The 57671-nt window shown below is 38.3% G+C and carries 60 protein-coding genes (2 of these 60 only partly in view); 33 read left to right on the plus strand and 27 right to left on the minus strand.

Going from position 1 to position 57671, the window contains the following annotated elements; genetic code table 11:
• Positions 1-415, minus strand: partial view of an RNA polymerase sigma factor RpoD gene (gene rpoD / locus EV07_RS02350; RefSeq protein WP_036917025.1) — the 5' portion only. Its footprint begins 857 nt before the window's first position; only the first 415 of its 1272 coding nucleotides appear in the window; the start codon lies at positions 413-415; its stop codon lies beyond the left edge, outside the window.
• A gap of 376 nt (positions 416-791) precedes the next feature.
• Between rpoD and priA the strand changes: the two genes are divergently transcribed.
• The gene (gene priA / locus EV07_RS02355) at positions 792-3050 is read left to right on the plus strand and encodes a replication restart helicase PriA (RefSeq protein ID WP_036917028.1); all 2259 of its coding nucleotides are present in this window, start codon (positions 792-794) and stop codon (positions 3048-3050) included.
• Positions 3051-3067: 17 nt separating this feature from the next.
• Here priA and EV07_RS02360 read toward each other — a convergent pair whose 3' ends face one another.
• From EV07_RS02360 to EV07_RS02370, 3 genes are read right to left on the minus strand one after another with little or no spacing between them, the layout of a single operon-like run.
• Positions 3068-4162, minus strand: a complete 1095-nt coding sequence (locus EV07_RS02360; protein WP_036917030.1) for a DUF3153 domain-containing protein — start codon at positions 4160-4162, stop codon at positions 3068-3070.
• A 3-nt stretch (positions 4163-4165) separates the two neighbouring features.
• Complete coding sequence (gene argB / locus EV07_RS02365; protein ID WP_052043820.1) at positions 4166-5080, minus strand: acetylglutamate kinase; 915 nt, start codon at positions 5078-5080, stop codon at positions 4166-4168.
• Positions 5067-5639, minus strand: coding sequence for a DUF2854 domain-containing protein (locus EV07_RS02370; protein WP_036917032.1), 573 nt, complete (start codon positions 5637-5639; stop codon positions 5067-5069). Before EV07_RS02370 ends, argB begins: the two co-directional genes overlap by 14 nt.
• Positions 5640-5694: 55 nt before the next feature.
• Between EV07_RS02370 and EV07_RS02375 the strand changes: the two genes are divergently transcribed.
• A complete protein-coding gene (locus EV07_RS02375; RefSeq protein ID WP_036917034.1) occupies positions 5695-5886 on the plus strand; it encodes a hypothetical protein in 192 nt (63 codons plus the stop codon).
• A gap of 15 nt (positions 5887-5901) precedes the next feature.
• Here the strand turns inward: EV07_RS02375 and EV07_RS02380 are convergent, their stop codons facing one another.
• Positions 5902-6375, minus strand: coding sequence for a single-stranded DNA-binding protein (locus EV07_RS02380; RefSeq protein ID WP_036917036.1), 474 nt, complete (start codon positions 6373-6375; stop codon positions 5902-5904).
• A gap of 34 nt (positions 6376-6409) precedes the next feature.
• Between EV07_RS02380 and EV07_RS02385 the strand changes: the two genes are divergently transcribed.
• Together EV07_RS02385 and cutA are read left to right on the plus strand one after the other, a co-directional pair.
• Positions 6410-7213, plus strand: a complete 804-nt coding sequence (locus EV07_RS02385) for a precorrin-6A/cobalt-precorrin-6A reductase (protein ID WP_241433981.1) — start codon at positions 6410-6412, stop codon at positions 7211-7213.
• Between the two features lie 32 nt (positions 7214-7245).
• A complete protein-coding gene (cutA, locus tag EV07_RS02390) occupies positions 7246-7572 on the plus strand; it encodes a divalent-cation tolerance protein CutA (protein ID WP_036917038.1) in 327 nt (108 codons plus the stop codon).
• Here cutA and EV07_RS02395 read toward each other — a convergent pair.
• The 4 genes from EV07_RS02395 to EV07_RS02410 form a co-directional block, all read right to left on the minus strand.
• Positions 7569-8573, minus strand: coding sequence for an adenosine kinase (locus tag EV07_RS02395; protein ID WP_036917040.1), 1005 nt, complete (start codon positions 8571-8573; stop codon positions 7569-7571). The genes cutA and EV07_RS02395 overlap by 4 nt on opposite strands.
• 30 nt (positions 8574-8603) lie before the next feature.
• Positions 8604-9917 carry an adenylosuccinate synthase gene (locus tag EV07_RS02400; RefSeq protein ID WP_036917042.1) on the minus strand — a complete coding sequence of 438 codons (1314 nt, stop codon included), beginning with the start codon at positions 9915-9917 and terminating at the stop codon, positions 8604-8606.
• A 91-nt stretch (positions 9918-10008) separates the two neighbouring features.
• Entirely contained in the window at positions 10009-10443 is a 435-nt protein-coding gene (gene psb27, locus EV07_RS02405; RefSeq protein WP_036917044.1) for a photosystem II protein Psb27, read from the minus strand.
• A gap of 33 nt (positions 10444-10476) precedes the next feature.
• Positions 10477-12279 (minus strand): proline--tRNA ligase, encoded by a 1803-nt coding sequence (locus EV07_RS02410; RefSeq protein WP_036917047.1) that lies wholly within the window; start codon positions 12277-12279, stop codon positions 10477-10479.
• Between the two features lie 148 nt (positions 12280-12427).
• On the opposite strand from EV07_RS02410, the gene EV07_RS02415 reads away from it, so the two are divergent.
• The 3 genes from EV07_RS02415 to EV07_RS02425 all read left to right on the plus strand — a co-directional run bounded on the left by EV07_RS02415 (position 12428) and on the right by EV07_RS02425 (position 14121).
• Positions 12428-12841, plus strand: coding sequence for a hypothetical protein (locus tag EV07_RS02415; RefSeq protein WP_036917050.1), 414 nt, complete (start codon positions 12428-12430; stop codon positions 12839-12841).
• A 339-nt stretch (positions 12842-13180) separates the two neighbouring features.
• Positions 13181-13711 (plus strand): inorganic diphosphatase, encoded by a 531-nt coding sequence (locus tag EV07_RS02420; protein ID WP_036917053.1) that lies wholly within the window; start codon positions 13181-13183, stop codon positions 13709-13711.
• A gap of 41 nt (positions 13712-13752) precedes the next feature.
• The gene (locus EV07_RS02425; RefSeq protein WP_036917056.1) at positions 13753-14121 is read left to right on the plus strand and encodes an arsenate reductase family protein; all 369 of its coding nucleotides are present in this window, start codon (positions 13753-13755) and stop codon (positions 14119-14121) included.
• On the opposite strand, the gene EV07_RS02430 is transcribed toward EV07_RS02425, so the two are convergent.
• Positions 14078-15583 carry a hypothetical protein gene (locus EV07_RS02430; protein ID WP_036917059.1) on the minus strand — a complete coding sequence of 502 codons (1506 nt, stop codon included), beginning with the start codon at positions 15581-15583 and terminating at the stop codon, positions 14078-14080. The two genes, EV07_RS02425 and EV07_RS02430, sit on opposite strands and share 44 nt — an antisense overlap.
• Positions 15584-15670: 87 nt before the next feature.
• On the opposite strand from EV07_RS02430, the gene lepB reads away from it, so the two are divergent.
• Positions 15671-16384 (plus strand): signal peptidase I, encoded by a 714-nt coding sequence (gene lepB / locus EV07_RS02435; RefSeq protein WP_241433983.1) that lies wholly within the window; start codon positions 15671-15673, stop codon positions 16382-16384.
• A gap of 3 nt (positions 16385-16387) precedes the next feature.
• Here the strand turns inward: lepB and EV07_RS02440 are convergent, their stop codons facing one another.
• Both EV07_RS02440 and EV07_RS02445 read right to left on the minus strand, forming a co-directional pair.
• A complete protein-coding gene (locus EV07_RS02440) occupies positions 16388-17650 on the minus strand; it encodes a dihydroorotase (RefSeq protein WP_036917061.1) in 1263 nt (420 codons plus the stop codon).
• Between the two features lie 4 nt (positions 17651-17654).
• Positions 17655-18986, minus strand: coding sequence for a histidine phosphatase family protein (locus tag EV07_RS02445; protein ID WP_036917062.1), 1332 nt, complete (start codon positions 18984-18986; stop codon positions 17655-17657).
• 108 nt (positions 18987-19094) lie between these two features.
• On the opposite strand from EV07_RS02445, the gene EV07_RS02450 reads away from it, so the two are divergent.
• The 4 genes from EV07_RS02450 to EV07_RS02465 all read left to right on the plus strand — a co-directional run bounded on the left by EV07_RS02450 (position 19095) and on the right by EV07_RS02465 (position 23890).
• Complete coding sequence (locus EV07_RS02450; RefSeq protein ID WP_036917065.1) at positions 19095-20450, plus strand: CPBP family intramembrane glutamic endopeptidase; 1356 nt, start codon at positions 19095-19097, stop codon at positions 20448-20450.
• 156 nt (positions 20451-20606) lie between these two features.
• Positions 20607-20999: a hypothetical protein gene (locus EV07_RS02455; RefSeq protein ID WP_152557844.1), complete on the plus strand. Its 393-nt coding sequence runs from the start codon at positions 20607-20609 to the stop codon at positions 20997-20999.
• Complete coding sequence (locus EV07_RS02460; RefSeq protein WP_052043776.1) at positions 20999-22801, plus strand: peptidoglycan D,D-transpeptidase FtsI family protein; 1803 nt, start codon at positions 20999-21001, stop codon at positions 22799-22801. The genes EV07_RS02455 and EV07_RS02460 overlap by 1 nt, the downstream gene beginning before the upstream one ends.
• Positions 22802-22882: 81 nt before the next feature.
• A complete protein-coding gene (locus EV07_RS02465) occupies positions 22883-23890 on the plus strand; it encodes a transaldolase (protein WP_036917068.1) in 1008 nt (335 codons plus the stop codon).
• A 45-nt stretch (positions 23891-23935) separates the two neighbouring features.
• Here the strand turns inward: EV07_RS02465 and EV07_RS02470 are convergent, their stop codons facing one another.
• From EV07_RS02470 to EV07_RS02490, 5 genes are all read right to left on the minus strand, one after another.
• A complete protein-coding gene (locus tag EV07_RS02470) occupies positions 23936-25072 on the minus strand; it encodes an NAD(P)/FAD-dependent oxidoreductase (RefSeq protein WP_036917071.1) in 1137 nt (378 codons plus the stop codon).
• The gene (gene frr, locus EV07_RS02475; protein ID WP_036917074.1) at positions 25069-25617 is read right to left on the minus strand and encodes a ribosome recycling factor; all 549 of its coding nucleotides are present in this window, start codon (positions 25615-25617) and stop codon (positions 25069-25071) included. Before frr ends, EV07_RS02470 begins: the two co-directional genes overlap by 4 nt.
• Before the next feature lie 48 nt (positions 25618-25665).
• On the minus strand, positions 25666-26379 hold the full coding sequence (gene pyrH / locus EV07_RS02480) for a UMP kinase (protein WP_036917077.1): 714 nt from the start codon (positions 26377-26379) through the stop codon (positions 25666-25668).
• Between the two features lie 142 nt (positions 26380-26521).
• The gene (cobO, locus tag EV07_RS02485) at positions 26522-27214 is read right to left on the minus strand and encodes a cob(I)yrinic acid a,c-diamide adenosyltransferase (RefSeq protein ID WP_036917080.1); all 693 of its coding nucleotides are present in this window, start codon (positions 27212-27214) and stop codon (positions 26522-26524) included.
• 60 nt (positions 27215-27274) lie between these two features.
• Positions 27275-28435 carry a site-specific integrase gene (locus EV07_RS02490; RefSeq protein WP_036917083.1) on the minus strand — a complete coding sequence of 387 codons (1161 nt, stop codon included), beginning with the start codon at positions 28433-28435 and terminating at the stop codon, positions 27275-27277.
• Between the two features lie 70 nt (positions 28436-28505).
• On the opposite strand from EV07_RS02490, the gene hemH reads away from it, so the two are divergent.
• The 3 genes from hemH (at position 28506) to EV07_RS02505 (ending at position 31981) form a co-directional block, all read left to right on the plus strand.
• Positions 28506-29681, plus strand: a complete 1176-nt coding sequence (gene hemH / locus EV07_RS02495; RefSeq protein ID WP_036917085.1) for a ferrochelatase — start codon at positions 28506-28508, stop codon at positions 29679-29681.
• A gap of 135 nt (positions 29682-29816) precedes the next feature.
• Positions 29817-31589 (plus strand): biosynthetic-type acetolactate synthase large subunit, encoded by a 1773-nt coding sequence (gene ilvB, locus EV07_RS02500; RefSeq protein ID WP_036917087.1) that lies wholly within the window; start codon positions 29817-29819, stop codon positions 31587-31589.
• A gap of 131 nt (positions 31590-31720) precedes the next feature.
• Positions 31721-31981, plus strand: a complete 261-nt coding sequence (locus EV07_RS02505; RefSeq protein ID WP_241433985.1) for a nuclease — start codon at positions 31721-31723, stop codon at positions 31979-31981.
• A gap of 50 nt (positions 31982-32031) precedes the next feature.
• On the opposite strand, the gene pgeF is transcribed toward EV07_RS02505, so the two are convergent.
• From pgeF to EV07_RS02520, 3 genes are all read right to left on the minus strand, one after another.
• A complete protein-coding gene (gene pgeF / locus EV07_RS02510; protein ID WP_036917092.1) occupies positions 32032-32769 on the minus strand; it encodes a peptidoglycan editing factor PgeF in 738 nt (245 codons plus the stop codon).
• A gap of 68 nt (positions 32770-32837) precedes the next feature.
• Complete coding sequence (locus tag EV07_RS02515; protein WP_036917094.1) at positions 32838-33737, minus strand: Tab2/Atab2 family RNA-binding protein; 900 nt, start codon at positions 33735-33737, stop codon at positions 32838-32840.
• On the minus strand, positions 33734-34993 hold the full coding sequence (locus EV07_RS02520) for a S1 RNA-binding domain-containing protein (protein WP_036917097.1): 1260 nt from the start codon (positions 34991-34993) through the stop codon (positions 33734-33736). Before EV07_RS02520 ends, EV07_RS02515 begins: the two co-directional genes overlap by 4 nt.
• Before the next feature lie 63 nt (positions 34994-35056).
• On the opposite strand from EV07_RS02520, the gene EV07_RS02525 reads away from it, so the two are divergent.
• The 5 genes from EV07_RS02525 (at position 35057) to EV07_RS02545 (ending at position 39622) form a co-directional block, all read left to right on the plus strand.
• Complete coding sequence (locus tag EV07_RS02525) at positions 35057-35881, plus strand: creatininase family protein (protein WP_081936927.1); 825 nt, start codon at positions 35057-35059, stop codon at positions 35879-35881.
• Positions 35882-35975: 94 nt separating this feature from the next.
• Positions 35976-36686, plus strand: a complete 711-nt coding sequence (locus EV07_RS02530) for an aldehyde oxygenase (deformylating) (protein ID WP_036917099.1) — start codon at positions 35976-35978, stop codon at positions 36684-36686.
• Positions 36687-36834: 148 nt separating this feature from the next.
• Positions 36835-37878, plus strand: coding sequence for a long-chain acyl-[acyl-carrier-protein] reductase (locus tag EV07_RS02535; protein ID WP_036917101.1), 1044 nt, complete (start codon positions 36835-36837; stop codon positions 37876-37878).
• 19 nt (positions 37879-37897) lie between these two features.
• Positions 37898-38887 carry an acetyl-CoA carboxylase carboxyltransferase subunit alpha gene (locus tag EV07_RS02540; RefSeq protein WP_036917105.1) on the plus strand — a complete coding sequence of 330 codons (990 nt, stop codon included), beginning with the start codon at positions 37898-37900 and terminating at the stop codon, positions 38885-38887.
• Positions 38888-38914: 27 nt separating this feature from the next.
• Positions 38915-39622: an SDR family oxidoreductase gene (locus EV07_RS02545; RefSeq protein WP_036917107.1), complete on the plus strand. Its 708-nt coding sequence runs from the start codon at positions 38915-38917 to the stop codon at positions 39620-39622.
• Positions 39623-39730: 108 nt separating this feature from the next.
• Here the strand turns inward: EV07_RS02545 and EV07_RS02550 are convergent, their stop codons facing one another.
• Positions 39731-40390 carry a phosphoribosylanthranilate isomerase gene (locus EV07_RS02550; RefSeq protein WP_036917111.1) on the minus strand — a complete coding sequence of 220 codons (660 nt, stop codon included), beginning with the start codon at positions 40388-40390 and terminating at the stop codon, positions 39731-39733.
• Positions 40391-40470: 80 nt separating this feature from the next.
• Between EV07_RS02550 and EV07_RS02555 the strand changes: the two genes are divergently transcribed.
• Entirely contained in the window at positions 40471-41739 is a 1269-nt protein-coding gene (locus EV07_RS02555; protein ID WP_152557488.1) for a site-2 protease family protein, read from the plus strand.
• Here the strand turns inward: EV07_RS02555 and EV07_RS02560 are convergent.
• On the minus strand, positions 41721-42449 hold the full coding sequence (locus tag EV07_RS02560; protein WP_036917114.1) for a lipoate--protein ligase family protein: 729 nt from the start codon (positions 42447-42449) through the stop codon (positions 41721-41723). The two genes, EV07_RS02555 and EV07_RS02560, sit on opposite strands and share 19 nt — an antisense overlap.
• Positions 42450-42639: 190 nt before the next feature.
• On the opposite strand from EV07_RS02560, the gene psaM reads away from it, so the two are divergent.
• The 3 genes from psaM to EV07_RS02575 all read left to right on the plus strand — a co-directional run bounded on the left by psaM (position 42640) and on the right by EV07_RS02575 (position 44309).
• Positions 42640-42744 carry a photosystem I reaction center subunit XII gene (gene psaM, locus EV07_RS09335; protein WP_072013307.1) on the plus strand — a complete coding sequence of 35 codons (105 nt, stop codon included), beginning with the start codon at positions 42640-42642 and terminating at the stop codon, positions 42742-42744.
• 79 nt (positions 42745-42823) lie between these two features.
• Positions 42824-43225: a hypothetical protein gene (locus EV07_RS02570; RefSeq protein ID WP_036918142.1), complete on the plus strand. Its 402-nt coding sequence runs from the start codon at positions 42824-42826 to the stop codon at positions 43223-43225.
• Positions 43226-43295: 70 nt separating this feature from the next.
• The gene (locus tag EV07_RS02575; protein WP_036917118.1) at positions 43296-44309 is read left to right on the plus strand and encodes a protochlorophyllide reductase; all 1014 of its coding nucleotides are present in this window, start codon (positions 43296-43298) and stop codon (positions 44307-44309) included.
• Positions 44310-44324: 15 nt separating this feature from the next.
• On the opposite strand, the gene bchL is transcribed toward EV07_RS02575, so the two are convergent.
• From bchL to EV07_RS02595, 4 genes are all read right to left on the minus strand, one after another.
• Entirely contained in the window at positions 44325-45215 is an 891-nt protein-coding gene (gene bchL, locus EV07_RS02580) for a ferredoxin:protochlorophyllide reductase (ATP-dependent) iron-sulfur ATP-binding protein (RefSeq protein ID WP_036917120.1), read from the minus strand.
• A gap of 175 nt (positions 45216-45390) precedes the next feature.
• Positions 45391-46986: a ferredoxin:protochlorophyllide reductase (ATP-dependent) subunit B gene (locus EV07_RS02585; RefSeq protein WP_036917121.1), complete on the minus strand. Its 1596-nt coding sequence runs from the start codon at positions 46984-46986 to the stop codon at positions 45391-45393.
• Positions 46987-46990: 4 nt separating this feature from the next.
• Positions 46991-48247, minus strand: a complete 1257-nt coding sequence (locus EV07_RS02590; protein ID WP_036917122.1) for a ferredoxin:protochlorophyllide reductase (ATP-dependent) subunit N — start codon at positions 48245-48247, stop codon at positions 46991-46993.
• Positions 48248-48401: 154 nt separating this feature from the next.
• Complete coding sequence (locus EV07_RS02595) at positions 48402-48773, minus strand: hypothetical protein (protein WP_036917123.1); 372 nt, start codon at positions 48771-48773, stop codon at positions 48402-48404.
• Between the two features lie 99 nt (positions 48774-48872).
• Between EV07_RS02595 and EV07_RS02600 the strand changes: the two genes are divergently transcribed.
• Complete coding sequence (locus tag EV07_RS02600; RefSeq protein ID WP_036917124.1) at positions 48873-49643, plus strand: microcompartment protein; 771 nt, start codon at positions 48873-48875, stop codon at positions 49641-49643.
• A gap of 17 nt (positions 49644-49660) precedes the next feature.
• On the opposite strand, the gene EV07_RS02605 is transcribed toward EV07_RS02600, so the two are convergent.
• Positions 49661-50248 (minus strand): non-canonical purine NTP pyrophosphatase, encoded by a 588-nt coding sequence (locus EV07_RS02605; RefSeq protein WP_036917125.1) that lies wholly within the window; start codon positions 50246-50248, stop codon positions 49661-49663.
• 341 nt (positions 50249-50589) lie between these two features.
• Between EV07_RS02605 and EV07_RS02610 the strand changes: the two genes are divergently transcribed.
• From EV07_RS02610 to EV07_RS10100, 8 genes are all read left to right on the plus strand, one after another.
• Complete coding sequence (locus EV07_RS02610) at positions 50590-50901, plus strand: BMC domain-containing protein (protein WP_006169870.1); 312 nt, start codon at positions 50590-50592, stop codon at positions 50899-50901.
• Between the two features lie 69 nt (positions 50902-50970).
• A complete protein-coding gene (locus tag EV07_RS02615; RefSeq protein ID WP_011124704.1) occupies positions 50971-52383 on the plus strand; it encodes a form I ribulose bisphosphate carboxylase large subunit in 1413 nt (470 codons plus the stop codon).
• A gap of 104 nt (positions 52384-52487) precedes the next feature.
• A complete protein-coding gene (locus EV07_RS02620) occupies positions 52488-52829 on the plus strand; it encodes a ribulose bisphosphate carboxylase small subunit (protein WP_036917127.1) in 342 nt (113 codons plus the stop codon).
• A gap of 103 nt (positions 52830-52932) precedes the next feature.
• Positions 52933-55302 (plus strand): carboxysome assembly protein CsoS2, encoded by a 2370-nt coding sequence (gene csoS2, locus EV07_RS02625; RefSeq protein WP_036917128.1) that lies wholly within the window; start codon positions 52933-52935, stop codon positions 55300-55302.
• A gap of 7 nt (positions 55303-55309) precedes the next feature.
• Complete coding sequence (locus EV07_RS02630) at positions 55310-56845, plus strand: carboxysome shell carbonic anhydrase (protein WP_036917129.1); 1536 nt, start codon at positions 55310-55312, stop codon at positions 56843-56845.
• 1 nt (position 56846) lies between these two features.
• Positions 56847-57119, plus strand: coding sequence for a carboxysome peptide A (locus tag EV07_RS02635; RefSeq protein ID WP_036917130.1), 273 nt, complete (start codon positions 56847-56849; stop codon positions 57117-57119).
• A complete protein-coding gene (locus EV07_RS02640; RefSeq protein WP_036917131.1) occupies positions 57119-57370 on the plus strand; it encodes a carboxysome peptide B in 252 nt (83 codons plus the stop codon). Before EV07_RS02635 ends, EV07_RS02640 begins: the two co-directional genes overlap by 1 nt.
• A 36-nt stretch (positions 57371-57406) precedes the next feature.
• Positions 57407-57671, plus strand: partial view of a BMC domain-containing protein gene (locus tag EV07_RS10100; RefSeq protein ID WP_036917132.1) — the 5' portion only. The gene runs 245 nt beyond the window's last position; the window shows 265 of its 510 coding nt (coding positions 1-265); it begins with the start codon at positions 57407-57409; the stop codon falls past the right edge of the window.

Below are 57671 nucleotides of genomic sequence, written 5' to 3' on the forward strand. Positions count from 1 at the left end.
TTCGAGCAAGTTCAATTTCTTCGTCAGGCCTAAGTAGTCTTATCCGGCCAATCTCTTGTAAATAAACTCTTATGGAGTCTTCTGTATAGACGCCTTTCGGCCCAAGCTTGATGCTGGCCAAGGCTTTGTCTTTATCACTGAGTTCGCTAAGAAGTGAGTCGTTTTGTAATTCTAATTCAGAGTCAGGGACGCTTGGGTTGTTATTTGCATCATTTGCATTTAGCAGATCATCTGCAGCAAGCTCTAGATCTTTATCGATTTTATTTGTAATAACTGTTTTTTTCTTTGGCTTTGTTTTCCTTTGAGTTTTCTGGTTTTCATTAGAAGTGTTTTTAAGAACGCTTTTAGCTTTCTTGGTTTTAGTTGCTTTAGTCTCTTCCTTGGCAACAGTTTCTGGAGAGGTGACAGGGGACATTTTTAAAGAAGCAAAAAGGACAAAAATCTCTAAATATATTTATTTTTCTTACTTGTTTGATCTCGGTAACAATTTACTTAAGATTGAAAATGTCTAAATTTAAAACAAAAGTCAAATAACCTCTGATTGGTAAATGTACTTATTGAAAATAAAGACAATGAACCTTTATGAAATTGTGAAATGAAAAAGGGTTTTGCGATTAGTACAGAATTGTTAGGGGCTTTCGTAGGCAGGCTTGGGATCCCTGGGGGCTTCCCCCAGGTTGCCGAGCTTCTTACCTTCCCTCTGAACAGGAATTCTGTATTGTTCAGATAACAGCATTATGCTGTAACTCTTTAAGTTTATGAAAATTTTCTGAAGTAGGCAACTGTTTTCTATGCGAATTAAGGAAATAGATGTATGGCTTGATGTTGGCAGAGAAGGCCGTTGCTTTAGTTATCTTGATTCTGATGACTTAGGTGTAGGTGTTGGAGACATTGTTCTAGTGAGTCTAAAAGGAAGAGCAATGCATGGACTTGCGGTAAAGGTTAAAGACCTTTTGCCATCTTCAAGAGTCAAGAATGAAGAGCAAGAAGGGAAATTTGTAATGAGCAATATTCAAGCCCTTGTTCAAAAAGCAGCAGTGGAATCTAGCTGGAGAGAGTGGATCGAATCCTCGGCTCAGAAGTGCCATGTTGCCCCTTTGAAGATGCTTAAGACGGCATTGCCACCTGGTTGGTTTGGCCAGGTGAAGGATAAGAACTTTGAACCAAAAAGCTTGTTTTGGATTTCTTTAAATACTTTGAATGCTTCTCTTGGAGAACTTTCTTCTAGGCAAAAAGATTTAAAGGAATTTATATTAAATAATGGAGGAGGAGTCTGGCAGCAAAAACTTCTGTCAAATGGATTCTCTTTCTCTTTTGTAAAAGCATCTCTTCAGAGTGGGTTAATTATTCGACAGAAGCGCTTTGTTATTGATAAGAGCAAGTTGACAACAGTTAAAGAGGGTTTGCCCTCTAGTCACATATCATCATCACGCTGTCTGACTAATGAGCAAAAAAGTGCATTGCAACTTTTTGAAGAGCAATTGCCTGGTTCTGCTCTTCTGCTATGGGGAGTTACTGGCTCTGGTAAAACCGAGGTTTATTTACAAATAGCAGAAAGAGAGTTGTCAAGAGGTAGACATTGTTTAATTCTTACACCTGAAATCGGATTAATCCCTCAACTTGTAGATAGATGTGTTAGCCGTTTTGGATCACATGTACTTGAATATCATAGTGGGTGCACTGAAAAACAAAGGGTTTCTGTATGGCAAAAGATTTTAGGAGCTGATAGTCCATTTGTTGTAGTTGGTACTAGGTCGTCCATTTTTCTCCCTTTATTCCCTTTGGGCTTAATTGTCCTTGATGAGGAACATGATAGTTCTTATAAGCAAGAGTCGCCAATGCCTTGTTATCACGCAAGAGAATTAGCGTTAGACCGTGCCAAAAAGACTGGAGCAAAAGTGGTCTTGGGAAGTGCTACTCCATCACTTGTTACATGGAAAAACCTAGTACCTCAAGGTACGATCTCCTTGGCCAGGTTAACTCGCCGGATAGCTGACAAACCGTTGCCATCAGTTGTAGTTGTAGATATGCGACAAGAGTTAGCGGATGGACATAGGCAATTGCTAAGCAGGCCTTTAATTGATCAACTCTCTTTATTGGAAAATTCAGAAGATCAAGCTGTTATATTAGTGCCAAGGAGAGGCTACAACAGCTTTTTAAGTTGCCGTAGTTGTGGAGATGTAGTGCAGTGTCCGAATTGCGATGTGTCTCTAACAGTTCATCAAGACCCACGTGGAAATAAATGGTTGAGATGTCATTGGTGTGACCATCGTGCAAGTATTGGTGTTAAGTGCAAGGAGTGTGGCTCAAATGCTTTTAAACCATTTGGGGCTGGGACACAACGCGTGATGGAGCATCTGGAGAGGGAGTTGAAAGGGTTAAGGCTGTTGCGATTTGATAGAGACACTACTCGTGGTCGAGATGGACACAGGCACCTATTAACTAAATTTGCTTCGGGCGAGGCCGATGTCCTTATTGGGACTCAAATGTTAGCGAAAGGCATGGATTTGCCAAGAGTTACTCTGGCAGTGGTGCTTGCTGCTGATGGGCTCTTGCACCGACCTGATTTGTTTGCAGAGGAACAAGCGTTGCAACTTTTCTTGCAATTAGCGGGTAGGGCAGGAAGAGGTGAAAAACCTGGCAAAGTTCTTGTTCAAACTTATTCACCAGATCACCCTGTTATCCGTCATCTTGTCGATGGAAGCTATGAGGATTTCCTGAAAAAAGAATCTGTATTGAGGAGTAATGCAAGCTTAGTTCCTTACAGTCGGGCCTGTTTGATCCGAGTGTCAGGAGAATCGCCGTCTTTAACTGCAACTTCCGCAACGGCGATCGCCGAATGTATACGCCCTAAATGTAATGAAACTGGATGGATCCTTTTAGGACCTTCCCCTGCATTGGTTGAGAAGGTGGCAAGAAAAAGTCGATGGCAACTATTGCTTCATGGGCCAGAGGGAAGTCCTTTGCCTTTACCGCAAGGGGGTGAACTTTGGGAATGTCTCCCAAAAGGTGTCAATTTGTCGATTGACCCTGATCCTATTCAGCTTTAATTTAAATATTTTTGAGTTTATGGAGGCAATTCAGGAAAACCAAACCCTAGTTGAAGCCTTAGGTTTTGAATAATGATGCTTAATATCATTATCAATATGATAACAATAGTGCCTATCCCAAGTTGACTCCAATGCCATTGCACTAGAGACAGCGTATTCATAGAGCCTTGCTGAAGAATCCACTTGATATAATTGTTCTCAAGAGTCACGGCTATAGGCTGACTTTTTGGTAGTGTTTTGCTAGATGCTGATTTAATAGAAATTGTAAGATTTAGGCCTGGTATCTCGGGGAGTTGCCTGAGATCAATGTCTAAATTCAGATGCTGCTCTATTCCTATTAGCCAATTCTTTTCAACTAAATTAAGGTTACTTTTTGGAACTTGAAAATCCGAAAGCTCTGCAGCAATAGCAATTGTATCTTTGAATAGAGTGTTTGCATCTCTAGAACTGAGTACAGGAGAGCTGACTCTTTGCTTGCCATCCTCATAGGTCTCTATCTCTAATCTTGGCTGTAATTTTTTTAGTGATGATTGGAAATCTTCTTGCCATGGCAGTAATCTGTTGGAATTGCTTTCAATATCCCAATTCATTGTCATGTGATCTGCACCTTTCATCTCTATTTTGGTGGTAAATTTGACGCAACCACTAAGAAATATAGATAAAAGGAGGAAGAAGACTAGACTTAAAATAGTAAACCCTGCTTTTAAATGCTTTGTTGGACCAGTAGGCGGATTAATGTTATCTGGTTTAGAATTTGTATTGCTAAAAGCTTTCACGCCTGTTAAGGGGGTATCAAGATTTAGTTTGGGAATAGTAACAGACCAATCGCTAGGTCTTTCTAGTGAAGGGGATTTTAGAATTGAAAGGAACTGTTTTGCCTGTTGACGAATGGAATGATTGCTATGTTTAGTTAGTATTTCAGAGATAGCAATAGCACGTTGATTATCACCCTTCCCAATCAAGGCTGTAATCATTAATATGGCAACTTGAGCATCATTATCTTTTTGAAATGAGTTGCCTTCTAAAAGTGACTCTAGTGTAGAGAGACATTCTTTATATGCCCCTTTAGCTAAAGCGAGTTCAGCTAGCTTGAGAGTCGCTTCCCGACTCATTCTTTAACCTCGACCAACAATCATCGTTCCAATACCCTTATCAGTAAATACCTCTAACAGCAGAGCGTGAGGGATGCGACCATCGATGATATGTGCAGCAGCAACACCTTGTGCTAATGCTCTTATACAGCATTCAGTTTTTGGCTTCATTCCGCCATGAACAATACCTTCCTTGATAAGTGTACGAATCTCATGTAGACGTGCTTTTCGTATTAGTGTTGAAGTATCGCCCTGATCTCTCAATACACCTAAAGTATCTGTTAGTAGAATGATCTTTTCTGCACCGATGGCTGCAGCAACTTCGCCAGCCACAGTATCGGCATTGATATTGTAATTAGTACCATCTGGAGATGTTGAAACGCTGGAGATTACAGGTATGTATCCTTTGGCAAGTAGGGGCTCAATTACATCAGGGTTAACTCTTGCTACTTCGCCAACTAGCCCATGTTTCCCATCGCCTAAAGGCCGTGCTTCTATCAATCCGCCATCTATTCCACATAGGCCTACTGATGAGGCCCCTACTTGGTTTATACCATTGACTATTTGTTTGTTTACTCTTCCAATAAGGACCATCCCTACTACATCCATAGTTGCCGAGTCGGTGACTCTTAATCCATCACGAAATTCACTGTTGATATTCAGCTTTGATAACCATTGATTAATTTCAGGACCTCCTCCATGAATAACTACTGGTTTTGCTCCAACGCTTGAAAGCAAAGCTATATCACGAAATACTGCTTCCTGTAGAGAGCTTTTGGACATAGCTGAACCGCCATATTTAATAACTATTCGACGTCCAGCAAATTTTTGTATATAGGGCAGTGCTTCGCTTAACACTGAAACTCTTACTGCATCATTTTGGTCATGATGCATTTGTGAGGCGTCAATTTTTTCTGAGGTTAGATTATTGGGATCCATTTTTTTCATTACTTTCTGTGATATTTGGTTTTGGAAGAAGTTCCAGAATAAGTTCATCTTCAGTCTCGGAGAGAATATTTGCAGTTAAATTTTTTGCAAAAAATCTACCTAAGCGATCTTGTTGTGATTGCCATTTTTCTAGAGGGACGCCACGAAAATTAAATTTCATACGAACTCCAAAGTTCTCTTCTGTTTCGATTAATGCAATTTCAATTAATTGAGGAGGCTTGTTGTCATCCCACAGCTTAAGTGCTTGAAGAGATGTTTCAAGATGAGCTCTTTGTCCATACTTGAACCTTGTTACGTCTCCTATAAGATTTTCAAGCTCTTTAGGGCCTTTTATCTTTAATTTGTTTAGCTCTGATGAAGATATTAAACTTCTAGCAGGGTTTAATTCGGAGTTTTTCAATGCTAGGCCTATAAGAAGAATAGGTACTCCATAAAAAAATGTAGGAACGCTTAAGTTTGTTGCGTCGTTAAAGTAAGAAATGAGTCCAGTTATTGCAAGAATTGCCCCTGCAATGGAAATTATACTTGCTGGTGAAAATTGTTTTTTCATGGTTGTAATTTTGGCTTTCTAGGCCTTAAGTTTTTTGTATGAGGAAAAAACTGTTATGGCTTCATTAGGTAAACAATCTATTGATCTTCAGGAGCTTATAGAGCTTTTGAATGAAGATAGGGCATTAATCTTAGAGAAAATTGACCAAGGATACTGGCCAGAAATGAGGCAAGATCTTGCAGCTTTGGAAAGGGAATTAGGACAGTTCTTGGAATTAGCCTCGAAGAGATTAGAACATACTGAATGAGAAAGTACAGTAGGCTTAAAATGGAATATCGTCAGTATCAGGGATTAGAGGGGAACTGTTCCAGGTGACAGAGTCATTGTCACTTTTAGGGTTTTCAGGCTCCTTAGAAGTAAGTGCATTTAAGGAAGGTGAATCATTACTAGGAACTTGATTCGGAGATGTTTTGTTAGGTGAGATTGTTCCCTTAGGAGTTGATGAATGGATTTTTGAAAGAGTGAACTCTGCTCTTTTTTCTTTGGATCCGTCTTGTCTTGGGACTGTGTTCATCCTTAGACGGCCTTCAATTATAAGTCTTTGACCTATCTGTACATGGCTTTGAAGATCTTGAGCTAAGTTCCCCCATCCAACTACTTTAATTGAGCCTGGAGGATCATCAGCTCGAAAACCATCAAATTCAACGTCCATTTCTGCTATTGCAGTTTGATTGTCTTGGGTGTAACGGATCGTTGGCGCTACTTTGACTGTGACTTCAAGTAAGCAGTGATTCATTTTCTTTCATGCTGTGAGAGCTATCTTGATGCACATGGGAAGAAAATGCTACCGCCATTTATGGTTATTGTCTGGAACAGGAGATGGACCGGTTCTTGCAAAGGAATTGATATTAAAAGGTTGGAAGGTTAGCGTAAGCGTTGTTTCTAGAGAGGCCTCATCGGCATACTCTCAAATACCCTTGCAGAATCTATGGGTTGGGGCTTTGGAAGGGGTTGAATCTATTCGTGCGAATCTAAAGAAATCTCGTGAATCTCATTTTGGATTTGATTGGGTTATAGATGCTACGCATCCTTTTGCTCAAGTAATAAGTCCTAATCTCAAGACAGTTTGTAAAGAATTTGATCAACCTTTGCTTCGTTTTGAGCGTTTTATTCAAACGAGTGAGGAAGCGATATTGATTCAGAGTTATAAAGATCTTTTGAATTTTAACTTAACTGGGGAAAGAGTCCTTTTTGCGATTGGATCAAAATTCTTACCTGAGGCTATTGAATATGCTCTTATAGCAGGTGCAATCCCTTTCGCTAGGGTTTTACCTTCTATCCAAGGGCTTTCTAAAGCATTGTGTAGCAAAATGCCTCAAAATCATGCGGCAGTTCTTAAGCCTTTGCAAGGCAACCCTCTTGGAGAGATTGAAGCGTCTCTTTGCAAGCAATGGAGAATAACAGGTATTGTTGCTAGGGAATCTGGAGGACCAACACAAGCGCTTTGGCAAAAGATTGCTTCTCAACAAAAGTTGAATTTATTTTTGATATCTCGACCTTCTCCTCTTGATTATATTTGCGTAGTGAATACATATTCGGATTTATTCAACTTCCTTGAATTGAATAATCATTAAAATCATATTAGTCTAATTACTATTTTATCTTCATGCCTTCATATCATTTGGATAAAACACTTTTAATAGTTCTAACAACAGTGAGCAATTTTCAATATGCTAAGAAATTGACTAAGATTATCTTAGAGAAGAAACTAGCATCTTGTGTCAATTTAAATGATACTTATTCGCTTTATTGGTGGAAGGGAAAGATTGAAGAAGGTTCAGAAGTGAAATTAACTATTAAAACAAGACAATGCTTTTTAAATGAATTATATGAAACCATAAAGAAATATCATAGCTATGATATACCAGAGTTTATTTATTTTGAAGCTTCTTCAAGTAAGGAATATAATGAATGGATTTCTGATGTTATTTAATATGTAGAGTGGTTTAGCTTTTTATTGACTAGGCTTCTTAAAGATGTTTTTGATCTTGAGCCAAGTTGAGTAACTATCTGGCCAGCACATATTGAGCCAATCTCTCCACAGGTGGTTAAATTTTTATTATGAATATATCCATACAAGAAACCACTGGCATACAAATCTCCTGCTCCTGTTGTATCAATTGCTTTGCCGAAATTATGTGACTTTATTGTATGAACTCTTCCAGCTGAAATTATGATTGACCCTTTTTCACCTCTAGTTATGACTGCTATTTCACACTTATCTTTTATCTTTTCTATAGCACTTTGTAAAGTGGATGATTTGTAGAGTGAAATTATTTCTATTTCATTTGCGAAAATTATGTCAATATAATTCTCTAATAATTCTTGAAAACTATCCCGATGCCTTTCAATACAGAAAATATCTGATAATGAAAGAGCTATTTTCCCTCCATAGTTTCTACATACTTCTGCCGAAGTTTTGAAAGCATCTTTAGCTGAATTTAAATCCCATAAATATCCCTCTAAATATAAGACCTTTGCTTTTTTTACAATTGAAAGATCGATATCATTTCTTTTAAGTGAATTTGAGCAGCCAAGAAAAGTACACATTGTTCTCTCTGCATCAGGGGTTATATAGATAAAACATCTCCCAGTAGGCTCATCACCTTTAACTGTTGGCGAATTAAAGATTGCCCCTGTTGAGGAAATATCCTCTTTGAAAATCTCTCCTAGTTGATCATCTTGAACCCTGCCGATGAAATTTGTTGAACAGCCCAATTCTGCTAAGCCTGCAATTGTATTTGCAGCAGATCCACCAGAACTCTGTAGCTTTGATTTGCTCTTTAAGTAAAGTTTTTGTGCTTTATTTTGATCTATTAACGTCATGCTTCCTTTTAAAAGAGAATTTTCATAAAGGAATGAATCATCAATATTTATAAGTACATCTACTATTGCATTCCCAATGGCTACTACATCAATATTATTTATATTCATTTGACTGTTTATGAGATTTAAATCAGGTAACTAGGCACTAAGAAGTGCACGCTTCGGACCATGTATTGGATCTTCAACAACAATTGTTTGCTCCCTATTTGCTCCTAATGAAACTATTGCAATTGGCACTTCCATTAACTCTGCAAGAAATCTTAGATAAGCCATAGCTGCTTTAGGGAGGTCATCTAATTGTCTGCAGTTTGCTGTAGAAGATTTCCATCCTGGCAATGTCTTATATATTGGAGTGCATTTAGTAAGGTCCTCTGCATTGCTTGGAAAATAATCTACTCTCTTGCCGTTTAATTCATAAGAAGTGCAAACTCTAATTTCATCTAGTTCGTCAAGAACATCTAGCTTTGTAATTGCGAGGCAATCAAGCCCATTTACTTCTACTGCATATTTCCCTATTACTCCATCAAACCATCCACATCGTCTTCTTCGACCAGTTGTCGTTCCATATTCGCCTCCTCTATCGCATAGCTTGTCATTAATACTCCCTTGTAGTTCTGTTGGGAAAGGTCCTTCCCCAACTCGGGTTGTGTATGCCTTGGCAACACCTATTACTCTGTCAATGAGTGTTGGTCCGACTCCTGCTCCTATGCATGCACCTCCTGAAACAGGGTTGGATGAGGTTACAAATGGATACGTTCCATGGTCAAGATCTAAAAGAGTTCCTTGAGCACCTTCGAAAAGTATGTTTTTTTTATTTCTAGAGGCTTGATGAATAATTCTTGTGCAATCAACAATGTGAGGCTCTAATTGTTTCCCGTAATTGAGATATTCACCAATAACTTCTTCTTTATCAAGGGTGTCTTTATCGTAAATCTTTTTTAGGATTTCGTTTTTTTCAGTAAGCGGAACTTCGATGCATTCCCTTAGTCTTTTTTCATCTAGCAAATCTATTACCCTAATTCCACTTCTTTGGGCTTTATCTGCATAGGTAGGGCCAATCCCTCTGCCAGTGGTACCTATCTTCTTAACACCTCTGCTTCCTTCCATTGCCGCATCAATTAGACGATGATATGGCATTGTTACATGCGCTGTGGTTGCCAGCTGAAGCCCAGAGATATCAATAGCATTATCTTTTAGCATTTTTATTTCTCTGAGGAGCACTTTTGGATCTACAACTGTTCCTGAACCAATCAGGCAAATTGTTTCTGGGTAGAGTATTCCTGAAGGTATTAAATGTAGCTTCAGTACTTTGTCTTCGACCACTATTGTGTGGCCAGCATTTACTCCTCCTTGGTACCTGACTACAACATCAGCAGAGCGACTCAGCAGATCGGTGATTTTACCCTTCCCTTCATCACCCCATTGAGCACCTATGACGACAACGTTTGCCAATGAAACTGCGGTACGAAACCGCTTAAATCAAGAGTTTACAACAATCTCAGATTTTTTTGTGTAAGTCAAACAAATCAATCAAAAGTTATATTTACATTTCCTTTGTAACTATTTTTTCTGCTCTTGATAGTTCTTTGTTTAGCCGCTCCTTTAATTTTTCTGGTAAAGGCCTATTTGAGAAAGTTTTATAGTGACCTGCCATTGCATTAAGGGCTGTTTGCATTGTTGTAAAAGACGATGAGCCATTTACTTGAGGGCGATTACGGTATCTAGATATATATGCTGTGATAAGTCCTAGTGCTTCATCTTTAGCATCTGGTTGTGCTTCATCTGTATCAGCCAAAGCAATAGTTGTTTTTAGGCTTTGTGCAACTGAAACTGTATCCTTTACAAAATCCCCAGACATTGATGCCCCTGCAGCAAGAAGGCTGTTTCCAAACGGGTGAAGTGTTAATAATAAGCCTAGGCATATCGCTAACGAAGAGCGAATCAATTTTTTGATGAGGTTTTGTAGATTCCTGGACATTTTTAATAAGTAATTAATATAACTCTATAAGAATCAATGCAAAAGTGACTTTTTATGATGAGATATTTTTTCTATGAGTTCGTTTACAGCAGCTTCTGAATTTAATGATCTTGATTCTTTGTTGGATCGGTTAACTAACTCGACTTTCCCAGAAGATGAATCTCTCCCAGCAATTATTTTCCAAGGGATCCCAATGAGATCTGCATCTTTGAATTTAACTCCAGCTCTTTCATCCCTATCATCAATTAATGCATCAATACCTTTCCTTTTAAGTTCTAAATATATTTGTTCGCCAAGCTCAGATTGAGCGTTATCTTTCATATTAGCTACAACAACTACAACTTCAAAAGGGGCAATATTTAAAGGCCATATTATTCCAGACTCATCATGGTTTTGTTCAACAGATGCTTGGGCAAGTCGAGATATGCCTATCCCATAGCAGCCCATCCAAAACGGCTCTTCAATACCTGACTGATTTGTAAACGTAGATTTTAAGGAGGATGAGTATTTTTTGCCAAGTTGAAATATATGTCCAATTTCAATTCCTCTTTTTTCCAAAAGTTTTTGCTTTGGATTGTTAATAGAAATATCTCCTGCCATTGCTTTTCTTATATCAACAACTTCTGGAGTTATTTCAAGGGAAGGCCAATCTGCATAGACTTTGTGATAGTTGAGTGTATTTGCTCCACATACAAATGATTTTAGATTTGCAGCCGTATGATCTGCAAATCTAATGAATTTGTGTTCCCAGTTAGCAGCATTATCTAAAACAGAATCTTTTAGATCTGGTCCTAGGTAACCAATTGGTAGATCATTAAGACCTTGTTGCTCAAGATCCTTTAGATTTATTGTTGATAGCTTGACTACATCCTTATTCAAATATTTGCTTATTTCATTACTTAATTTGACCTCATTTAACTCTTGATCCCCTCTAATACTTATAAGTATTGGTTGATATATGTTTTTATCCAGTAACGCTATTAGGAGGATTACTTTGATTATTTGATCAGGTGTAAACCCTTTTTCATTAGATAGTTCTTGTATTGATTTTTGGTTTTTAGTTTCTAGTAATTGAGTTTCTTTCTTTTCCAGTGCTTTTGCTTTTGGTGGTATTGAATTAGCTTTTTCTTGATTGGCAGCATATTTTTTGTCAGGACTGAATAAAATCAGGTCTTCTCCTACTTCTGCAGGTGCCATAAATTCTTTTGATTCTGCACCACCTATTGCGCCACTATCTGCTTCTACTGAAACTGTTTCAAGACCACATCTTTTAAAAATTCTTTCGTATGCATTATTCATTTCTAAATAAGTATTTTTCAAATCCTTTTCATTGGAATGAAAGGAGTAAGAATCCTTCATTATAAATTCTCTACTCCTCATTAATCCAAATCTCGGTCGGATTTCATCACGAAATTTGGTTTGGATTTGATATAGATTTACTGGAAGCTGTTTATAGGATCTCAAACATTCACCGGCTATTTGGGTTATTACCTCTTCATGGGTAGGAGCTAAGCCAAGCTCTCGGTTTTGCCTATCAATTAAATGAAACATTAGACCTTCTCCCTCTGTATAAGCATCCCATCTACCGCTTCGCTGCCATAATTCTGAAGGATGAAGTTGGGGCAGAAGGGTCTCCAAACATCCTTTTGCATCTAGTTCTTCTTTAACAATGCAAGTGACCTTTTTTACAACTTTCCACATCAAAGGCATATATGCATAGATCCCTAATGTGACCCGTCTTATAAAACCACCTTTTACAAGCAATTGGTGTGAGGCAATCTCGGCGTCGGCGGGAATATCCCGCAGCGTCACCAGCATTAGGCGGGAGACGCGCATATGTAGCTCTCCTGATTTTAATTATCCACATATATTAGCTTCATAAATTGCCAATTGTAAAAGTGTCATGGACGGCTGATTGTCTATAGAACTCTTAAGGCTCATCTGCTATTTTCTGAAAAGTCTTCGGCTGTAAAAAGTGTTTAATATGTCGGCGTTAAATCCTGACCTCTATAACTCTCCATCTAAGCCTCTAAAAGATGCTGAATCATTTGCTCCTGATTCTGACTCACTTGTTGGAATAGATGATGTTCAAAAGTTTTTAAATAGATCACGGGCTTCAGTGTATAGGTACACAAATAGTGATCCTCGTAATCTTAATCCACCTTTTAATCCTAGGAAATTAAATCCTGAATTTAGAAGTGATCAGAAAGATCCCCTTTTATTTCACTCTAACGAAGTGGCTAGGTTTGCAAAAGATATCCTTAGGATTAAAGAAGTCACTGTTGAGGTTCTCAATTCGCCTTCAACAGCAACTCAGAATATTTTGGTTTCTATCCATGAAGAATTAAAATTAATAAGAAGTAATCTTGAAAAGATGAACAATAAGGAACAACAATAAAGAACTTCTAATAAGATCGAACAATTATCTGAATATTCTTATGTATTCATTTTAGGAACTAATAATTTAAGTATTAAACATAATTAGAAATATTAAAGTCATTTCTTTTCTTTTATAGTTCTTTGAGAATCAACAAACTATTTTTTGCTTTATGCTATTTGGAGAAGGTTTTCTAAGTAATAAGATATCTATGCATTTCTTTGCACATAGGCTTATTCTTTTCTTAGCACTTCAAGTCATACTTAATTTGATTTTTGAATATAGAGGAATTGTTTGTTTTAGTTTTGCCTCTTTTCAAGAATCAAATCAAATTTAATTACCACTGTTTTCTAGGCTCTAATGGATTTAAATACGCTTGCCCCATCACCATCCTCTGGTTTAGTAAATTTGGTTGTTGAAATACCTGCAGGTAGTCGTAATAAATATGAGTATTTCGCAGAGGCTGGAACAATGGCACTTGATAGAGTTCTCCATTCCTCAGTGCGTTATCCATTTGATTACGGCTTTATTCCTAATACACTTGCAGAAGATGGAGCGCCTTTAGATGCAATGGTAATAATGGAAGAGCCTACATTCGCAGGATGTCTTATAAAAGCTAGGCCTATTGGAGTATTAGATATGCATGACTCTGGTGCTTATGATGGAAAGTTGTTGTGTGTCCCTGTTGCTGATCCTCGGCAAAAAGGAATAAAGAGCATTCGGCAAATTGCCCCTAATCAACTTGAAGATGTAGCAGAGTTTTTTAGAACATATAAAAGTCTAGAAGGTAGAGTTGTTGTTATTGATGGATGGAGGGATAAAGAAGCTGTGTATGATTTATTGCAAACTTGCATAGATGCAAGCAAAAAAACATGCAAGGAAGATGAATAAAGGATATAGGCATATAATCTTTTTTATATTTAATTAATATCATGGCGGTAGCATTGCAAATCTTTAGTTATTCCAGATGTAGCACTTGCCGAAAGGCTATTTCTTGGTTGAAGTCTAAGAATATTAATTACAAATTAATTGATATAATTGAAACCCCACCATCAAAAGATACGCTTGTTAAAGCACTTAACCAATTAGGTGATAGGAAATATCTCTTTAACACTAGTGGTAAAAGTTATCGTGCTATAGGAGCTGCTTCTATAAGAAGAATGAGTGATGATGATGTTATTAAATTACTTGCATCTGATGGTAAGTTGATTAAACGTCCTTTTGTTATAAATAATGATGGCAGAATTATAACAGGTTTTAATCAGCTGAGTTGGGAGGAGCTTTTTCTGAGCTTAAAATAATTTTATTTAAATTTGAGATGATTCGATCAACTTTTGATTGCTTTGTTACTTGATTTAAACTGGCAAATTTGAACTCGTCGAGTATAGATAATAAAAGAATTTGAGTTTTTCCGAGTGTTTCATTACCCTCAAGTTCAATTGCTAATTCCTCCCAAAATTTATCTATAGCATTAATAGTTAGATCTTCTAAAATGACGTCTTTCTGCGCAAATTGATCTCCTGCTTTTTTAGATATTCCTAGTATTGTATCAACCATTCCAGATGCAATTTTTTGACTTATTGCCGACTCTGCTTTCTCTATGACTAAATTACTTTTTAAAATTCTTTGTAAACCATTCTCTTTTATACTTCTTTGAAGAGCATGTTCTGATAGTGCAATAATTTGACCTCGCATGTTAGGGCCTATTTTTCTTAGTATTAATGGCAGCCATATTCTTAATAATTCAGCTGAATTAGAACTTTGCTTAGAATAAGTTGATTGGTAGCTGCAAAGGTCTCTAACCCTTTCAGGTAGCTTAGGTGAGCCAATAATGTCCTGTAGAGAATCTATTGTTCTTATTGTGAGAACTTCTAAAATCTCAATTGCTAAAAGCCCAACAATCCATTGACTTATAGCTGATCGTATAGGTTCAATTGAAATCAATCTTAGGCTTAAGATTCTCTCTGTAATTGGTAAAACCCTAAGTAAACGAAAAAATGGCAATAAAAGTAGTAAATCAAACCATCTTCTAATGAAAGCATTAGATAATTTAATGTTTGGATGGCTAGATTTTAAGCGTAGTACCCTCATTAATATATCTATAAGAAATATTATCTGAAAAGGTAAATCTATTTTCCATGAATTTGAAGTATAAAGTCCATTCTTATTAATAGATCTGGAGTATTTTGCATTAATAACTCCTAGAATCTCTCCTTTCCAGTATGCCTTTTCATTCTTCCAACTTGCTTGACTAAGATAGTTGATGCTTAGAAGTTTTTTATAACCTGACTTGTAGTTGATCTCACCAGATCTTTCTTTAAGAGATGCCTTTATTGTTTTAATTCCATCAAGATCTTTTTGAGATGATATTTGAGAAAACTCTACAAAGTTATTAATCAGTAATTGATAATCTGATAGTAATTCTTTTACAGATTGATTTCTTATGCCATTTTTACTAATAGTCTTGTCGAGCTTTGCAAAACTATTTTTAATTTCATTGCTGAGAGGATTGGCTTGAATACCTTTGATTTGGTCATAATAATTGGTTATATCGGGGATCCATCTGAGCGAGATGCTTGTCGTCGAGGAATTAAATAAATAAATAGATCTACTTGCCCAGAAGTTTCTAAGAGGGATATAGCTAACATCAAATATTATCCAGCTGAAATTAACCATAGCTATTATGGCTAAAACGTTTTCCCAACGTTTCCATGTCCCAGCCTTGGATTCTTCTTTTACCTCTTGCCAGCGAGGGACTGCCATGATTATTTAACTTTCCCTTTGTTTTAGTGATTTATAAACTTTGGTCATGGGGTTATTCTAAGTAATTAAATTCATAGAAGAGATTTTGTGACTAAATCATCTGATGAAAATCAAAGAAATGAATCCCTGGGCTTCCCAAACAATAAGTGTATAGCCAGGCTTACTTCTTTCTTGGATTTTTGGGCCCCAATCTTTGTAACCTTTTCACTATATGCAGGCATTAAATGTTTTATAGCAGAAGCTCGATATATTCCGTCCGAATCCATGTTGCCTACTCTTCAGATCAATGACCGCCTTGTAGTCGAAAAACTATCATACCGTTCTAGGTCGCCTCGTAGAGGTGAAGTGGTTGTCTTTAAGTCACCTTATTCTTTCAAACAAGAATTAATTGCTAGGAGGTCTACTCCTTTACCTTCTGATTTTGTATGTACTGTAGTAAATTTCCCTCTAATTAATTTATTTGTTGGAGGAGTTGACCCAGCTTGTTATGCATATATTAAACGAGTTGTAGCTATTGCAGGTGACCGTCTACGTGTGAATTCAGAAGGGCGCGTTTTTGTAAATAGACAATTAGTTGATGAGAGCTATGTAAATAATTTTTGCGATACTCCTCATGGAATGTTAAACCTTTGTAGGTCTGTTGATTTAGAAATCCCTGCCAGACATGTTTTTGTTTTAGGTGATAACAGAGCTAATAGTGAGGATGGAAGATCATGGGGCATTTTACCTGAGAAAGAAATTCTTGGGAGAGCTTTCTGGAGATTTTGGCCATTTAATAGAGTAGGAAGCTTAACTCTTTAATTGTTACCCCTTGAGGCCACAATCTATTACTTTTCCAGTTATCTCAAGACCTTCCCAAGGCTCATTTGCGATTGCTTTCAACATTTGATCTGACTGTCTCTTCCTTTGAACCCACTTTTCATTAGGGTCAAATAATAGCCATCGATTGCTATTTAAAGATAATTTCTCAGGGGGCAAGTTTAATATTTTAGAAGGTCCAAAACTAATAGATTCCCACAACTGCTCAACAGACCAATTAGATTTCTTTATTAATTCTTGCCATAAAGCCGGCAATACTAAATGATATCCACTTAGACCGGGAATCCTTTCAGCAGCAGGCTTTTTGCTTTCCATATCATCTAATGAGATCCCATTTACTGATATAGCTGTGATTGTTCCATTCAAAAGTCCTTCTTTTATTTTTAGCCTGTCATTTCGATTCCCTAGCGATGGCGTTACCCTTATCCCTATGTCTATAGAGTTGACTGTTGATTGATCTGACACTACGTGCCACCAGGAGACACTGGCCAGTGGCTTTGGATTACTATTTTCCAACATAGATACACCCTCTGCAGTAGACAAGTTCATTAGTCTAATACTTGCTTTTGTATGTTGCTTTTGCAATTCAAGCAATATACCAAGAGGGATGGTTTCACTTTCAATGGGGTCTTGATGCCAGCCAGACCTTAGTGCTGCCACGCCTTCTCTTGCGATCCCATCTCCTTGAATTGATTTGTCCCTTGGAGCCAAAAGATATGGCTTCCCATTTGATTCGTCGAGTAAAAGTCCTTTCCTTAATAAATTAATTGGAATAATCGAATCATGGTCGGCTAATCCAATGGCCCCATATTGAATTAAGTCTTTATGAGAAGTAAGCACTTCCCCTTCCCCTCCATAGGTGAAGCTACCCCAAAGATGTATTAATACGTCTTTTTTCTCATTAGAAATTACTTGTATGTTTTGAGGTTTATCTCTCCATGTGTCGCTTTTGGGTAATAGTGCAATCTGACCGTATCCGGCATCAGCTGCTTTATGTCGTAAGCTGAGGAGTGTTTCTACCTCACCGTTTAGGTGATTCTCAAGTGTCGAATGTGGATCAACTAAACAAGGAGCGAAAATAAGGTTTTCTGAATTAATAGGTTTTATGTTTAATTGATTTGCTAAGGCGCGTGCATCTTCGCCAAATGCTTGAATATGTTTCGCCTTAATGAGAACAGCACTAGTTACAAGTTTTGTTTCTGGACCATGAAGAATTTTAACGGGGTCCAATAGATATGATTGAGTCATAAGTTTAGAGGGCGCCTTGAGCAGTTCTGTCAAATATGTCTTGTGAACCGGAGGTGATATTGAGGCAAGTGACTACGTCGGGTTGGCATGTCTCTTTCGATAAATCTATGATAGTAATACCAGCATTGCCTTGTTTGACTTTCCAAATATCAGCATTAGTTAGTCCTAAAAGATTGCAAAGTATAGTCTTATTTACTGCATCATGAGCTACAACAAGTGCTGTCTCTTTGTCCGTTAGACTTTTGCAGATGCTTTTCCAGCATCTTATTGCACGAGTTGATACTTCATCGATATTTTCGCCTTCTGGCATTTGAACGGTTTCTGGGGATTGTTGCCACTTGCGAAGTAATTCCCCCCAGTTTGCAGCAATTTCTGACTCTAGTTTCCCTTCCCATAGACCATGGCCAATTTCTCTTAGCTCGTCTTTCTGGTCAATCTCCAAGCTTGATAAGTTTTGCAAAATGATTTTCGCCGTTTCTATAGGCCTAGACATCGAACTACTAAAAACCTTATCAAATTTAACTTCTTTCAAAAATTCTCTTGCAGCAATTGCTTGCTGCTTACCATTATTATTTAGCGGAATATCTATTTGCCCTTGAAATCTCCCCTCTTTATTCCAGTCAGTTTCTCCATGGCGTACAAGAAAAATTCGCGGCTTTTCTCCTTTAGGGGGGAACTTAGGCGCTAAGTGGGATGTGTTATTAAGACATTCAATTTGAATACTTAACTGTTTATCTTCAGTAATATTTATATTGAAAATAGATACTGATGCATTATCTAATTTAATTCTTCTGAAGCCAAAATTGGGGTTCCCTAGAATTTTTAGTATTAGGCAACGTAGTATTGCATTATGTCCTACTACTACTATGTTTTTATCTTCTTCTGGTTTGTACGTAGAGAGAATTTTATTTATAAATCTTTCTGCTTGACAAGTTAATTCATGAATTGGTTTGTATTTAGTGCCATCTTTTCTATTTAGAGTAAGTTCACTTGGAGAGTTTTTCCAAATTAGATATGAATCAGGGAATTTCGATTTAACTTCGTCAATAGTAAGACCACTCCATTGAGTCAAATCGACTTCTAAAAGATCGTCCTCCAGTATTAACTCTGTTGTGCCTCCTTGCTTCATTAGTAATTCTTTTGCTGTATCTTGCGCCCTTTGAAGCGGAGAGGAGTAAACAGTATGGATTGGGATTGATTGGAGGGCGGCCCCTGTTTTTGAAGCTTGGCTTTTACCTTCAGCAGTGAGGCTGGAGAGGTCGCTCCTACCTTGGATCCTTTTTTCACGGTTGTAACTGCTTAAACCATGACGTATTAGTAAAAGGCGTAAGGACATTGGCAGAGGTTTTTTACGAATTTATCCTTTGGATACTGTGTCAACCTAATGTTGATTGGGAAATGAGAATTATGTTTTGCTCATTTCATTTCTTTGAGTCTATCTCTGATGAAGAAAAACGCCTCTAGTTGGAAAGTATTGTTGGCTATTTTCTCAATTCTGCTAACATTTTTGATTTGGCAACGCGGACTGCAAGAAAGTTTTGAAAGACCTTCTGTAAGCCCTAAAATCACACTTAATCAACGAGAGATTGCCCTGCTTGCAGCACCTTCCCTCCCAGAGTCTTTAAGACCAGCTTTAGTTGGTAAAGATCCAAAATTAGAACTTAAAAAGACTTTGTTAGATATTGGTTCTGACCAACTTGATAATAGAGAAAAACTTTTGCTTGCTTCTCTTGAAAATTCAGAAAACAAACGACGTACATTGTTGAAGAATAGTTTTCAAGACGAGAACTTGGATTTGATTAGGCAAAATTTGCTAGATAGTCTTGATAGAAGAGTTGATTCTCGGAATTTTTTAGGGCAATTAAAGTCAGCAAATGTAGACCCTTTGCTGTACAGACTTTCTTGTAATGCAATTGGAGAATCCCCAGATATTTGCTTTGATTCGAGATCTTCCAATCAAATGGCTTTTCGACTGCTGTTTAGTCAGTTATTCCCTTTGTTCGCAACCTTGCTAGGGATACTTTTGTTGATTTGGCAAGCCTGGAATCTCTTACGCAAGACAAGCCTCCCATGGCCTGAGATCTCTTTTTGGCCTCTTTCTTCTTTGGACATGGTCCTTCTTGTGGCAGGAGGTTTTGTCGTATTGGGGGAACTTGTTACGCCTTTAATTGCTTTACCTTTAAGTGAATTGTTAACAAGAACAGTTTCAAGTCCTCTTAAAGAGTCTCTAAAAGTAATTATTGGATATGTTGCAATGACTATTCCACCTTTGTTAATTCTTCGCCAACAAATTAGAAGTATTCCTAAGCAAATATTAGATGGAGGAGGTTTCCAATGGGGTTTTAAATCTTTCGCAAAATCAGCTTCTCAGGCTTTAAAGGGTTGGCTAATGATTATGCCTCTAGTCCTTCTCGTAAGTTGGCTGACGACATTATTTTTTGGAGATCCAGGTGGCAGCAATCCTTTGCTAGAGATGGTCTTGACTAGTAATAACTTTGGTGCATTGGCAATCCTTTTTGTTACGACTGTTTTTATAGCTCCCGTTTTTGAAGAGTTTATTTTCCGAGGTGTACTTTTGCCAGTATTAGTAAATAAACAAGGACGAATTTTGGCGGTAATTGTTAGCGCTTTGATTTTTGCTCTAGCTCATTTGAGTGTTGGTGAAATGCCTCCATTATTTGTATTGGGTATAGGACTTGCCTTATTGCGTTTAAGTTCAGGTCGTTTACTCCCATGTGTAATTATGCATTCTTTATGGAATGGGATTACTTTTGCTAATTTATTAATACTTAGTGGTTGATTAAGTTTATTAAAACAGTTGTATAGATATAGCTTGCACCTCAACCTATGTAATGTTTGACTTGGTTGATACCTAATTGAGTGAGTGTATTCTTTGAGGAATGTAAATACAGAGTTGGAGCCTCAAAGGAATTATTCTAAAAGAGCTCTTTTGTTATTGAAATCTTCTTTCTCGAATTCTAGTATTTTAAGAAAGCACCCTCTTCTTGCAAATTTTCATAAAGGTGTTGATGGCGCATTGGTTGGGGTGATCCTTTCTGGCTCTGTTATGACAAGCCTGGCTTTGCATTCTCAACATTTATGGACACTTAATTTTTCTCGATTAGATCTAACCAGGGACTTAATTCATAAAGTTGAAGAATCTACCTCAATATTGGAGAGACATTTTCTAAAAATAGAATCTTCTCCTACCCATTTAGTGTCAACTAAATCAGCTCATTTGCTTTATATCGATAAGCCTCAAGAAAAGAAAAGACTACTCAGCAATCTTGTTAAGTCTATAAGTGATCATCTGTCTCCCTTCTCTTATCCAAGTGTGAATGGTTACTAATGTCTGTTAGCAGAAAATCAAAATCATTGTCCCCGAGGAAGCGACTGACTGTTCGTCCACTTTCTCCAATCCCACCTTTTAGGTTGAAGCTTACATTCGCCATCCTTTGTTTTTCACTTCTTGGGTTATTAGGTAGAGTTGGTCATCTTCAATTGATTCAAGGCATTGCGCTTGAATCTCGTGCACGTAATTATCAAACGAAAAAAATTGAGCCGTTAGGAAAAAGGCGCTCTATAGTTGATCGCAAAGGTAGATTAATAGCTCTTGATGAAAAGAGGTATAGATTATATGCACATCCTGCTCGGTTTAAGTTCCAAGGAGACACGCAAAAGACTATTAGGACCCCTGAAGAGGTAGCAGTAAAGTTAGAAGGACTCTTGCCTATATCCAGGGAAAATATTATTGAAAGCCTTTATGGTAAGGAATCAGGTGTCAAGTTAATCGAAGGATTGAAGCCTCGCATTGCATCAAAGGTAAGGGAACTTAGTATTAATGGTTTAGATCTTGAGCCTTATCCTCAGAGAACATATCCACAAAATCATTTATTTTCTAATGTTGTAGGATTCTTGGATTATGACCGAATACCACAAGCAGGCCTTGAGTTAAGTTTGAATAAGTACTTATTGCGTAAAGAAAAAACTAGAAATTATAGATTTGGAAGAGATGGGACTCCTTTGCCTACTGATATAGAAGCTGGAGTTTTTAATCAAGATGATGTCCATTTGCATTTAACTCTTGATGCTCGACTTCAGGAGGTTGCTCTTAAGGCGTTGGTTGAGCAATTGGAGGATTGGAAGGCGAGGAAAGGTGTGGCAATTGTCATGAATGTCGATAATGGAGAGATATTAGCGTTGGCATCAACTCCTACTTACAACCCTAATAAGTATTGGGAGTATCCATCTAATTTGTATAAGGAGTGGTCTGTTCAGGAGCTTTTTGAGCCTGGATCAACATTTAAGCCTATAAATCTTGCTCTAGCTCTTGAAGAAGGAGTGATTGAACCTAATGGAACTGTGTATGACTCAGGAGTTGTCAATGTAGGAGGATGGCCTTTGACTAACTGGAACAAAAAGCCTAATGGCCTTTTGGATTTTGCCAAAGTGCTTCAGGTTTCAAGTAATGTTGGAATGGTGAATATCATTCAGAAGCTTAATCCCTCAGACTATTGGGAAAGGCTTAATCAATTAGGTCTGAGTAAAGCTCCTGATACAGATTTGCCAGGTGCAATTCCTGGGCACATGAAAGAAAAAGAGTTGTTCCTTAGGCAACCTATTCATCAAGCAGTTGCGTCATACGGCCAAGGTTTTTCTATAACTCCATTGAAGTTAGTTCAATTACATGCCTTAATTGCAAACGGCGGAAAATTAGTTACTCCTCACATTAAAAAAGGCTTTGCTGTGAAGTCACCTGAGAAGAATGATTCGTCTAGACCACCTAAGATGCTTTTAAGCCAAACAGCTACAAAAACAGTTTTAAGCTGGATGGAATCAGTAGTAGAGAATGGGAGTGGTAAGGACGTTAAAATTGAGAATTATCGAATTGGTGGGAAGACAGGTACGGCCGACCAAACACAAGATGGAAAGAATTACAACACTAAAATCTGTAGTTTTGTAGCAATATTGCCAATAGAAAACCCTCAATTTGTTGTTGTAGTTGCTGTTGATTCTCCTCAGAAAGCTCATGCTTATGGATCTACTGTTGCTGTTCCTGTTGCCAAAAAGATTATTGAAAGTTTGATTGTTATTGAGAAGATTCAACCTGAAAAAAATGAGATTGACTTGATTTCTAAAAAAAATTGGTAAGAGACTGTTGAAAGAAATATATATGGATGAAATAACCATGGTTTATCGCTAGTTTTAAGTCAAATGTAAATAGTTGAAATCATGGCTAGTTTGTTAGAACAGCTTTCGGCAATGACTGTTGTTGTTGCTGATACAGGTGATATAGAAGCAATTCGCAATTTCAAGCCAAGAGATGCAACAACTAACCCTTCTTTAATTCTCGCTGCCGCTCAAATACCTTCTTATCAACATTTGATTGATCAATCACTGAATTCTTCACGGAAAAAATTAGGACCATTGGCCTCAACGAAAGAAATAGTTGCTGAAGCTTTGGATGAGATATGTGTGATATTTGGCAAGGAAATTCTGAAGATAATTCCAGGGAGAGTTTCTACAGAAGTTGATGCTCGATTGAGTTTTAATAGAGATGCAACTATTGAGAAGGCCCGAAAGATTATTTCTTTATACAATGAGGCTGGCATTAGTAATGAAAGAGTCTTAATAAAAGTCGCCTCAACATGGGAAGGAATTAAAGCTGCTGAAGTTTTAGAAAAAGAAGGCATTCATTGTAACTTAACCTTGTTATTTGGCTTTGCTCAAGCCGTTGCCTGTGCAGAGGCTGGTGTAACACTTATTTCACCTTTTGTTGGACGTATCCTTGATTGGTATAAAGCAAAAACTGGCAAAGAATCTTACCCAGGGCCTGAAGACCCTGGAGTTATTTCAGTAACTAAGATTTTTAATTATTATAAATCTCACAATTATAAAACTGAGGTAATGGGAGCAAGTTTTAGAAATATCGATGAGATTATTGAGTTAGCAGGATGTGATTTGCTTACTATTTCCCCTAAGTTACTGGAAGAATTAGATAGTGATGACACAGAATTAAATAAAAAATTAAACTCTACAAATCCATCATCCTCAGAAAGCAAGCTTCATTTAAATGAAGGTCAGTTTAAGAATATGCTTCAGTCAGACATAATGGCTGATGAGAAGCTTGAAGAGGGTATTAGAAGTTTCAGCAAGGCTATTGAACAGCTTGAAACACAATTAAGTGAAAGACTTGTTTTTCTAGAAGATAAGTCTAAAGCTATTCTAAGTACAATATGATTTTAATTGAATAATTAATCATCGAGGAATACTTTTTAGCTGAATTTATTTGTTTCGTTGAAAAAGCAGCCTTTTGATCACACGTTGGGCAATATCTCCATAACCCATCTTTCCAGAAAGTATTTGGGCAATTCTTTGTGGTGCCGTATGCCTCTTTACTCCAAGCTGATATCCCACTTTTGGGAAGCGATAGAAAACTTGGGAGATTCTTCTTCCCCATGCCATTGAGTCTCCCCACTTCACTCGCATTGATTTTGTATAGCTACTTAAATCGTGTGTATTCCCTTTTAACCAATTGCTTATTGCTTTTGCTGCTTCAAATCCACTAATTAATGAGGGCCTTAACCCTTCTGCTAGGAATGGATCGCAAAGGGATGCTGCATCACCTACTACTAAGATCCCATTGCCATGAAGAGTGCTATGCCCATTCCATACTCTTAACTGAGAATCTTGTCTTATACCTGCATCAGCATTAAACCCTAGGCTTGGTAGAAGCTGATTAAGAATTTTCTCGCTTTCAACAGCTTGGTTGCCAATGAATGTTCCTACCCCAATATTTACAGAGTCTTGTATTGGGAATGCCCATGCAAATCCGTGATGGACTAAGCCAAATTCAAATCTTGAAGTGCCTTCCTCTAGAGATCCTCTGCCTTTGAGCCGAACAGAGGTAGTTGAAGCATAATGAAGTTTTTTAGGCCCAAGATTGAATTTACTAGCCCAAGGGGATTTTGATCCATCTGCAATGACTATGCTCCGTGATTGAACCTGACGGCCGTCTTGTGCAGTTATTATCCATTCCCCACTTGTTAGTCTTTGTATTTCTTTTACATCAAATAAATCTAAAAGTTCTGTTCCTAGGCTCATAGCTTTTTTGATTAACAGCTCATCAAGCTTTTCTCTTTTTACTATCCAAAAAGGGGAGGAACCTGGAAGTTCTGCAATTACTTTGTCAGATAAGCACCATGAAAACTCAACTTTTCTAATGACCTCATCGATGACTGGATCAAGAGAAAAAGGAAATAAATTTTGAATTGATGCTGCCATACCTCCACCACAAGGTCTTAAAGGGAAGCTGTGATTCTTTTCTAAAACAAATACTTTAATTCCAGCATTTGCAAGGTGAAATGCTGCTGAAGAACCAGCTGCTCCAGCGCCTATTATTGCTACATCAACAGAACTCACACCTTAAGAATTTCAGATTCCTTTTTGGATAAATTGTTTTCAATCTCATGGATATATTTATCGGTTAGTTTTTGAATGGAAGACTGCTCATCTCTGCTCTGATCTTCTGAGAAATCACCTTCTTTTTCTGCAAGCTTTACTTTGTCAATTGCATCTCGTCTAATATTACGAAGAGCTATTTTCCCTTCTTCTGCATATTTAGAGGCCAATTTGCAGAACTGTTTTCTTCTCTCTTCTGTTAATGGTGGAATGTTAATACGAATTATCTTCCCGTCATTATTAGGGGTAAAGCCAAGATCGCTAATAGATATTGCTTTTTCTATTAATGATAATGAACTTAAGTCGAATGGTTGAATGGAAATAGTTTGAGAGTCAGGTGTGGATATAGTGGCCAGTGATTTCAGTGGCGTATCTGCTCCGTAATATTCAACAGTTAAACGGTCTAGCAAAGATGTATTAGCGCGTCCTGTTCTTATGGTATTAAAATTTCGTTGAGAAGCTTCAACTGTTTTTTGCATGTTTAATTCAACTTCATTAGTAATCATTGGTTTTATATTAAATTTTGGAAAGGATAATAGAGCACAAATTAAAGATTAGCTTGAATTAGAAATACGAGAGCCTATATTTTCTCCTGCGACTGCTTTGTTAATATTGCCAGCTTCGAAAATATTAAAAACAATTATTGGAATTTTATTGTCTTTACAAAGAGCAATTGCAGTGCTATCCATAACAGCTATTTCTTTGCTAAGTACATCTTGAAAAGATAGAGATTCATATTTAATGGCTGTTGGGTATTTCTTTGGATCTTGGTTATATACACCATCAACTTTAGTTGCTTTGAAAATAACATCAGCATTTATTTCGGCTGCACGTAATGCTGATGTTGTATCTGTAGTAAAGAAAGGGTTCCCACATCCGCCTCCAAATACAACAACTCTTCCTTTTTCAAGATGTCTTATTGCTCGACGTCGAATATATGGTTCAGCGATTTGTTGCATCTCAATAGCTGTCTGAACTCTTGTTGGCACTCCTGCTCTTTCTAGTCCATCTTGAAGAGTTATCGCATTCATTACAGTCGCAAGCATTCCAACATAATCTGCAGTTGCTCGATCCATTCCAGCAGAAGATCCTTTTAGACCACGGAAAATATTTCCTCCTCCTACGACAATTGCTAGCTCTGTTCCTCCTTCAACAACTTTTGAGACATCTTCAGCAATTGATTGAACTATCTCCGGATCTATCCCATATGGTTTGCTTCCCATTAGGGCTTCACCACTAAGTTTTAGGAGTACACGTGAGTAAGCCATTTATTATTCATATCAAAATGACAGTAGCAAGGGATTATTGATTCGCATTATCTATGTATGGTTTTGTTCGTGAGAACAGACACTTTGTTTTATGGGTAGTGGCTAATATGATTTTGTTGAAAATTATTTTTAGAATCCTGAGTTAAAATTCAATACCTTTTTGGGCTTTAACACCTTGCTCTCTAAAAGGATGTTTCAATAAATTCATTTCAGTTACCAGATCGGCATTTTCTATTAGCTCTGCTTTTGCACCCCTTCCAGTTAAAACAACATGGGTTAATGGAGGACGTCTTTTGATTCCATTAATGACTTCACTTAGTGAAAGGTAACCTAACTTTATAGCAATATTGATTTCATCAAGAATTACTAATTTATAATCAGGATTCAATAGATATAAAAGCGATTGATCCCATGCTTCTTTTGTAAGCTTTTTATCTTGGATTCTATCCTGCGTCTCCCACGTGAAACCTTCACCAAAGGCATGCCATCTAAGAGACTCTCCATATATTTTCAATGCTTTTGCTTCACCTGGTACCCATCCACCTTTGATGAATTGAACTATTGCGATATTTTCATCATGCCCAAGAGTCCTTAATGCCATACCTAAAGCTGCTGTTGTTTTACCCTTACCTTGTCCTGTAAAAACAATAATTAACCCTTTTTCTATATTCCTTCCTTCTACTCTTTTGCTCTGGACTTCTTTTCGTTTTTGCATTCTTTTTCGATACTTTTCCTCATCAGAATCGTTGGGTGAAAAACCTCCTATTCCTAGATTGGTAGACTCTTTGTCTAAATCCTTTAAGGATAATTTGTTATTAGCTGTTTTACTGTTCATGAGAAATTAAAGAAATTTAATTTTTTATACGAAAGTTTGGCAAAGTTAAATTTAATAATTTTAACGAATTTTTCTCCCTAAAGCTTTATCAACAGCTTGCTGTTGATCTCGACGTGTAATCCAATGGTGATAAGTCCGTGTATGTATAGAAACTGAATGCCCCATCATTCTCGCTGAAACACTATCAGGGAGACCTATATGAATTGTACGAATGGCCCAAGCATGTCTTAAGTCATAGGGAGTGATGGGAAGCTCATATCTTCGGAATTGTTCTGAAACTCTACGGCCTACATTTTGCAATGTGGTTTTATTTAAATCTGTTTGGATCTTGGGTAGTGAATTTAAAGTGTCTGAAATTGAATTTAATTGAAAACGTTCTACCCATTCTGGATGAAATGGCCACACTTGATGTTCGCCTGTTTTTGTATTTGGGAAGACCCTTAATATTTTATCTCCATTATCTTTTAGGCAGGAAAGATCGCAAAAAAATACCTCATGATTCCTAAGACCGTATGTAGCCATTAGCCCAAAAACTATTTTCCAGCTTGGATTTGGAATTAATTTATATGTTTCTTCTATAAGATTGTCACTTGGCAATTGCCTGAATTGTGCTTTATGTAAGCCATAACCATATGAAATCGACTTCCACTCCTCAGGGAGTTCAATTTTTAGATGTTTTGCAAGTGCTTTAAGCGTAGTTCCACATTGTTGCCTGCTACGACTATTTTCTGAATAACTTGAAAGAGTTTCTATTAAAAGCTTCTTGTCTAAGCCGAAACTATTCTTATTGGCTATAAGTTTCAGTCTTCGAAGATAAGGTAAATAGGCGCCTTCCCAATTAGTTTTATTGCTGGATTTTGACTTAGCTCTACTTTGATTATTAAAGAAATTATCTTTGAATTCTTCTATGGCTTTGTCTAGTTCTAAAGAATGATTTGTAGAAGAATTCTTTGAATTCTTTTGGGCCCAGTTCTTCCAATCAAATTGGTTGTGTTGGATTTGTAAATCAATAAAATTAAGTGTTTTCTCCGCTTGCTCAAGCCCATTAATGCTTGTATTCAATCCCAAACTTATTCTTTGATCCTTTTTTTGACTAGGGTCTTTAGGGCAAGGCAGTGGGCCTCTTAGACCAAGTCGATTACCACGTTGTTCAATTCGAAGCTTTATCCCTTTAGAGGCAATCTTTTGATTGACATTCAAAAGCTCACTTTTAAAGTTCATTTGTTTAAATGGTTACACATACATTGACGTCGTTCCGCGTTAAGCTCAACCCCTAAAGTGAAGGTTTTTAATGACTCGTGTTGGCGTCCTTTTAATGAACCTAGGGGGACCTGAAAGAATTAAAGATGTTGGCCCTTTCTTGTATAACCTTTTTTCAGACCCTGAGATCATTAGATTGCCTATTCCATTATTCCAAAAGCCTTTGGCTTGGTTTATAAGCACACAGAGAAGTTCAAAGTCGCAAAAGGCTTATCAGGCAATAGGGGGTGGATCACCATTGAGAAGAATTACTGAACAACAAGCTAGGGAATTGCAGAGTGAATTGCGTAAAAGAGGAATTGATGCGACTAGTTATGTTGCTATGCGCTATTGGCACCCTTTTACTGAATCAGCAGTTGCTGATATAAAAGCAGATAATATTAGTGAGGTTGTTGTACTCCCCCTTTATCCTCACTTCTCAATTAGTACAAGTGGATCAAGCTTTAGAGAACTAAGACGTTTAAGCGAGGTTGATAAGGACTTTCAGAAGCTTTCTATAAGGTGTATTCGCAGTTGGTTTGACAATCCTGGATATATAGCTGCTATGGCTAAATTAATTGAAAAAGAAGTTCTTGCATGCTTGTCACCTGAAAAAGCCCATATTTGTTTTACAGCCCACGGTGTCCCTAAAAGTTATGTTGAGGAGGCAGGAGATCCTTATAAAGATGAGATAGAAAATTGTTCTTTATTAATTATTGACAGAATCGAAACATCTCTTGGATTCAGTAATTCTTATACTCTTTCTTACCAGAGCAGAGTTGGACCTGAAGAATGGCTACAGCCTTATACAGAAGATGTATTGCAAAAGCTGGGTTCTGAAGGAATTAAAGAACTAGTTGTTGTTCCAATAAGCTTTGTTAGTGAACATATAGAAACTCTACAAGAAATTGATATTGAGTATAGAGAAATTGCAATTAAGAATGGAATAAGTAATTTTCGTAGAGTTAAGGCTTTAGACACAAACCCTTTATTTATTAATGGGCTTGCAGACTTAGTTAGCACTTGTTTGAAAGGGAATAATATAACTCTTGAAGAGGCAGCAAGATTACCCGAGAAAGTTAAGCTTTATCCTCAAGAAAAATGGCAGTGGGGATGGAATAATAGTGCAGAAGTTTGGAATGGAAGAGTTGCAATGTTTGTATTCATTATTTGTTTCATAGAACTCGTTATTGGGAATGGACCATTGCATTATGTGGGGCTTCTTTAAGACAAGGATTTTAGATACTTAATAATAAAATTAATCTGCAATTGCAATTTAGTGTTTTTTCTCCTTATATTTTGTTTATAGGCAAAATAACCATTACCCATATAACATTTATATAGGAGTAAATATTTTTCTGCCGTGCCCGTATCGTCTTTTTCTTTAGGCCTTGGTGAATCAACGAGCCAGAAGCAAATGCAGATATTAGGATCAGATGCCCTGATGGACTCTCTTCGGAGACATGGAGTTGATACTATTTTCGGCTATCCCGGAGGAGCTATTCTCCCCATATATGATGCAGTTTATAAGGCCGAAAAAGAAGGTTGGTTAAAACATATCCTTGTTAGGCATGAGCAAGGTGGTGCACATGCTGCCGATGGATTTGCTAGGGCAACAGGTAAGGTTGGGGTTTGCTTTGGTACGTCTGGACCAGGAGCAACAAATCTTGTTACAGGGATTGCTACTGCTCAGATGGATTCGGTCCCATTGGTTGTAATTACTGGACAGGTTCCAAGGGCTGCAATTGGCACAGATGCTTTTCAAGAAACAGATATTTTTGGCATTACCCTCCCAATTGTTAAACATTCTTGGGTAGTAAGAAAACCTTCTGAAATCGCATCGGTTATAGCACAAGCTTTCTTTATAGCGGCCTCTGGCCGCCCAGGCCCTGTTTTAGTTGATATACCAAAAGATGTAGGCCAGGAGACTTTTGATTATGAACCTGTTCAGCCTGGATCTGTAATACCTGCTGGCTTTAAGTCGCCACCAAATCCTGATCTTAAATCGATAGCAAAAGCACTGGATTTAATTGAAAAAGCGCAACGACCTCTTTTGTATGTAGGAGGCGGGGTGATTTCGGCTAGTGCTCATGATGATCTTGCTGCTATAGCAAAACGTTATCACTTGCCTGTTACAACAACATTAATGGGAAAAGGTGCTTTTGATGAACGAGACCCACTCTCAGTTGGCATGTTGGGAATGCATGGTACTGCATATGCAAATTTTGCAGTGACTGATTGCGATTTATTAGTTGCAATAGGCGCTCGTTTTGATGACAGGGTCACAGGCAAACTTGATACATTTGCTTCTAAGGCTAAGGTTATTCATTTTGAGGTGGACCCAGCAGAAATAAATAAGAATAGAATTGCTGATGTAGCTGTCCTTGGTGATTTAAGTGCAAGTCTTTCGAAGTTATTAGAGTTAAGCAATCAAAGAAAAATTCTTCCGAATACTGATAAGTGGTTGGCAAAAATAGAAGAATGGAAGACTAATTATCCACTTGTTATACCTTTGAAAGAAGGTGAAATATATCCTCAAGAAGTGTTGTTGGCGTTAAGAGATTTGGCGCCGAATGCATACATAACAACTGATGTAGGTCAGCACCAAATGTGGTCTGCTCAATATTTAAGAAATGGACCAAGGCAATGGATTAGCAGTGCGGGATTAGGAACAATGGGTTTTGGTGTGCCTGCAGCATTAGGGGTCCAAATCGCATTGCCAGAAGAGAAGGTGATTTGTATTGCTGGTGATGCAAGTATCCTTATGAATATTCAAGAATTAAGTACAATTTCGCAATATCAACTAAACACAAAAATCATCATTATTAATAATCATTGGCAAGGTATGGTTCGCCAGTGGCAAGAAAGCTTTTATGACGAACGTTATTCAGCAACGAATATGCTAACTGGAGAACCTGACTTTGTTGCTCTTGCAAATGCTTTTGGTGTTGGTGGCATATTAATTAAAGATCGGAATATGTTAAAAACTAAGTTAAAGGAAGCATTGGATCATCCTGGAGCAATGCTAATTGATGTGCATGTTCGTAGAGATGAGAATTGTTACCCCATGGTTCCACCTGGTAAAAGTAATGCTGAGATGGTCGGATTGCCAAATGTTTTAGACCCAGATTCTTAATAATTAATTGATCATGCTTTTTTTTAACTCTCATGATTCTTGTTAATAAACATATAACTATTCCAATAGTTATTATTACCATTTTTATTTTTCTTGTTCCTCTAAATGTTTTTTCTGCTGAGGTTTTGCAAGTGAAAAGTGCTTCTGTTATTCGAATTGGTGACAATAATAGAGACTATAAAGTAAAAATCGCTTGCCTAGATGTTGACCCCTTAAAAGAAAAAGAGGCTCTTGAATGGTTGAAGATGGAATTGCCAAGAAAATCAAAGGTAAACCTTTTGCCTAAAGGTTCTGAAGATGGTGTTTTAGTGGCTAAAGTTATCAATCTTAATTCAGAGAAAGATTTGGCAAACTCAATGAAAGAATTGGGGCTTGCTAAGCTTTATTGCTAAGTAGATTTTGATAAGAAAAAGTCGAATACTCAAGAATAAAATAAACCTTTTTATATTCTTTTTGAGACTATAAAACTCCATTGCCTGTTTTTAGTTTGATTCCTACGCCAGGAGTTGAATAGATTAGAATTTGCATAAGTACATTCTGAATTTAAACAAATTTTCTTGCTGCTTATCCCTTCTAGAAGTAATTGTCTTTTTGCTGCCTTTCTAATGTCAAGAAAAGGTATGGAGTTGTTAATGCTAATACAATCTTTGAATGAAAATAAATCTATATTATGGTTATATCTTGTGTTCGCATTAATACTTATGAGGAATGCATTAACTATATCTTCATTTACTGGATAATGAATTCCACTTATGGATGGCCCAAGAGCAAAAATAAGGTCGGCTCTTTGGCATCCGCAAAATTCTAGTTTTTCCAGTGTTTTTTTTATTATATTGAGAGTTAACCCTTTCCAACCAGAATGTATTGCAGCGACAAAGCCTTTTTTTGTATCCGCTAATAAGATAGGTATACAATCAGCTGTATATAGCCATAAACTTTGATCGGACTTGTTACTTATTATGCTGTCTGCGCTTGCTTTTTTTTTGTTAGATGCGTCGGACGCAATAATTACTTTTTCTCCATGTACTTGGTTCAAAAGATGAATTTTCATATCGCTATTGAATAGTTTTGATAAACCCTTTGGTGTCTTATTAGAATTTATCTTCGTAAAGAATGCATGGATAAAACCATTCTTTAATAATAATTTTGATTGAATATAAATACACCCATTTCTCTTCATATACCTCCAGCTTTGATCCTCATGTAGGGTTATATTGGAATCCAATTTTGGTTGTTAAATTATATAAATTAGATGAAATTTATATCTTTTAACATCCAAAAACCAGTGAATTTTTCCTCTTCAGGTGAGGTTTGAATGGATATAAATTGAATTCCATCAGCATTTTCTCTTGCTTCAATTAAATTCAGCTTGACTTTTTCAGAATATTCTTTATTCATATCTGTAACTAGCCATCTTTCTTCTTGACCTGCTTCTAAGATTAATTGGTTGTTTTCAACTAAAAGTTTAACTGGCTCAACTCCACTTAACCAAGCTGACAAAGCAAGAGCTCTAGTCTTGCTAAATAATCGGAGGCCAGGTACTGAGCAATTTTCGTTAATAGATTCTTTTATATGAAGTAGTGAATAGAATTCCATTGGCCATTCTTTTGCTTCGCGTAAATTAGCTATCGAAAGGGACGAAAAGCTCCAAGCATCTCCTCTAAGTGCCTCAGGCAAAGGTTCAGGTTGGTTAATTATTATGTTGGGATTAGGAGCTATTGGCCCTGAAATATAGCCTTCTTCATTGGGGTATAGGTTTTTTTCTCTTTGTTCAATCCATTCATAAAGTGCAAAAGTTCTTCGACTATCAACAACTTCTATTCCAACTTTTTCGGAAGCTTTCTTTATCATTGTTCTCATAGATGAACGCCAACAGCGCAATCTCTTTGGGCAATCCCACCCTTGCTCCTGAGCTTCTTTTAATGCCTCTTCTAATGATTGACTTAGCCATAATGAATTGACTTCATTTGCAGGGCACCTTTTTTCCCAGCGAAAAGTTTTAGCTCCAGAGAAATCTTCAGTACTTGAAATTAATAGTTCCCACCTTTTCTTTCCATCAGTTTCTATTATCGGGCGAGAATAGAAGTCCAGTTCCCAATCACTCCTTTTCAACTGTTTTTGTTCTGGTTCTGATGAGGTTGGTATCATTTTTCTTGCTCTTCTTTTGTGCTAAGGACGCTTAGCGCTTTCTTTGCTCGCTCCTCTGCTTCAGCTAATACTTTGTCTTTATCTACAAGAAGTTCGCCTGGAAGACCTTCTAAAAGGGCTGTGTTTAAACCAATCCTTCCTCTACCAGGGTCAAGTTCTGTTATAAGTGCTTTGACATTGTCACCTAGATTAAAAACTTCTTTAAGAGATCTAAGGCTTCCATTAGTAATCATTGATTGATGTAAAAGACCGCTAATCCCATCTAGTTCAACAAAGAAACCGTATGGTTTAACTGCAACAACTTTCCCCTCTACAAGCTGACCTATTTTAAGTTGTGCAAATTTAGCTGCAGTTGCAGCTTTCTTTTCCGACAGGATAAGTTTGCGATTGTCTGGATTAACTTCAATAAATGCAACTCCAGTTTGTTTGCCTACAAGAGATTCATGATTTTCTCCTGAATTCAATTGTGAGCGAGGAATAAAGCCACGAAGACCTTCAAGATCACAAGTTACTCCTCCTCTATTGAATCCATTTATTTTTACCTCAACTACTTTCCCCTCTTTTGCTAGTTCAAGAGCTTTATCCCAGCTTTTGCGAAGTGCTAAGGCTCTGCAACTAATGGTTACCATCCCATCAGCATTTTGCTCTCGTGTTACAAGTACTTCTACTCCTAAGCCTTTTGGAAATCGCTCTTTGAGATTTGTTATTACACCAAGGCCACATTCGTTTTTAGGCATAAAGCCAGGAGCTTTCCCTCCAATATCTACATAGACACCATCACTCTCCACCCCAATTACTGACCCTTTAGCGATTTCACCAGTATTGCCAATAGGCTCATTTTCTTCTAGTGCAGCAAGAAATGCTCCTTCATCAAAATCAAAATCATCAACACTTCTTTCTGTAAAATCGCCTGAAGTGAAATTTCCTGAAGATGCCTTGTCTTGATTGGGAAGATTTTCTTTGTTTAGAAGATCTTCCATAGTTACTTCTTTGTCTTGTTCATCTATAAATTCCTTTTGAGATTTTTTATTAGCAGTTTCTGAAGGTCTTAAAAGGATGTTTTCGCTCTTTGGATTTAATCCGTGCTCTTCTTGTTGTTTGTTATCACTTTTAATTTGTTTGGTATCGTCAAGCTCATCAAAGGCTGTAGGCTCTTTTTTGCGACTGATATGCATTACCTGTAAAGGCTTTCGCATACTGTCCTGCTGCCTTGGAGGATTGGGTCTTTTGGGTTGTGGGCTTCCTGATCCGGCCATTTTGTGGGCCTAATGGGGTTGTTGATACACCATTCTTGCAGGAAAAGTTAAATTATTTCATGATTGGAGACTATTTCTATCAGTTCTAAATTGCGTAACTTTGCTTACCTTAGTTGGCCAGATGCTTCTGAGGCAGCATTGAGAGAGGGCTCAACCCTTGTGTGGCCTTTCGGTGCATGTGAACAACATGGCCCGCATTTGCCTTTGATCACAGATGCTTTTTTTGCAAAAAGTATTTTGTTTGATGTTTTAAATCGCTTACCAAATGATTTGCCAATATGGTCTTTGCCTTCTCAAACTATTGGCTTTTCACCGGAGCATCTAGCTTTTCCTGGGACTTTATCTCTTTCAGGTGATTTGATGATGAAAATGGTTAGTGAAATCGGGAGGCAGTTGGCAGGGATGGGATTCAAAAGACTTGTTTTTTTTAATGCTCATGGAGGACAAATTGGTCTTTTGCAGGCAATAGCAAGAGAATTAAGAGTTCAATGTCCTTCTATGGCCGTTTTGCCATGTTTTTTATGGAGTGGTATTGATTCTTTAAAGAATTTGATTCCAGATCGAGAAGTTGAACAAGGATTACATGCTGCTTTGGCTGAAACCAGCTTAATGCTTTCATTGAATTCTCATTTAGTGGGAGATGATAGGCCCTTTGATGGTGGTTTCAAAAAAACTGATGAAAAAACCACCCAAGTTCCTAAAGGGTGGAGTCTTGAAGGTTCAGCTCCATGTGCTTGGCTTACGCATGAGCTTAGTAAAACTGGTGTAATAGGAGATAGTAGAGGCGCTAGCTCTGATTTAGGCGATAAACTAAAGGATTTATTAGTAGACCATTGGGTGGAATTGTTCCTAAATCTAATGAATAGTAATTGGCCACCTTTGGATTAGAAAAATGATTAAATACAATAAATTATTTAATTAACTCACCAATTACTTGGTAATTCTGTAAAGTGCCGCTTATTGTGAATTATTGAATAGTCTCATGCAGACCCTAGAAGCTACAAAGGTTAATGTTTCAGAAGAAAGTTTGCCTGATTTTTCTTCTGAAAAGTATAAAGACGCTTATAGCAGGATAAATGCAATAGTTATTGAAGGCGAAAAGGAGGCTCATGATAACTATCTTGCGATAGGTACTCTTATCCCAGATAAGGCTGATGAGTTGAAGAAGCTAGCGATTATGGAGATGAAGCATATGAAGGGCTTTACTGCTTGTGGTAAAAACCTTGGTGTACAAGCTGATATGCCTTTTGCTAAAGAGTTTTTTGAGCCTCTACACAGTAATTTCCAGAAAGCTTTTGATCAGGGTAATTTAACAACTTGCTTTCTTATCCAAGCCATTTTAATAGAGGCTTTTGCAATATCTGCTTATCACGTGTACATCAGAGTGGCGGACCCTTTTGCAAAAAAAATTACTGAAAATGTTGTAAAGGATGAGTATTTACACTTGAATTATGGTCAGGAATGGTTGAAAGCTAATTTAAGCTCCTGCAAAGAGGACTTGATTAAAGCTAATAAGCAAAATCTTCCACTTATCAAATCAATGCTTGATCAAGTTACAGATGACGCTAAATCGCTTGATATGGATAAAGAGGAGCTTATGGAAGAATTTATGATTGCCTATCAAGACTCTCTAGTAGAGATTGGATTAGATTCCAGGGAAATAGCCCGAATGGCCTTAGCTGCTCTAGTTTGATTGATTTTTCCAATTAGCGTAAAAGCTTAATATATTTTTTTAGTATTTAAAAACTGCTATTTTTGATTCTTTTTGAACATCATGGTTTAGTCTGTGAGATCATCTTTAAATATTTATTTCCTTCCGGAATAAAGCTTTCTCTTAGGCAATGTTTGGATTGATAGGGCACTCAACAAGCTTTCAAGATGCCAGGAAAAAGGCAATGGATTTGGGATATGACCATATTGCAGAAGGAGACCTTGATGTTTGGTGTAGTGCACCACCTCAGTTGGTTGAGCATGTAAAAGTAGTTAGTGCAATTGGTAAAACTATTGAAGGAGCATATATAGATTCCTGCTTTGTTCCTGAAATGCTTGGACGATTTAAGACAGCAAGGCGAAAGGTCCTTAACGCAATGGAGTTGGCTCAGAAAAAAGGTATAAGCATTACAGCATTAGGAGGCTTTACTTCGATTATTTTTGAGAATTTTAATCTTCTTCAGAATAAACAGGTTCGAAATACAACTCTTGATTGGGAACGCTTTACAACAGGTAATACTCATACAGCATGGGTGATTTGTAGGCAGTTAGAGATCAATGCCCCTCTTCTAGGAATTGATCTAAAGAAAGCTCGAGTTGCTGTTGTGGGTGCAACAGGAGATATTGGGAGTGCGGTTTGTCGTTGGATGTCTGAGCGAACTCAAGTAAAGGAACTTTTGCTCATAGCTCGTCAGCAAAAACCCCTTCAAGAACTTGATGAATGTCTACAATGTGATAGTCGAATACTTAGTTTGGGAGAGGCTCTGCCAGAAGCCGATGCAGTTGTCTGGGTAGCAAGTTTACCTAAAAATTTAGAAATTGATAAAAGTACTATTCGGCGACCTTGCCTAATGATAGATGGCGGCTATCCCAAAAATATTGATATGAAATTCAGAGGAGAAGGCATCCATGTCTTAAAGGGGGGTATTGTTGAATTTTTTGCAGATATTGGTTGGAATATGATGGAATTAGCAGAAATGGAGATCCCTCAACGTCAGATGTTTGCTTGTTTTGCTGAAGCAATGCTACTTGAATTTGAAAATTGTCATACTAATTTTAGTTGGGGAAGGAATAACATCACTTTGGAGAAAATGGATTTTATAGGTCAAGCCTCTTTAAAACATGGTTTTTCAGTTCTTGGCCTTCAACCTGGTTTACAGGAATCTTTTGCTTAACTTTTAGCAACTTTTTACCATGGCACGTCGTTATCTTCTTGAATTTGAAAAACCTTTAGTAGAGCTTGAGAAGCAAATTGAACAAATTAGAGAACTTGCTCGTGATTCAGAGGTTGATGTTAGTCAGCAATTGCTTCAGTTAGAAACTCTTGCAGCAAGAAGACGAGAGGAAATCTTTAGAGGATTGACTCCTGCCGAAAAAATACAAGTTGCAAGACACCCTCAAAGACCCAGTACACTGGACTTTATTCAGATGTTTACGGAAGACTGGATAGAATTACATGGTGACAGGAATTGTAGTGATGACAGCGCCTTGGTCGGGGGAGTTGCTCGTATTGAAGATCAGTCGGTTATGTTGATTGGTCAGCAAAAGGGTAGGGATACGAAGGAGAATGTTGCTAGAAACTTTGGGATGGCCAAGCCAGGAGGATATCGAAAAGCATTGAGATTAATGAATCATGCAGATCGTTTTAACTTGCCAATTATTTCCTTTATCGATACTCCAGGGGCTTATGCTGGCCTTTTGGCTGAAGAACAAGGCCAAGGTGAAGCAATAGCAGTTAATTTGCGTGAAATGTTTCGATTAAAAGTACCTATTATTGCAACTGTAATTGGTGAAGGTGGTTCTGGTGGAGCCTTGGGTATTGGAGTAGCCGATAGATTACTAATGTTTGAACATAGTGTTTATACAGTGGCCAGCCCGGAGGCATGTGCTTCTATCCTTTGGCGCGATGCGGCTAAAGCATCTGATGCAGCAGCAGCTTTGAAAATCACTGGAGAAGATTTATTGAATTTAGGGATTGTAGACGAAGTTATAAAAGAGCCTTCAGGTGGAAACAATTGGGCGCCGCTTCAGGCAGGTGAATTCTTGAAGCAAGCCATTCTAAAACATTTAAAAGATCTTTCTGAGTTGCCTATAAGCAAACTTAGAGATAATAGGTACGAAAAATTTAGGAGAATAGGTAGTTTCTTAGAGCCAAATTCACAAGAAGCAGAATTTGTTAAATAGAATATTAGAAATTCTAAGGAAATCAAATTGACAACAGCTCTCATTACAGGAGCCTCTAAAGGTATTGGAAAAGCAACTGCAAAGGCTTTTGCACATGCTGGCTGGGATTTATTGCTTGTAGCTCGTTCGAGAAAATCTCTGGAGTCTCTATCGGAAGAATTGAAAACTTTTGGGATTAAAGTTTTCTATGAGTGTATAGATCTATCTGATGCAAATCAGATACCTACAGGTATTAAAAATCTCCTTGAGCATGGATTTCATCCATCTGTTCTTATAAATAATGCTGGTGTTGCATGGACCGGTAACCTTTTATCTATGCCAATAGATAGATGGAAGTGGTTAATGGAAGTTAATCTCACAAGTGTTTTTCAGGTTTGCTCCCTTGTTGTTCCTTATATGAGAAATAATAAAGGCTTGGTTATTAATGTAAGTAGTCATGCTGCAAGAAATGCTTTCTCTCAATGGGGAGCATATTGTGTTTCTAAAGCTGCATTGGAGAGCTTTACTAAATGTTTAGCGCAGGAAGAGAAGGAATTTGGAGTAAGAGCTTGCACTCTTACTCTGGGATCTGTTAATAGCGCTCTCTGGGATTCTGATAGTGTTCAGAGTGACTTTGATCGAGAAGCAATGCTGTCCGTAGACCAAGTTGCATCCGAAATCTTGCATCTAGCTCAGCAGCCTGATTCTCAAGCAATAGATGACGTTGTATTAATGCCCTCGTCAGGTGCCTTTTGATTTAACTTTTACGTTATTTCTCTAATTGGATCTTCATACTCCTTGTGATGTGCCAAATACAGCTAATTAAGAGGACTATTAAGCACTAAAGGGCCTAATACAATTCAATTATTTCTTTTTAACTTTGTTTATGAGATCATTTACTTTTTGAATATTCTTTATCCCAGGATGTGTTTCTAATTTGCTTGATGCATCTATACCAAAAGGATTGATTTGTGATGATATTTCTTCGATTAAATCTGAGGAAATCCCTCCTGCCAACCACCATGGTGTTTTCAGATCAATTGTTTTTAGCCATTCAATAGGAACTCTTGCTCCTGTTCCTCCTAAAGCTTTTTCACTCCAAGCATCTAAGAGTATTGCATCAACTGAACCTTGATAATTTTGGGCTAGTATTAAATCACTTTGTTGGCGAATTTGAAATGCTTTCCACCATTTGATATTTGGATGCTTATTCCTCAGCACTTCGCAACGTTCCCTTGATTCTTGTCCATGGAGTTGAACAATGGATGGCAATCCAAGCCCATTTAAACCTTCGCAAATTTCATTTAGATTCAAGTTTGCTACTACCCATACTCTTTCAATGGATGGTGCTTCCTTTTCTAAAGCTCCAAATATTTTTCTTCTTTTATCTTCTTGTACAAATCTAGGTGAACTATCTACTCCGATTACACCAATTGCATCCGCTCCAATTTTTGCAATTTCAATAGCTTGTTTAATTTGTGTGACTCCACAGATCTTAACAGCTGTTGGTGGTTGAGAATTCATCTTCAACGTAAATGGACTATTCCCTTTATAGGGTTGAAGTACTTTATTATCACCTTTTTTAGTTTTCAGGAGGATTAATTTTGGAAGGGATAGAGGTTATAAAGTTAAAGGGAATCTCTTTAAAGGTTCATCCAAGTTGGTTTTTTATACTGATTATTTTCACTCGTCTATCGCAGATTCAATTTTCCAGAACATTTGAAGGTCAACTCCCTATATGGCAAGGTTGGTGTATTGGCTTTTTGATATCTATAGCATTACTAATATCAGTTGTTTTACGAGAGCTGGGACATTCTTTTATGGCTTTGAATGAGGGGGTAAAAGTTTCTGGCATTACGGTAGTTTCTTTTGGTGGTATTAAAAGAGTAGATAAACAATGTTCTACTGCTATGGCAACTCTTCGAGTTGCCATAGCAGGACCTTTAGTAAATATTTCGCTTGGGATGTTATTTTTGATTTTTGCCAGAGTTGGTAGCAGTTTTAACCCTGTTTTTGTAGAGTTATTGATTAGGATTGGAATCATTAATATACTTTTGGCGGTTGTAAATTTATTACCAGGCTTACCTTTAGATGGGGGCGTGATATTAAAATCATTAGTTTGGCATTTTACTGGTAGTCAGCGTAAAGGACACAAAGCTGCTAATGCCTCAGCGCGTGTTTTTTCATTGATTGTGATTTTTATTGGAGGGTTGACTTTTACAGTTAAAGGAGCTGGCTTCTTGGCGCTCTGCTTAATAATCATGGGCTGGTTTGGATTTACTGCGTCAAGATCTCAAGACCAAATAATGATTGTTCAGCAAGCTTTATCAGATTTAAGTGTTTCTGAGGCTGCTAGAAAACGCTTCCGTGTTCTTGATCAAGATCAATCACTTAAAAGGCTTAGCGAATTAGGCTTAAACTCTTCTAATTCCAAGGAAAATAATTTGGAAGAATGGGTTCTTTTGTGTAGTTCTGGGCGTTGGGTTGGTTATGTAACTAGCGAATTGTTGATGGATGTTCCTTCCGAATATTGGGATCAGTATCTATTGGCCAATTATAAGAAACCTCTTTCTGAGCTTCCATCGATTAATGATTGCAGCCCACTTTGGAAGGCTGTTTTGAAATTGGATAGTATCAATAAACAAAGGCTATTAGTCTTTAATGCTGCAGGCTTGCCTTGCGGAACTATAGACAAAGTTGATCTTGCACAGATAGTTTTAAAAAAGCTTGGGATTGAACTTCCTCAGAATCTCCTAGAGATGGCGAGAAAAAATAATATTTACCCTTTAGGTATATCTCTGAGCAAGATTGTTGAAGGAATGGTTTCCTCAGGGTTAATTCAAAGGACTCAATCTCAGAGAGTGACTAAGTAGGCTTTTGAATTTTTAGAAATTTCTTCTAATTCATTTAATTGAAAATCTTTTTGAATCCAGTTAATCGAAGGCCAATGCTTGCATAGTGATTTTGCAAGAATTTTTTCTAGGTCCATTCTTGGGATGTTTTGTGGAGCTGCTTTTGGAGGCTCAGAGTTGAAAACATCATGCCAAAGATCTAGAGGTGGATCTAAAAGTATCTCACCATGTTGAAGTACATTTCCCCCACGCCAAAATTGAGCACTGCCTATTCTTTTAAGCCCTTTTTTATCAACTAGATCTGCATTACTGGATGTAGAGAAGCAATTCCCAGTAGGCAAAGCAATTGTATTGCCAAACTTTAAGTTTAGGCCTAGTTCTGCGAAACTATTGATTAACCATTGACTTGCTTTTATATAGGCTTGGTTTCTTTTTCGAGGTGGAGATTTCCAGGCAAGGGAGTATGTTAATCCTCCTGAATGAAGAACAGCTCCTCCACCACTTGGTCTTCTGACTAGATTTAATTTTCTGTTTTTGACTAAAGTGGCCCAATGCTTTGGGAAATCTTTTTGATGATGACCAATTGAGAGCCAATTCCCTTCCCATCTGTAAAAACGAATGGATATTTCGAGATCAGATGTCCGATTCAAATTTTCAAGCATCATTACATCAGAGGCCATTTGAAAAGGACCGTTAAGGACGGAGAAATTAATTATTTGACCATGTTTCATTTGATATTTATAGGAATTTGTCTAGACCTAATAACTAGAAGATGAGAAATATGAAAAGGGTCTCATATATTGAAGTTTAGAATTTTCCATTAAATATTGTAAGAAAGTGCATTGATCCATGACAGGGTTTTGCAAAATTCCCCATTTTTGACAATTTAAGTTGACAATATTAATAGTTCTAATGTTTTCCATGGAGACCTCAACCACTATTGATCTTGCCGGCCTTTGCTTAGTGGTGGTTATGCATGCGGGAATATTGGCTTTGAGATTAGGAATTAGTCTAAGAAAAGCTTGATTAGCTTTAATTGGCATATCTCTCTGCTTTACGGTAAAAGCAAGTAAATACAATAATATTATTTTTGGCTCAATCTCATGTGAATGCGAGAGATTCAGTCACTCGTTCAATTCGTTCTTCAAGAAGTAATCTTGAAGTTGGTAAGACTTCTCCCCAGGATAGGCTAGATGCTTCAACGTTGGCCTCTAGGCTTCAACTTCAGGAAGAGCAGCGTGAACTAACTTATACCTTAGTATCTTTATTTATAAAGTCAGGAATTCTGATAATTGCTATAGCCAGTTTTTTCAAGCTAGGGATGGCTTCCCATCAAAGAATTAATCGTAATCATGAAATTGCTTCAGTTCTTAGGATGGAAAAAAATAAGCTTGAGAGATTGTATTTGAAATTTGATAGATTGTTTTCTATAGGGGGAAAAGATCGATTAATGGATGAGCAAGATCAATGGATTGAACCCAAAAGCAGGCGAATCATTTGGCGTTAAAAATATTTTCTAATGTTTCTTTGATTCTTCGGGGTTACACTGTTTACTGAGTAGTGCTAATAAATTTTATATGGCCTTATTTCAATCTGCACCAGGTACTGTTCTTATAACTGGGACAACTTCAGGAGTTGGTCTTTATGCAACAAAAGCTTTGGTGGATTTAGGTTGGAAAGTTATCACTGCCAATCGATCTCCAATTAAAGCGGAGGATGCGGCAGTTAAATTAGGATTGCCGTTTAGATGTCCAAATCAGCTTCAACATATTTATTTAGATCTTTCTGATTTAGAGAGCATTCGTGTTGAGACCAAAAAACTTTTGATTTCTCTGGAACAGCCTTTGGATGCCTTGGTTTGTAATGCTGCTGTTTATATGCCAAGACTATTGAAACCTCAGCGATCACCTCAAGGGTACGAGCTTTCTATGGCTACAAATCATTTTGGCCATTTCCTTCTAATTCAACTTTTATTGGATAATTTAAGTGATTCCAAACGACCAGTCTGGAAGGGGCGTTCATGGGGTATTGAATCCTCGAGAATTGTCATGCTAGGAACAGTGACAGCTAATTACACCGAATTAGGAGGGAAAATCCCAATCCCAGCGCCAGCCGACTTAGGAGATTTATCTGGCTTTAAGCAAGGTTTCATTGACCCAATTTCGATGGCTAGTGGGAAACGTTTTAAACCAGGGAAGGCCTACAAAGACAGCAAGCTTTGCAATATGATCACCATTCAAGAGCTTGATAGAAGGTATAAGGATTCTTCTATTGTATTTAGTTCTCTTTATCCAGGATGTGTTGCAAATACAAAGCTTTTTAGAAATACACCTAAGATATTTCAATGGCTTTTCCCTCTATTTCAAAGGTTTATAACAGGAGGCTTTGTTAGTCAGACGTTAGCAGGTAAAAGGGTGGCTCAAGTCGTTTCCAATCCTGAATTTGGAATTTCTGGTGTCCACTGGAGCTGGGGAAATAGACAAAAGAAAAATGGCGAACAATTTTCTCAAAAATTATCTGAACGTATTACTGATCCTTTAACAGCAAAGAATGTTTGGGAATTATCTATGAAGCTAATAGATTCGAATTAATTTACTTTAATGTTCTTAGTCAAAACCAAGTAAGTCAAAAATCTCTCTGTCTTTTAATGGTTCAGCCTCCAAAGGTTCAACGTCGTTAATCATTTTCTTTGCAAGTGATAGGTATTCGTTTTGAACTTCTAATACGCCTTCTTCTTCAGCATCCATTTCAAAGATTGTGCACTTTTTAAGCCTTGATCGACGAATGGCATCTACATTTTTAAAATGAGCCATAGTCTTCAGGCCAGTCCTTTCATTGAATTTCTCTATTTGATCTAATTCAGCTGAGCGATTTGCAATGACTCCACCAAGTCTAACTTTGTAGTTTTTGGCTTTAGCATTTATTGCTGCAACTATTCGATTCATTGCAAAAATCGAGTCAAAATCATTTGCTGTAACTATCAAGCAATAGTTGGCATGTTGTAACGGTGCTGCAAATCCACCGCATACAACATCTCCTAATACATCAAATATGACTACATCGGTGTCTTCAAGAAGATGGTGTTCTTTTAAAAGCTTGACAGTTTGTCCTGTGACGTATCCTCCACACCCTGTCCCGGCTGGAGGTCCTCCACTCTCAACACATTGAACCCCGTTAAATCCTTCAAACATAAAGTCTGTTGGTCTAAGTTCCTCACTGTGAAAATCAACTTCTTCAAGAATATCAATAACGGTAGGAACCATTTTATGTGTGAGCGTGAAAGTGCTGTCATGCTTTGGATCACAACCAATTTGCAAGACCTTTTTTCCTAGTTTTGAAAAGGCTGCGGATAGGTTTGAGGATGTTGTGGATTTACCAATTCCTCCTTTCCCATAAACAGCAATTACTAGAGCACCTTCTTCTATTTTGACTTTTGGATCTAGTTTTACTTGAACACTTCCTTCCCCATCTGAACGATTGGTTAAAGTTGTAGTCATCAATTAAAGCCTCTTGTTATTTCAAACAGATCTTTATATTCAAGCAGGAATTTGATTCGTTGGTAAATGTTTAGTTAATTAGATACAAGTAGTTCTTAATAGAGTTTTGGTATCTAAACTTTTGCAAATAATAGGGGTAAATACTCATAACTTATTGATTGCTTTTGGGCATAATTTATTTCGCGAAATGAGCTTTTGCGTCTAATAAGGTCTCTCCATTGATTTCAGTACAACCTGCTTCTCGAGCATATATCTCAGTATTTCTTCTAACTTTTCCTCTTACAAAAAATGGGATTTTAGCTAATTCTGATTCACCTTCCTTGGTCCAATGAAGAGCTTTTTGAGAATCTATTTTATTGCTCAACTCTTGTATGGGTGCATTTTGGCTTGATACTTCGTTTGTGGAGGAATGGCCTCCAAGATGACCCAAGTGGCTTTGATGTCCATCTGTAAACTCAAAGTCATGACGAAACATTCCTATTAGATGCTCTTCTAGTCCCATCATTAGAGGATGAACCCAATCGTCAAATATTACATTTGCTCCCTCCCAGCCCATTTGAGGGCTATAGCGTGCAGGAACATCTTGAACGTGCATAGGGGTGCTTATTACGGCGCACGGAATACCAAGTCTTTTGGCGCTATGCCTTTCCATTTGTGTTCCAAGAACTAGTTCTGGTGCGGACTCTTTTATTGCTTCTTCGACTTCTAAATAGTCGTTTGTAATTAAGGCTTCTATCTCATGTTCTTTGGCTGCAGAACGTACTTTGCGAGCCATTTCCCTGCTATAAGTTCCCATCCCTACTACTTCGAATCCTAGCTCTTCTTTTGCAATTCTTGCTGCGGCTAAGACATGGGTGCCATCCCCAAAAATGAACACTCTTTTACCTGTTAGGTAATTAGAATCAACAGACTTTGAATACCAAGGTAGCTTTGATTGATTGTTTTGATTAATTGAGCTCGACAGTTCAAGGCCTAGTAATTCATGAAGTTCATCAAGGAACTCATGCGTTGCTTTGACGCCAATAGGGATTGTTTTTGTGAAAGGGATATTGAAATTTCGTTCAAGCCAAATACAAGTCGATTCAGCTATCTCTGGATATAAGCAAATATTTACATCTGCTTTCGGGAGTCTGGTTATGTCAGCAGGTGATGCTCCAAGAGGAGCGATGACATTAATATCAATTCCATGTTCTCCAAGGATTTTTTGAATTTCCAATACATCATCTCTACATCTGAAACCAAGCAAAGATGGACCTAGTAAATTTACTCTTGGCCTTCTACCTTCATCTTTCCAGGATGTTTTAGATTGTTTTAGAGTTTCTTGTGGAATATCTTTTAAGAGGCCTCTAACTAGTTGATAGAGAGTCTCTGCTGCCCCCCAGTTTTCTTTTTTGCTATACGCAGGAAGTTCTAGGCCAACAATGGGAAGATCTAATCCCAATCCCTTGGCAAGAGAACCCGGTTGGTCTTGTATTAATTCAGCAGTGCAACTTTCGCCAACGAGAAGTGCCTCCGGTTTGAAGCGTTCTACAGCTTCATGAATATGCCCTTTAACTAATTCTGCAGTATCTCCTCCTAAATCTCTTGCTTGAAAAGTTGTATAGGTTACTGGAGGTCTAGTGCCTCTGCGTTCAATCATGGTAAAGAGAAGGTCTGCATATGTATCTCCTTGAGGCGCATGCAATACGTAATGGACGCCTTTCATTGATGATGCGATTCTCATTGCACCTATATGAGGGGGGCCTTCATAGGTCCAAAGTGTTAGTTCCATGGTTTTAAGCGGTTTCTAGGGTTTTAGGATTCAGGATGTTATGCCGATGTAATGGCCTTGCGAAAAGTTCAGCAAGATCAGAGGCTTGGTCAATTCCATGAATGGGACTAAATACCATTTCGATAGACCATTTTGTTGATATACCTTCTGCTTCTAAAGGATTAGCTAGTCCCATCCCACATACAACTAAATCAGGATTGCTATCCCTTACTCGGTCTAGCTGTTTTTCTACATGTTGGCCTTCAACAATTCGAGTTGAATCTGGAAGAAGTTCTAGTTCAGATTGCATCATCTCCCGGTTTAGATAAGGTACTCCTACTTCAATAAGCTCCATTCCACATTCGTTATTTAAGAAGCGTGCAAGAGGGATTTCTAGTTGTGACTCTGGTAAAAGAAAAAGTTTTTTACCTGATAATTTTTCGGCATAAGGTTTTAAAGCTTTTTTAGCTCTAAGAATTAAGGGCGATAATGTTGATTCGACAAGGGATTGATTAACTTTGAATGCATTTGCAGCGGCTTCTATCCACAACCTGCTCCCATCTATACCTAGTGGGAAAGGGGCTTGTAGTATTTCCGCTCCTCTATTTTTAAGTTCTCTAGCGGTATCTGTTAAATAGGGTTGAACTAATAAAACTTTAGTTCCAGGTCCTATAGAAGGTAATTGAGTTGATTGCCTCGGAGGGAAGCTTTCAATTTTTTGTATACCTAACCTCTTAAAGATTGTTTTCAACCTATCTTCAACTGGATTAGCCAGTGTCCCTACAAGAAGTAATTGCTCTTCTTTGCTAGATGGCAAAAGAGGGACTAATGCTTTTAGAGCTCCATCTTCTCCTTGTGTAAAAGTTGTTTCAATACCACTCCCTGAGTAATTCAAAACAGTCACTTGCCCATTGAATTGGCTGTTTAACCTTTCTGCTGCTCTGGATAGATCTATTTTTATAACTTCGCTTGGACAAGAACCTACGAGGAAAAGCGTGCGAATTTCTGGCCGTCTCTTTAAAAGGTTTTTAACCACACGATCTAGTTCTTCATGAGCATCAGCAAGGCCAGCAAGATCTCTTTCTTCCAGGATCGCAGTCCCAAATCTAGGTTCCGCAAAAATCATCACCCCAGCAGCACTCTGAATAAGGTGAGCACAAGTTCTTGATCCCACTACAAGGAAAAAAGCATCTGGCATGCGTCTGTGAAGCCAAACGATAGAGGTAAGCCCACAAAAGACTTCTCTGGGACCAGTTTCCTTTAGCAGCGTTGAGCCGCTCATATTTTGAATTTAAGTTCTATCTTTAACTTGCATCTAATAATCGAAAGATGCAATTACTATCAGGAAAAATTCGGAATTCAATATATATTTTGTTGCTTTTTGTTTTTAGCTTTTCTCTTGAAAACTTGCTTGCTTGGTCAAAAACACTCGAATATTAGTTCCTCCAATATGTTGTTTCTTTGTCTTCAGCCCGAGATAGTTTCCAAACATTTCTACTGATTCTTTGAGCTAAAAGGCCACCGCGCTCTGTTTTAGATGAGCCAGGCTTTGCTCCTAGAAGATATTTAACCTCACTAGTGCTTAGTGGAGCACCTGTTTTTGTGGCCAAGTCTATAAGTTCGAGGCGTTGTCGAAGATTATGTAGGTCAAACTTCTCTTCATTATCTTCAACTAATCTTAATCTTGAAGTTCCTACTCGAGATATTTTTTGCATCATGCCTAGTCCTACTAATCCAAGGGCTTGTTCAGGGTTTAACTCGCTTGGTATAGCTTGAGAGTTTGTATTGGGATTGGGTGAGGCAGACATCTTTTTTCATTGTATTTCTTAGAAGGTATCGGTTCGGATTTAAGCTTGCAAGACTTTGTTGTTTACTAAAACTACAACCTTTGAGGTATTATCCCTCCCATGAGTGCTTTGACTGGCTTTCCAAATGATGAGCGGAGACTCTCTGGGAGTTCGCTTGTAACAGGTTCTGAGGTTGGCCCTCAGGCTGGAGCAAGCTGCGTTATTACTACTGACTCGGAAAAATCACTTGTATCTCGTCAGGCTAGTCATGTTCAACAAATTGAGTTAAGAACGTACGTATTTTTAGATTCACTTCAACCTCAGCTTGCTGCCTATATGGGTACAGTGAGCCAAGGGTTCCTTCCTATCCCTGGTGATGCTTGTCTTTGGATGGAAGTGTCTCCAGGCATGGCTGTTCATAGAGTTACTGATATCGCTCTGAAAGCGAGCAACGTTAGGCTAGGTCAAATGGTTGTAGAAAGGGCTTTTGGTTCTTTAGCTCTTTATCATCGAGATCAAAGTACTGTTCTTCATTCTGGTGATGTTGTATTAGATGCCATTGGAAGTAGCGTTGATAGACGAACTAAGCCTCAAATTAGCTGGACTGAAGTTATTAGAGCTATTACGCCAGATCATGCTGTTTTGATTAACCGTCAAAACAGAAGAGGATCTATGATCCAATCTGGAATGAGTATGTTTATTTTAGAAACTGAGCCAGCAGGCTATGTTTTAATGGCTGCAAATGAAGCAGAGAAGGCTTCTAATATTACTGTTGTTGATGTAAAAGGAGTTGGTGCCTTTGGTAGGCTAACTCTAGCTGGCAAAGAGGGTGACGTTGAAGAGGCGGCAGCAGCTGCAATGAGATCAATTGATCAGATAAACCGTCAATAATAAAGAGAGAATATTGTTCACTGGAGCCCGATTGTTTTAAGAAGATAAGGGGCCAATGCTCTTGCTGCTTTTCCTCTGCTTCCTAATTTTGTTAATTGTTCTTGGCTGAGCTCCCCATAAGTACAATTTGCTTCTCTTACCCAAAAGATCGATTCAAATTCGCCTTTTGGGTATGCAGGTTTTCTTAAGATCTCACCCCAACAGGTTCCTTGTGCATCATGAATGTGATTACCTTCTGGATCGCATAGAACCATTACGCTGCAAAAGCGAGCACTTCGATATGGCGTGTCTGCAAGTTCGTTTAGAAGCTTGTTGACCTTGATTTCGTTAGATTCAGCAAATCGTGCAGAGTAAATACCTGGTCCACCTTGCAAGGCATCTACTTCTAATCCAGAATCATCTGCAATTGTCCATGAGTTAGTTAATTTTGCAGTTGCTTTTGCTTTTAATATGGCATTCTCTAAATAAGTTGACCCACTTTCTTCTACTTCAAAATTGTCTGGCTGACGTTGAACTTTCAGAGGGAGAGGCCCTAGCATGAATTCAATTTCTGCAACCTTTTTAGGGTTCCCACTAGCAATTGTAAGTAGTGGTTTGATCAACATAAAGAGTTTTTAAATCTAGTTAGGTGTTGGCTTATTAAAGTACTCGATAAATAATTTGAGACAGGATGGGGTTGAACATTCCATACCTAGGCTATGCCTTGGGCACCTGCCTCTGTTAAAGAAAATAATCCTAAAAAGGAAATAACACAAATGTTTGTTTGGCGGTGCTGACGAGATATTTAACAGCCTCTTGTATCAGTCAGCGCAAGGGTGATAAGTTTATCTTATCAATGAGAGAGGATACCGTGATCGCTTTTTTAATGAATTTCCCTTGACGTACAAGTGCTTAAGAAGTCATTGTCTGTTGTGAACATTCCAAACCTTTATTTCTCGTAAGGCATATGGCTAACGAAACTATGGGCATCGCACTCGGCATGATCGAGACTCGCGGACTTGTCCCAGCTATTGAAGCTGCTGACGCAATGACTAAGGCTGCTGAAGTGCGCCTTATAGGTCGTGAATTTGTTGGTGGCGGTTATGTAACCGTTTTAGTACGTGGCGAAACTGGTGCAGTTAATGCTGCTGTTCGTGCTGGCGCTGACGCATGTGAGCGTGTAGGTGATGGACTTGTTGCTGCTCACATTATTGCTCGTCCTCATAGAGAAGTTGAGCCTGCATTGGGCAACGGCAACTTCCTTGGTCAGAAGGACTGAAGTCTAAAGCGCTTTATTTAAGAAAAGCGCGATTTCAAATCCCTACAACGACCTAAAAGGAGTTATTTTATGAGTAAGAAGTATGACGCTGGGGTTAAGGAGTACAGAGACACCTACTGGACTCCCGACTATGTCCCCCTAGATACAGACCTTTTGGCTTGCTTTAAATGCACAGGCCAAGAAGGAGTTCCAAGAGAGGAAGTAGCTGCTGCGGTAGCTGCAGAATCTTCAACAGGTACTTGGTCTACAGTGTGGTCTGAATTGCTAACTGACCTTGAATTTTATAAGGGACGTTGCTATCGCATTGAAGACGTTCCTGGAGATAAGGAATCTTTCTATGCATTTATTGCATATCCACTAGATCTTTTTGAAGAAGGATCAATCACAAATGTGCTGACTTCATTGGTCGGTAATGTTTTTGGATTTAAAGCTTTACGCCATTTGCGTTTAGAAGATATCCGCTTCCCAATGGCCTTCATTAAAACCTGTGGAGGGCCACCTCAAGGAATCGTTGTAGAGCGTGACCGTTTAAATAAGTATGGTCGTCCTCTACTTGGTTGCACTATTAAGCCTAAGCTTGGCTTGTCTGGCAAAAACTATGGACGTGTGGTCTATGAATGCCTTCGAGGTGGATTAGATCTTACAAAAGATGATGAGAACATAAACTCACAGCCCTTCCAGAGATGGAGAGATCGTTTTGAGTTTGTTGCTGAAGCTGTAAAGCTTGCTCAGCAAGAGACTGGTGAAGTTAAAGGCCATTATCTTAATTGTACAGCTACTACTCCTGAAGAGATGTATGAGCGTGCAGAGTTCGCTAAAGAACTTGATATGCCTATTATCATGCATGATTACATTACCGGTGGCTTTACTGCTAACACAGGATTAGCTAATTGGTGTCGTAAGAATGGCATGTTGCTTCATATCCATAGAGCAATGCATGCGGTAATTGACCGTCATCCAAAGCATGGAATTCACTTCCGTGTTCTAGCTAAGTGTTTACGTCTGTCAGGTGGTGATCAACTTCACACTGGAACAGTTGTAGGTAAGTTGGAAGGTGACCGTCAAACAACTCTTGGGTATATCGACAATTTACGTGAATCCTTCGTCCCAGAAGACCGTACTCGCGGTAACTTCTTCGACCAGGATTGGGGCTCTATGCCGGGCGTATTTGCTGTTGCTTCAGGTGGTATCCATGTATGGCATATGCCAGCTTTGCTTGCAATCTTTGGTGACGATTCATGTCTTCAGTTTGGTGGCGGAACTCATGGACACCCATGGGGATCAGCTGCTGGTGCAGCTGCCAACCGCGTAGCTTTAGAAGCATGTGTTAAGGCACGTAATGCAGGTAGAGAAATCGAGAAGGAAAGTCGCGACATCCTTATGGAAGCTGCGAAGCATAGTCCTGAGTTAGCTATTGCACTTGAGACCTGGAAGGAGATCAAGTTCGAGTTTGACACTGTAGATAAGCTCGACGTTCAGTAAAAGCAAAATCATGAGGAGGCTTTATGTCTCCTCTGACTTTCCTTCCCAAATAAGTTCCGAATAACTTTATCGGAATACTTTTCTATCCTTTTTAAAAGTTCACCATGCCTTTTCAGAGCACAGTTGGTGACTATCAAACAGTCGCCACCCTGGAGACATTCGGCTTCTTGCCTCCAATGTCACAGGACGAAATTTACGACCAAATTGCTTACATCATTGCTCAGGGTTGGAGCCCTGTGATTGAGCATGTTCACCCCAGTGGTTCCATGCAGACTTATTGGTCTTATTGGAAGTTACCTTTCTTTGGTGAAAAAGATTTGAATGTCGTTGTTAGCGAGTTAGAAGCTTGCCACCGTGCATATCCAGATCACCATGTTCGAATGGTTGGCTATGACGCTTATACCCAAAGTCAGGGTACAGCTTTTGTAGTTTTCGAAGGTCGCTAATAGCGACGAGGTTTATAGCCTCGATAATTATTTCGAGGCTATTTAGTTCCCTTAGAGAAGATTCTGAATCTTCTTCAAACAGTAAAGTTCCTATCCGGTAGAAATGGCAAAACAAACCAGTCGAGAACTAGTCCTTGAACGCCGTAAAGCGCTAAGTCAAGGTGGAAAGAATGCCCTAGCAGGGAATGATTCTCTTAATAATAGAGTTCGTTCGGCTGTAGATTCCCGTGCTACCAGGACAGGTGCAACTTCTGTACAGAATGAGAATGAGATTGAGATATCAACCTCTACCCCTTCAAGTGCCTATACCAATTTGAATACATCGACGTCAAATTCATCTATTAGTAGACACATGAAACGTGTAAGCCAACCAAGTAGAGAGCTTGTGTTAGCACGTCGCGAAGCACTTTCTCGCCGAGGTAAGTCAGCTGATACAAGTAAAGATAGAACTAGAGCAGATTCAAGTGCGAAATCTGTTTCAACAGTTTCAAACCCAACGGTCTTGACTAAGTATTGTTGTGATGAATGTAAAGAGAATGAACTTAATCCTTCTTCTGAATCCAAAAGCTCTTTGTCATTGGAATCTAGATCTAAGGAATTATCTGTGAGTAATAATGCACGTCGTTCTACTACAAAACGTAGGCCTATTCAAAACTCTAGTAGAGCTCTAGTCTTAGCACGCCGTGAGGCTCAGTCTAAGCATGGCAAGACAGCTGGAAAACAACCAACATCTGCAGCTTCAGTTGCCAGGCAAGGTGACCCTGATCTTACAAGCAGAGAGTTGTCTCAGAGAGTTCGTGAGCTAAGGAGTAAAATAGGTGCTACTGGCTCTAAACGGTCTGGGAGCTGTAGACCTTGTGGGCCAAACAAAAATGGATCTAAGCAATTAGCAGCAGATGCACATTGGAAAGTTGGAATAAGTGAGACTATTTCAGGTCAGGTTGTTACAGGGACTCAAGCTAATAGATCTTCTAAAACAACTGGGAATGAGGCAAGTACTTGTCGATCTGTGACAGGTACACAGTATATGGGTACAGATGACTTTAATACCTTTTGTGATACAACACCATCTCCAAGCCAACCATCAAAGGTAGCTGTTACTAACACTTCGCATGGGAATATGGTTACGGGCAATGAGGTTGGTAGATCTGAAAAAGTTACTGGTAATGAGCCTGGAACTTGCAAGGCCCTAACAGGAACAGAATATATTTCAGCTAATCAATCTAATCAATATTGTGGAGGATCAAACCCTTCTCCTAGGAAGGTTGGTCATAGCCTCACTCAAGATGGTAGGAAAGTAAGTGGTGTGATGGTTGGCCGTTCTTCTAGTGTTACAGGGAATGAGGCAGGCTATCAAAAAGGGCTTACAGGTGATCAGTATCTTGGTTCGGATCCTTTGCCAGAAGGAAGACCTGCTGAAAAGGTTAGTTCTTTTAATACTTTGCGTGGATCAGGTGTAACGGGAACAAATGTCTCGCGTGCAGACTCCGTCACTGGTAATGAAGCTGGTACTTGTAAACGTGTAACGGGAGATGAGTATGTAGGTCAAGAGCAATATCAATCGTTTTGTGGGGGTAAGCCTCAAGCAGAAGCAGCAAAAGTTGGCTTAAGCCTTACTAATAAATCACAAATTGTTAGTGGGACCCAAACTGGTCGTTCTAAAATTGTCACGGGAGATGAACCTGGAACATGTAAGGCAGTTACAGGCACTCCATATGCAGGCCTTGAGCAAGCAAGTCAATTATGTGAAGTTGACTCAGTTAAAGAAATCCAACTTCGTACACCTAAAAGATTGGGAACTCCAGCAGCTCCTTTGACTGGACTACAGCCTGGTATAGGAGGAGTTATGACTGGGGCTGAAAGAGGAGCTTGTGAGCCTTTGACAGGGACCCCATATGTTGGTGCAGATCAATTGAGTCAAGCTTGTGGAACATCATCTCAAATTGTTAGTGGTCAGAAGGATGAAGTCTCTGTAGCTGGACCAGGATCACAATTTACTGTTCAATCTCCAGCAAGATCGGCTCAGAAGAATAGAGAAAATTTATCAGCTGTTACTGGAACCAGCTATGAGAACGGATCAAGAATCACAGGCCCTTTTGATATGGCACCCGATAAAATTACAGGTACTGAACAATTTCGTTTTGGATTAAAGCCCACTCAACACCCTTCAGCAAATGAACCTCTTGTACCTGAAGAAGGCGCTAGGCCTCTCTCAAGGATTACAGGGGAAGGCCAATCTTCTGGGCTTAATATCACAGGAGATGATTGGGCTAGAGGAGAGAGCGTTACAGGGACAGAAGGTACATCTTCTGTGAGACGTAACCCTTCCCGTACAGGAGGAATGAGTGCCATGCCGGCTTTCGATCCAAAAAGGAACGAAGAACTTAAAAAGCCAGAGCTTTTGATAACAGGCTCCAGTGGTAATACTGGACAGGGCCAATTGGTTACTTTTTCAGGCGGAGCAAGAGGTTAAGTGACCAATGGCCTATAAGAAGCTGGCCAGAAATAAAGATCGTATCTTAGGGCCAACGGCACCTAGGAAGAGTTATCTTTCTGCTCAATCATCACAGTCATTTGCTCAAGTAAGAGGTGCTTCTCCTTTATTAAATGAATCACACCCATTGACTGATTTGTCTTCTAACAAGAAACTTCAACAATATGAAGAAGAGGTAAAAGGTAAGTTCGATCAGATTGTCCCATTGCTTAAAAAGATATCAACTATTCAGCACGAGGATAATTTTATAGACAGTGCCCAAAAATTAGCCAAATCTCAATTAGGATTTGAACTCCCCGAGGAAATATTAGAAAAAGCTTGGGTTCGCCCTTTAGACATGAGAGCTTTGTTTGCAACATGTGTTTTTCAAGCTCATCAATTATCAAGCAATCAGTTTTTTAATTCTGATCCATTAGGTGGTTCGGAGGGCAGCCATGATGCAAACCTTTTTGAGTCTTTCCTTTCTAAATGTGGGTTTCACTTGTTGGATGTAACACCTTGTGCAGACGGTCGCTTGGCGCATTCAATTTCATATGCGCTTCGGATACCTTTTAGCGCAGTAAGAAGAAGATCGCATGCAGGAGCTTTGTTTGATGTTGAAAATACTGTAAATCGTTGGGTAAAAACAGAACACAGACGTTATAGGGAGAGTTTGCCTAATTCTCCTCATGAGCCAACTAGGTATTTAAAAGTAGTTGTCTACCATTTTAGTTCTATAAATCCTTCTACCCAAGGTTGTGCTGCTCATGGTAGTGATGATTCTCTTGCGGCTTCTGAAGGGCTGCAGAGATTGTTGGATTTTAAGAAATCAGTTGAGAATAGTTTTTGTTGCGGGGCCTCTGTAGAGCTTTTGCTGATAGGTCTTGATACTGATACAGATGCAATTCGTGTACATGTCCCTAATTCTGAGGGCCAAATTCTTCTTGACGAATGGGTTTCTGCAATAGATATTTATGAGGAAACAAAACTATTATCTCGTGAGGAAGCAATAAGAAAGATTAATGAAAAAGTTAACTCAAGCGTGCCTGGAAATATAGAAAAAGGAATGGTTGATTTTGTTGTGAAATTAATAGTAAATAATCTTTCACAGATTGATTATGTAAGGCAACTTCATAATGGCCCATACCCTGATGAAGGTCATGCAGAGAGGTTTATTGGTGTAGGTATTGGATTCAAGGAAGTTCACCTAAGAAATCTTACTTATTTCGCACATCTTGATACTGTTGAGGAAGGGGCTCCTGATCTGGATGTAGGGATTAAAATCTTTAAAGGCTTAAATGTTTCTCGAGATTTACCTATACCAGTTGTCATTAGATTTGATTACTCAGGCCAAGTGCCTGGAGCAAGAGAAAGAGCAATCTTAGATTGTAAGAGAGTTGATAGTGCTATCTCTTTTCGCTATCGAAAATTAGTAGATGATGGTCTTTTGCATACATGTCTTACTATTAGAGATCGAAATACAAAATCCCCTGCAGAAGTTGTAGGGTCTTCTCTCGATCCTGTCCTTCAGGAGGAACATTGACATGTTAATTTGCAAGGTTGTAAAGCCACTTGTTTCCACAAATCGTATACCTGGTTTTGAACACAGACATCTTCAAGTGGTTCTAGATGGTAGCTCTAAGAAAGTTGCTGTAGATGCTGTGGGCTGCAAGCCAGATGATTGGGTTATTTGTGTAGGAAGTTCTGCGGCAAGAGAAGCCGCAGGGAGTAAGTCCTATCCTAGTGACCTCACAATAGTTGGAATAATTGATCATTGGGACCCGGATGCCTCACATTCTTCTGGAGGAGTGAAGTAATGGAAATAATGCGGGTTATGGGCCGCTTGGTTTGTACTCAAAGAGTTGCAGGTTTAGGTCATATGCATTTGCGTATTTTGCAAAATAATCAAGGGAAGAGGCTCGTTGCCGTAGACCCCGTAGGAGCACGTGAGGGCAACTGGGTGTTTACTTCTAGTGGCTCTGCTGCAAGATTTGCATGTCCAGATCCAACTACACAAACAGATTTAACAATCGGCGGAATAATTGATTTTTGGACCCCTGATGGATAGCTTTTTCTACTTTGCAAAACTTTCCTAATTTTTTTCATGACTTCTTCTAATCCACTCAACAGCTCTAAAGCAAAACAAAAGATAAAAAACATCGATGCTTCAAAGCAAATAGTTGATGTTGAAACCGGTTCTACTAAGCCAAAGGAAGTTTCATCTCAAACTAAAAGTGCTAAGAATTCCACTGGATCTGGAAGGAATTCAAATACTAATAATCCTCCATACAACAATTCTTCCTCGAAGTATGGTCCGATTTCTGGTATTGCTTTAGGAATGATTGAGACACGTGGTATGGTCCCAGCTA

The organism is Prochlorococcus sp. MIT 0603, from assembly GCF_000760215.1.
GTDB lineage: Bacteria > Cyanobacteriota > Cyanobacteriia > PCC-6307 > Cyanobiaceae > Prochlorococcus_E.

Excerpts from the sequence above, each read along its gene's own strand:
- EV07_RS02410 (WP_036917047.1), bottom strand. The coding sequence starts at position 12,279 with ATGCGCGTCTCCCGCCTAATGCTGGTGACGCTGCGGGATATTCCCGCC.
- frr (WP_036917074.1), bottom strand. The coding sequence starts at position 25,617 with ATGATTACTAATGAAGTTGAATTAAACATGCAAAAAACAGTTGAAGCT.
- EV07_RS02460 (WP_052043776.1), top strand. The coding sequence starts at position 20,999 with ATGTCTGTTAGCAGAAAATCAAAATCATTGTCCCCGAGGAAGCGACTG.
- EV07_RS02560 (WP_036917114.1), bottom strand. The coding sequence starts at position 42,449 with ATGAAACATGGTCAAATAATTAATTTCTCCGTCCTTAACGGTCCTTTT.
- argB (WP_052043820.1), bottom strand. The coding sequence starts at position 5,080 with ATGGATCCCAATAATCTAACCTCAGAAAAAATTGACGCCTCACAAATG.
- EV07_RS02605 (WP_036917125.1), bottom strand. The coding sequence starts at position 50,248 with ATGTTGATCAAACCACTACTTACAATTGCTAGTGGGAACCCTAAAAAG.
- EV07_RS02370 (WP_036917032.1), bottom strand. The coding sequence starts at position 5,639 with ATGAAAAAACAATTTTCACCAGCAAGTATAATTTCCATTGCAGGGGCA.
- EV07_RS02430 (WP_036917059.1), bottom strand. The coding sequence starts at position 15,583 with ATGGCAGTCCCTCGCTGGCAAGAGGTAAAAGAAGAATCCAAGGCTGGG.
- EV07_RS02465 (WP_036917068.1), top strand. The coding sequence starts at position 22,883 with ATGGCTAGTTTGTTAGAACAGCTTTCGGCAATGACTGTTGTTGTTGCT.
- EV07_RS02585 (WP_036917121.1), bottom strand. The coding sequence starts at position 46,986 with ATGGAACTAACACTTTGGACCTATGAAGGCCCCCCTCATATAGGTGCA.
- psb27 (WP_036917044.1), bottom strand. The coding sequence starts at position 10,443 with ATGTCCAGGAATCTACAAAACCTCATCAAAAAATTGATTCGCTCTTCG.
- EV07_RS02615 (WP_011124704.1), top strand. The coding sequence starts at position 50,971 with ATGAGTAAGAAGTATGACGCTGGGGTTAAGGAGTACAGAGACACCTAC.
- EV07_RS02415 (WP_036917050.1), top strand. The coding sequence starts at position 12,428 with ATGTCGGCGTTAAATCCTGACCTCTATAACTCTCCATCTAAGCCTCTA.
- EV07_RS02550 (WP_036917111.1), bottom strand. The coding sequence starts at position 40,390 with ATGAATTCTCAACCACCAACAGCTGTTAAGATCTGTGGAGTCACACAA.
- pyrH (WP_036917077.1), bottom strand. The coding sequence starts at position 26,379 with ATGGCTTACTCACGTGTACTCCTAAAACTTAGTGGTGAAGCCCTAATG.
- EV07_RS02635 (WP_036917130.1), top strand. The coding sequence starts at position 56,847 with ATGTTAATTTGCAAGGTTGTAAAGCCACTTGTTTCCACAAATCGTATA.
- bchL (WP_036917120.1), bottom strand. The coding sequence starts at position 45,215 with ATGACTACAACTTTAACCAATCGTTCAGATGGGGAAGGAAGTGTTCAA.
- EV07_RS02520 (WP_036917097.1), bottom strand. The coding sequence starts at position 34,993 with ATGGCCGGATCAGGAAGCCCACAACCCAAAAGACCCAATCCTCCAAGG.
- hemH (WP_036917085.1), top strand. The coding sequence starts at position 28,506 with ATGACTCGTGTTGGCGTCCTTTTAATGAACCTAGGGGGACCTGAAAGA.
- EV07_RS02590 (WP_036917122.1), bottom strand. The coding sequence starts at position 48,247 with ATGAGCGGCTCAACGCTGCTAAAGGAAACTGGTCCCAGAGAAGTCTTT.
- EV07_RS02595 (WP_036917123.1), bottom strand. The coding sequence starts at position 48,773 with ATGTCTGCCTCACCCAATCCCAATACAAACTCTCAAGCTATACCAAGC.
- pgeF (WP_036917092.1), bottom strand. The coding sequence starts at position 32,769 with ATGAAGAGAAATGGGTGTATTTATATTCAATCAAAATTATTATTAAAG.
- EV07_RS02600 (WP_036917124.1), top strand. The coding sequence starts at position 48,873 with ATGAGTGCTTTGACTGGCTTTCCAAATGATGAGCGGAGACTCTCTGGG.
- EV07_RS02575 (WP_036917118.1), top strand. The coding sequence starts at position 43,296 with ATGGCCTTATTTCAATCTGCACCAGGTACTGTTCTTATAACTGGGACA.
- EV07_RS02490 (WP_036917083.1), bottom strand. The coding sequence starts at position 28,435 with ATGAACTTTAAAAGTGAGCTTTTGAATGTCAATCAAAAGATTGCCTCT.
- EV07_RS02450 (WP_036917065.1), top strand. The coding sequence starts at position 19,095 with ATGAAGAAAAACGCCTCTAGTTGGAAAGTATTGTTGGCTATTTTCTCA.
- csoS2 (WP_036917128.1), top strand. The coding sequence starts at position 52,933 with ATGGCAAAACAAACCAGTCGAGAACTAGTCCTTGAACGCCGTAAAGCG.
- EV07_RS02530 (WP_036917099.1), top strand. The coding sequence starts at position 35,976 with ATGCAGACCCTAGAAGCTACAAAGGTTAATGTTTCAGAAGAAAGTTTG.
- EV07_RS02420 (WP_036917053.1), top strand. The coding sequence starts at position 13,181 with ATGGATTTAAATACGCTTGCCCCATCACCATCCTCTGGTTTAGTAAAT.
- EV07_RS02375 (WP_036917034.1), top strand. The coding sequence starts at position 5,695 with ATGGCTTCATTAGGTAAACAATCTATTGATCTTCAGGAGCTTATAGAG.
- psaM (WP_072013307.1), top strand. The coding sequence starts at position 42,640 with ATGGAGACCTCAACCACTATTGATCTTGCCGGCCTTTGCTTAGTGGTG.
- priA (WP_036917028.1), top strand. The coding sequence starts at position 792 with ATGCGAATTAAGGAAATAGATGTATGGCTTGATGTTGGCAGAGAAGGC.
- EV07_RS02380 (WP_036917036.1), bottom strand. The coding sequence starts at position 6,375 with ATGAATCACTGCTTACTTGAAGTCACAGTCAAAGTAGCGCCAACGATC.
- EV07_RS02515 (WP_036917094.1), bottom strand. The coding sequence starts at position 33,737 with ATGATACCAACCTCATCAGAACCAGAACAAAAACAGTTGAAAAGGAGT.
- EV07_RS02425 (WP_036917056.1), top strand. The coding sequence starts at position 13,753 with ATGGCGGTAGCATTGCAAATCTTTAGTTATTCCAGATGTAGCACTTGC.
- EV07_RS02540 (WP_036917105.1), top strand. The coding sequence starts at position 37,898 with ATGGCACGTCGTTATCTTCTTGAATTTGAAAAACCTTTAGTAGAGCTT.
- EV07_RS02445 (WP_036917062.1), bottom strand. The coding sequence starts at position 18,986 with ATGTCCTTACGCCTTTTACTAATACGTCATGGTTTAAGCAGTTACAAC.
- cutA (WP_036917038.1), top strand. The coding sequence starts at position 7,246 with ATGCCTTCATATCATTTGGATAAAACACTTTTAATAGTTCTAACAACA.
- EV07_RS02395 (WP_036917040.1), bottom strand. The coding sequence starts at position 8,573 with ATGAATATAAATAATATTGATGTAGTAGCCATTGGGAATGCAATAGTA.
- EV07_RS02535 (WP_036917101.1), top strand. The coding sequence starts at position 36,835 with ATGTTTGGATTGATAGGGCACTCAACAAGCTTTCAAGATGCCAGGAAA.
- cobO (WP_036917080.1), bottom strand. The coding sequence starts at position 27,214 with ATGAACAGTAAAACAGCTAATAACAAATTATCCTTAAAGGATTTAGAC.
- EV07_RS02385 (WP_241433981.1), top strand. The coding sequence starts at position 6,410 with ATGGGAAGAAAATGCTACCGCCATTTATGGTTATTGTCTGGAACAGGA.
- EV07_RS02610 (WP_006169870.1), top strand. The coding sequence starts at position 50,590 with ATGGCTAACGAAACTATGGGCATCGCACTCGGCATGATCGAGACTCGC.
- EV07_RS02360 (WP_036917030.1), bottom strand. The coding sequence starts at position 4,162 with ATGAGTCGGGAAGCGACTCTCAAGCTAGCTGAACTCGCTTTAGCTAAA.
- EV07_RS02620 (WP_036917127.1), top strand. The coding sequence starts at position 52,488 with ATGCCTTTTCAGAGCACAGTTGGTGACTATCAAACAGTCGCCACCCTG.
- EV07_RS02440 (WP_036917061.1), bottom strand. The coding sequence starts at position 17,650 with ATGACTCAATCATATCTATTGGACCCCGTTAAAATTCTTCATGGTCCA.
- EV07_RS02630 (WP_036917129.1), top strand. The coding sequence starts at position 55,310 with ATGGCCTATAAGAAGCTGGCCAGAAATAAAGATCGTATCTTAGGGCCA.
- EV07_RS02640 (WP_036917131.1), top strand. The coding sequence starts at position 57,119 with ATGGAAATAATGCGGGTTATGGGCCGCTTGGTTTGTACTCAAAGAGTT.